Raw genomic sequence first — 57,178 nt, 5'->3', positions numbered from 1 at the left:
TCCGTTTTAACCGCCACTTTTTCACTACCGTTTTTAATATTTTTACAAACTGATCAAAATCTTCAATAACACCGTTTTTCACTATTCCTGTCGGCAAGAAATGCTCTCCCAAACGACTTATAGAGGAAGAACCTTTCTTACTCTCTGTAAAGCGAATGACGTAATCTTTTATTTCTAAGTTAACAACTTTTTTATTCGACATTATGATCAGCCACCTATATGATTAATCTTAAATACCAATCGATCAATTCATCTGCATAAAAGTACGCAATGAGAGCCGACACTGCTATAAAAGGGCCAAACGGGATTGGCACACCTCTTTTCACCTTACCGAATGCCATTAAAATAACACCAACAACAGCACCGATTAACGATGATAAAAAGAGTGTCATTAATGTCCCTTGAATTCCTAAGAATAAACCTAAAACGCCGAAGAGCTTTATGTCGCCGCCTCCCATGCCACCTTTACTCACAATCGCGATGACCAGTAACAATACAAAACCAATAATAGCTGCTAAATAAGCATCATACCAAGGATTTGTTGGGATCAAAATTCGCAATAAAATAATAGATACTAGAAAAACAAGTAAAATGGAGTCTGGGATAATTTGTTTATATAGATCACTAACAGTAATGATCACTAACAAACTAATTAGCATCCAAGCAATAATGACTTCTAATTGAAAACCTATTTTGTAAAAGGCCAAAACAAATAACAAGCCTGTTAACAGTTCAAAAAATGGATAGATTGATGATACTTTTTCTCCACACTTACGGCATTGTCCTTTTTGGAATATGTAGGACAACACAGGAATAAGTTCATACCACTTCAACGTTTTAGAACACGATGGACAATGAGATCGTGGTGTTACGATTGAACGTTGATCTGCCACCCGTATTCCTACAACATTGTAAAAAGAACCTAACACTAAGCCTAAAATAAATATGTATAAATAGATTAATAACATCAATTATATCAATTCCTAATATTTTTTCTTTTTAAAACAAGCGCGGAATGCCGCGCTTGTTTTGAAAACTTACTACATAACATGGGTGTGAGTATTATTGTACCGATGCATATTCTACCGGTGAATCTGCATCCTCATTTCTTAAATCAGATGCACTAGTATCATTGATGTTTTGAATTGTTGCATCAGTAAATTGTATAGCAACATTACTATCACTTAATATACCATCTATTGTACTACCACTAGAATCAATACTTACACTTATGTCATCAGATGAATCATCATAACCAGATATATTAATATATCCTTCATCTTCTAATTCAGATAACGTTACACTATCTTCTTCATTCGTAACAGCATACAATTCACCAGCTTCAATTATATTAATAGCCGTTGCTTTCACACTATCATAACGTGAATCCTCAATTACATTCGCAATCGCAGGTACAGCGATTAACGCAATAATTCCTAAAATAACGATTACAGCTAGTAATTCAACTAGAGTAATACCCTTCTGATTTTTCAACATCCTTTTTAACATTTTTACCTCTCCCCTTAATTTATTTGATTAAACAGCTCAAACATTGGAATGACAATGGCGAGCACAATTGTACCAACAATTACAGACAACGTAATAATTAATAAAGGCTCTAATAAAGATTTGAGTTGATCCGTTGCTGTATCAACATCGTCTTCATAGAATGTTGCTACTTGCTCAAGCATTTCTGGTAAAGAATTCGTTTTCTCCCCTACTTCAATCATTTGTGTTACAAGGTAAGGGTAAGCCCAATGTTGACGCAATGGATTAACTAATGAATCCCCCTGTTTTAGAGACGATTCAGCCTCTTGTAGCGTTTGCTTTATAACTTTGTTTTTTAGAGTCTGTTCTGTTAGGTTTAATGCTTGAATGATTGAAACATTGTTATATAGTAAAGAACTTAATGTTCTTGTCAACGAGGCCATATTCGACTTTAAAATTAATGGGCCAAAACCTGGTAGCTTTAATAAATAATAATCAATTTTCATACGTAAGTGCTCTCGTTGTAAGACTATAATTAATATTAAACCAAATAATAAAGCAATTAAGCCAAATAAATACCAATAACTAGTCAATAGATTACTAATGGCTAAGACAAACTGTGTAACGATCGGTAAACTAGCATCAAACTGATTAAACATATCGACAAATTCTGGAACAACATACATCATTAGAAAAATCACAACACCAATTGCGACAAATCCTACAGTTACTGGATAAGCGAAAGTAGCTTTCACTTTTTGTGATGTCTTATAATGCTTATGGTAATAATCAGCTAGCTTAGAAAGTGTTTCTTCTAACGATCCACTACTCTCACCACTATGGACCATGTTGACGAAAATGTTTGAGAAGATCTCTGGGTGCTTTTTTAACGCGTTTGTTAACGAACTACCTTGTCTCATATCGATTTCTACGTAATAGAGTGCTTCTTTCAAATGTTTTTGTTTCGTTTGTTCGCGTAAAACGCTTAATGAATTAACGATCGTTAAGCCAGCTTTCAACAATGCTGAGAACTGTTGGAGAAATACGACAAAGTCACGATTTTTTACAGGGTTACCGAAATGAATATCTTTCGTCCAAATCGATTGTTTTACTTCTTCAATCGATTCAATTTTCAACCCTTCATCTCTTAATCTAGCTTTTGCTAAATCAATATTGTAGGCTTCTAGCTTACCTTGCTTTTCATTGCCGTTATAATCTGCGGCTATATATTTAAAAGAAGCCATATCACTACCTCCAACAACTCATTCACTCTGCTGCGACTCTATATACTTCTTCTAAAGTCGTAACACCTTGCTCGACTTTACGTAATCCATCTTCAAACAATGGAATGAATCCTTGCTCTTTAGCTATGTTTTCGATTTCTATTTTCGTCTTACCATCTAATATAGCTTCCCTTAGCGTATCATCAACATACAATACTTCATGAATCGCTGTACGGCCTCTGTAGCCTGTGTTATTACAAGTTGGGCAGCCGGTTCCCTTTGTCACCATATTTATTTGAACATTATGTTTTTCAAACACTTGTCGCTCTAGAGCTGATAACTCATGCTTTTCAGCACAGTCCATACATATTGTACGAACGAGTCGTTGAGCAACAACGCCATTAAGTGAAGAGCCGACTAAAAACATTTCAACATCCATATTAACTAAGCGGTTAATTGCTCCGGTCGAATCATTTGTATGCAATGTACTTAAGACGAGATGGCCTGTAATGGAGGCGCGCACAGCCATATTTGCTGTTTCACCATCACGTATTTCACCAACCATAACAATATCTGGGTCTTGCCTTAATATTGATTTCAAACCTGAAGCGAATGTCAGACCTACTTGAGGGTTAACTTGGATTTGATTAACTCCTTCTAATTCATACTCAACTGGGTCTTCTACTGTAATTAAATTTGACTGTTCTTCGTTTAAATGAGTTAAAGCAGCATACATCGTAGACGTTTTACCTGACCCAGTCGGACCAGTTAACAACACGATGCCATACGGTTTCTCAATCATTTGTTTAAACTTTTGTAGATTGTCTTGCTCAAATCCAATATCATCAAGTCTATTCGATACCGTCATCGTATCCAATACACGAATTACAATTTTCTCCCCAAAAATAGTAGGCAATGTACTCACTCTTAAGTCAACATTTCGCCCTTCAACTGTACGCTTTATTCGTCCATCTTGTGGAACCCTCTGTTGTGTAATATCTAAATTAGCCATAATTTTAATTCGTGTCGTTAGTGACGATTGAACACTTTTACCCAACGTTTGTTCATTTCTTAAAGCTCCGTCAACACGCAGGCGGATGAGCACTTGATTTTCCTGAGGATCTATATGAATATCACTTGCTTTTTCAACGACAGCCTGTTGAATTAACTGATTCATTAACTTAACGACAGGCGATGCTTCTTCTTCAAGAGACAAGTCTTCTGTTTGCTGATCTGGCTGGATATCCTCAAACTCTTCAGTTAAATCTTCTCGTTCATATAGCTTCATGATGCTTTGGCGGATTTCATCTTTTATGGCAATGACAGGTTCTATTTTAAACCCCGTTTGAAGTCTTAAGTTGTTTAATACGAAGTAATCAAGTGGGTCTGCTGTTGCGACAAACAGTTTATTTTGTTCACGTTTTAAAGGAATAACATTATTTTCTATTGCAAACTGTTTTGGTACAAGATTAAGGATAGATTGATCGAAAGCATAATTATGTAAGCGTTCATGCTCAATACCTAACTGTTGTTGTAACACTTCTACTAATTGAAGTTCAGTTATATGTCCTTCTTCAATTAGTTTGTCACCAAGTTTTTGATTCGAACTTTTTTCTTTTAATGCCTGTTCTAATTGCATCACAGTTATGAGGTTTTCTTGGACTAAAAGCTCACCTAAACGCAGTTTTATTTTTCGAGCCAAGATTTAACTTCCCTTCTATCAATCTAAAAATCTTACACCTTATGATATAATAGCTATAAATTAGACAAATTTTATACTATCATTTCTATTATAAGACTTTTTGACTAAAAAATCGAGGGTTAAAAGTAATGTTAAAGAAAATACTTAAAAACAATCACGGGGCATCTTTAGTAGAAATACTTGGAGCACTCGTTATATTATCAATTATTTTAATTGGCTTTTTTTCCATGTTTACACAAGTTGGATCCATGCAAAATATCACTGAGGAAGAAGTGGTTGCTACTAATCTAATTAAAGTTGCCTTAGAAGATGTTCAATCTATGGAATCAAGTGCTAGTACTTTAGGCACACACGAGGAATTCAACGCGAGTGGCTTGCCAACAATACCGTCTGTTCAACAGTCGGGAGCTTTTGTTGCCAATGAAAACTACTTCTTGATGCTTACTTTATCTGATGAAGAACATTCACAACATTTACTGAAAGCGACACTTCAAGTTATGAACAAGGAAGGCAGGAAATTGGCTCACACATACACATATATCGAGGTGGACCAGGATGAATAATTCTAAAGGATTAACGCTAATAGAACTACTTGGTGCGATCGTTCTAACGTTCATTGTTGGAAGTTTAGTCTTTTCGGTCCTACATCAATCTATCGAAAACTACCAACAGTCAGAGTTACGTTCAAAAGCGCAAACTGATACAAATCGACTAATTTATAACTTGACGAATATTCACCAAACGTCTCAAACATATACCATTGAGCAGCCTACACAATCTTCTTTTATAGTTACAATAGAGAGAGATGATATAACAACATATGAGTTTAACGGGCAACCTTTTGATTATGAGCTAGTTATTGACGGATCACCTGTTTCAATTGATGAGCCTTTAACGTTTAACCTTCAAGAAAAACCATCATACTCTTTATCGGTAATCGTAACACATACAGACAACCCACGATTTAACCCGTTAGAAATTACAACAAACATAACGCGAACCACCCCTGCAGGAAGTGGTGAGAACGAATGAATTTTAACAAGATCAATAATAACCAAGGCGCTGTTTTAATCATCGTTTTATTGACAGTCGTTTTAATTATGTTATTCTCTACTGTCATGATGAATAGTGTCATGACAACAGCTAATCAAAATGAAGTAATTGAAGCGAATTATCGTGCGACCCATGTCGTTGAAATGGGAGCAACGTTTGTGCAGCATACGCTCGTGGACTATCTTGATGAAAATGGATATGAAAATGATGAATCCTACATACAGGAGCTAGAGGCGACCATTATTGAGAAAGTAGATACCGTAGTAATAGACCCAGATCACCCGAATACATCTTTTGAAATTAGTGAACCGTTTGAATTCGACGCCTATGACAACTTTAGCCGCATTTACATTGTTCTAACAGGCTATGATTCTAATTATGAACAAGAGTTAACCTTAACTGTTAATATAGGGGGAAGTAGTGGCAGTTCTGAAGACTGGGAAGAAGTAAGTAGTAGTCCTCCCCCTCCACCTGAAGATGCTGATGAAGAATATGATGAGTCCCAAACTTGGAAAAATAATAACTGCGAAGACCTTTCAAACTCGTCCATCTACTTAAAAGATGGGGGGAGCATTCAGTGTGATATAACGACGCAAGACTTATATGTCGAAGGAGATTTTGATATATCGAATAACAATTCACTTACTGTCACAGGAAATGCCACATTTGACGACGTTGATATTAGTGGACTGTCGCAGCTTTTCGTTCATGGGCACACCCACTTCACTTCAGTATTATCAAGCGACAACAACCCGAACAGTGAGTATTTATCTTGTGGTAACTCACGTTTTCATGAAGGAGTCGATTATAGAGGTGAGTTCAGAGTCAATATGCATACTATTTCAGATAATACATTCAGCGTAAATAACGGTTCTGTTCAATTCGGTGGGGATGCTCTCTTACTTAATGGATTAGAACTAGATAACGCTCCTCTACATGCTGGTGGTGATTTAATTATTGAGCATGATCAACAACTAGATGCCGCGAGCTATCTAGCTAATATTCAAGAAGAGTTAACGATCTCTAACGGCGATTTAATTATTGTTAATGGATTAGGTGAAGAAACAATAAATCCTGACAGTCATTATGTTACGTATGAAGCTGAACCACCTACATTTCCAGAGTGTGATGATATTACGATTCCAAGCTTCGGTGACGAAGATGATTTTGAAGTCATCTTAGACGATATCCAATACTAAAAAACATCCCCTCTCTATACATGACAGGGGATGTTGTGCTTAAACTTGATTCTATCCTTCAATACTACGCCACAACGTTAAAGCTGCGTAACTGCGATATGGAGACCATTTTTGTGCCGCTTTTTCAATGACATCTTTTTTCGGCTTCTCTTCCATTCTCCACTCTTTCTTTAACGCGTTTTGTATACCTACATCGGCTGCAGGGAATAAATCTTCTCGTCCAAGGCCGAACATGAGCCAATTTTGCACTGTCCAAGGACCAACCCCACGAACTTTGCCTAACGCTTTCATGACTTCTTCATTCGATTTTTTTGCAAACTGTTCTAATTCCAGTTCGCCATTTGCAATCAGTTTTGATGTATCAATGACGTATTCAGCCTTTCTTTGGCTAAATTGTAATTCCTTCAAATCTTGATAATCCAGATTCGCAACGACTTCAGGTTTAGGGTAAAACCATGAGCCATCGATTTGCTCTCCGTAATTTTGAACAAACCGAGTCGATAACGTATAAGCAAATTTCATGTTTAGTTGTTGATGAATAATCACTTTCATCAATGAATCATACAAGTGAAAATCTTTAACGATCGGAGTACCTGCATACGTAAAAAACAGGCGTGCTAAATCCGATTCTTCGAAAAAGTCTTCAACATCTTGTAAGTCACGATCCCATTGGAACAAGTTACGAATATACTCAAATACAACGTCTTGGTCTTCATCATAATCAGACATAACAGAAAAAACCGGTTTTTCCGTTGTCCCTTCCCCTTTAACTCTTACTACACATTTGTTGTCTTGATCTAAACGAACAGGCACGTCTACCCAACGTTCCTTCATGTTCACGTTAATTAACGGATCCATGTCTAACCGTTGTAATGTATAATCAAAGTCATAAATGCCTGCTGCATGGTAATACTCTTTCCACATACTTTCCTCTCCCTTATTCGAGCAACCTAGAATGTTTCTTTTAGTTTACAACTTTTGCAGGACTTTTAGCAAAAACTTTTAACCAATTGGAACTGAATGGTGCCATACTAAGTCATCCAATGAACCAAATTCATAATCTCGATCTCTTAATTCATCGATTAAATAACCAAGTGCTTCAGCATTATCTTCCGTAACCGCATGTAACAAAATAATAGCTCCAGGGTGGACTTGCTTAAGCACTTCATCAAAAGCATGCTTCCACCCTTTATTTTCATCTCGATTCCAATCAACTAAAGCTACTGTCCAAAATATGTTCGTATAGCCTAGCTCATCAGTTAACTTCAACGATCTCTCACTAAAGATTCCTTTAGCTGGACGGAAGAACTTCACTTCTTCTTGATTAGTTGTATTTATAATCTTCTCATCTAAAACTTTTAGGTCTTCTTTTACTTGATCTTCACTTACTTTAGTGTAATCTAAATGGTCATTTGAGTGATTGCCAATGATATGCCCCTCTTCTACTTTACGTTTGACAAGCTCTGGTTGATCATCAACATAGTGCCCTGTTAAGAAAAATGTCGCTGGCACATCTTTTTCATTTAATACATCAAGGATTTGTTCTGTGTAACCTTGCTCATAGCCACTATCAAATGTTAAATAAACCATGCGATTTTCTTCATCACCTAAGTAAATACCGTTGTACTTCTCAATTAATGGACCGTAAAAGCCTAAGTCAGGAGGCATTTCGTTGTATTGCTTCTTATATCCATACCCATATGACTCATTAGAAACTGCATTAACCGGCACACTAAAAATTAATAAAACAACGATCGTTAAAAACGTTAACTTCTTCATAACAAACCTCCCTCTTCAAATCCTATACACTTAATATGAATCATGCATAGTAAATTTATGAATGGAAGGGTTTGGGTAAAAAACCCCTCTTCACTTAATGAAGAGGGGTTGACGATTATTATAGTATTACAGCTCCTATTAAGCCAAAGATGAAAATTGGAATGTTAAAGTGTAAAAATGTTGGTACACACGTATCCCAGATGTGGTTGTGTTTACCATCAACATTTAAACCTGCTGTTGGTCCAAGCGTACTATCTGAAGCTGGACTACCAGCATCACCTAATGCACCAGCTGTACCAATTAATACAGCAATCGCCATCGGAGAGAATCCTGCTGCCGTTGCGATTGGAACATATAAAACAGCTAAAATTGGAATTGTACCAAATGAAGTACCAATACCCATTGTAATGATTAAACCAACTAGTAATAAAATAAACGCAATAAATAATTGATTGCCCTCTAACAGACCTGAAGAAGCATTAACTAAAGCATCAACTGAACCACTCTCTTGTAAGATCCCAGCAAATCCTGAAGCAGAAAGCATGATGAACGCAATCATTCCCATCATACTAATTCCACGACTCATAACATCTTCAATTTGACGGTAAGGAACAGCAACAAGTAGGAACATGAGCATTAAACCAGTTAAAGCACCTAATACCATTTCTTCTGTAATTAATTGGACTGCTAAAGCAGCTACAATTGCAACTATTGTCATAACGTGTTTACGTTCGAAGATGAATGGTGTATCATCTTCCTCTTCAACTTTACTCGGTTCCCCTTCAGGTTCTATTACACTGTAATCACGCTTTTTACGATAAGTAATCGTTAAAGCAATAATTAAACCTAATACCATCCCTAAACCAGGTACTAACATCGCCAATGTTACTTCATTTAAAGCAATGCTCAGACCATTTTCAGCCATGTTGTCTCTAATAATACCTTGGAAAATCAAACCGAATCCTAATGGAACCATAATATAAGGTGCTTTCAGTCCGAATGTTAACGCCGTTGCTACTGCACGACGGTCAAGTTGAATCCGATCAAATAAAGCAATCAATGGTGGAATTAAAATTGGAATAAAGGCTATGTGAACTGGGATTGCGTTTTGAGAAAGCGATGCAATAATCACAATCACACCAAGAACTACGCCTCGTCTCCCTTTTATAATTCTTCTTAGAAATTGAACGAATCCTTTTGTAATACCTGTTAGTGCAATTGCTACTGCAAAACCACCTAACAAAATGTAACTGAGCGCAGTATTAGCACTACCAGCCATATTAGAAGTAAACGTAGATACTAATTCATCAAAAGGTAATCCAGACATTAAACCAGCTGTCATTGCTGAAATAACTATAGCTAATAGCACGTTTACTCTAAATAAACTTAAAATAACCATTAATAAAACAGATATAATAACGATTGAAGCCATATAAATTTACTCCCTTTTTGTTTATTTCATTATCTCATTATCACGTTAACACTTTATCATGATAAAATCTTTCGTTAAAAAATTCAACCCCCTTTCATAAAAAATTTATGCGGGGGTTGGCCAAATTATTGATTTAATTTTTCTTCCATTTCATTTAGCAAGTTAATATAGCGATCGATATCTTCAACCGTTAGTTTCTCAGGATCAACCGATTCAATCTGTTCTAACAAATTCGCTAACCGCGACCTCACTGACTCTATGTTTTTTTCATCTGACATGTGATTACTCCTTGTTGATTGCTTCTACTGTTTCCTCAACCTCAATTGTCGGTACAACCGATTGAACCATTGAGCAGTTTTTCGAAGCTGTATTTAAACTTTTTTGTAATTTCTCTTCATTTAGATCTTTTCCTGTTACTTTAAAGTGTAAATTAACCTTCTCAATTTTATTCACAGCATCATTACTTCGTTTTACTTCCGCTTCTACTGTCATTTCGTCGTATTCAATTTTCTGTTTTTGTAAAATACGCTTATATACTAAAACACTACACCCTGCAAGTGATGACACCATTAATTGGAAAGGTCTAAACCCTTCTGATTCATCCCCTGAAATGACTAACTGGTCATATTCTAAATCTGTAGTAATATGTTGGTCTGTTACATTAAATTTCATTTCAAGCGCTCCTTTTATATTGTTTGTATTAGATTTATTTTAACACGAAATTACGATACAATAACACCATCTTAACTCGATTGGAGGGGGTAATATCGTACAAGCTCGGGGAAGATTCGCGATCTTAGTTGCCCTTGTTGGTATTTCAGGTTTCTCACAAGGCATGCTCCTTCCTTTAATTGCCGTCTTATTAGAAGAACAAGGTGTTTCATCTACAATAAATGGGTTGCATGCAACTGCATTATACATAGGGATCTTAATCATATCGCCTTTCTTAGAACCACCTTTACGTAAATATGGTTATAAGCCGATCATATTATTTGGTGGCGTGATCGTCTTCTCATCGTTATTCTTTTTTACTTTATGGGAGTCGATTTGGTTTTGGTTCGTTTTACGTCTCTTAATAGGAATTGGAGATAATATTCTTCATTTCGGAACGCAAACGTGGATCACAACGACAACACCCGAATTTAAAAGAGGTCGTTCAGTCGCCATTTATGGATTATCATTCGGTCTTGGTTTCACTGTCGGCCCATTAATGACACCTTTAGCCGAGATTAATCAAGCCTTACCATTTATATTAAGTTCGGTGCTTTGTCTACTCGTATGGTCTTTAATCTTTTTTGTTAGAAATGATTTCCCTGTTAATGAAGAAGTTCAGGTGACAACAACGAAGACAACGACTCGTTTTAAAGGTGCTTTTAAGTATTCTTGGATTGCACTTCTTGCGCCATTCACATACGGCTTTCTAGAAACAGCTTTACATAGTAACTTCCCTGTCTATGCTATGAGGATCGGACATGAAGTCACTATGATCTCATTTATTATTCCGTTTTTTGCTGCAGGAAGCCTAATATCGCAAATTCCATTAGGTATATTAAGTGACCGAGTTGGACGCCATAAAGTGCTTATTTTTGTATTGTTAGGCGGAACAATTACTTTCTGGGTTGCCACATTTTTTGAACAATCAATAATAGGGTTAATGATCACTTTTGCGATCGCTGGTATGCTTGTTGGTTCTCTTTACTCTTTAGGGGTTTCATTTATGACTGATTTATTGCCACAATCCCTGCTTCCAGCCGGCAATATATTGTGTGGTGTCATGTTCAGCTTGGGAAGTATAGCTGGCCCATTATTTGGTGGAAGCTTTATAGATTTATTTCCAAACGTTTCATTTTTCTATATCATTATCACCTTCACTTTCGCTATTTTAATATTAATGTTTCTTAAAAGACCTAAACCTGTTAACTAAAAAAAGAACTAGGGAGCATAAAGCGCTCTCTAGTTCTTTTACTTTGAAATTAACCGTCCTTTATATTTGTGAAGAATTGCGTTTATTTCACCGCCAATAATAATCATCATTCCAGATAAGAATAGCCAAACCATAAGTACAATGACACCAGCTAAACTCCCGTACGTAGCTGAGTATTGCCCGAAGTTCTCTACATAAAAAGCAAAACCAATCGATAACACTTGCCATCCAATCGTCGCGATTGCCGCTCCAGGAATCGCGTGGGCGAACTTAATCTTTCGGCTCGGTGCAGCAATATATAAAACAGTTAAAACAAAAATCATAACAAACGCCGAAACGACCCAACGCATCGACTCCCATACAGCTAGAAACTGCTCTGTAACACCGAAGAACGAAAAGAAGAACTCCCCAAGTAATCGTCCGAAGACAGGAAGTACTAGAGCAACAGCGATCACTAAAACCATTAAGACCGTTAAGGCAATGGCTAAACCGCGTGTTACAAAAAATGGCCGTTCTTCGTTAATTTCGTATGCGCGATTAAAGGCACGAATTAAACCATTGACCCCAATTGAAGCAGCCCATATCGTACCAATTAAACCGAGAGATAATAAACCACCATTTCGCTGCGCCATTAGGTGATCAATGTTGTCTCGAACAAGTCCCATAGTATCAGGAGGAAAATAGTCATCCACTAACCGAAATACTTGATCATGATTAATTGGCAAGAAACCAACTAACGTTAACAAGAAAATCATAAATGGGAGTAGTGAAAGTAAAAAGAAATAGGCTAAACTTGCTGATAATGCTGGCACTTCATCGGCAGAGAAGCGATGAAATAACTCTTTCCAAAACTTCTTCTCAAATATCACACATATTCACCTACTGATTGAGTTTATTTGTTTTCTCACTCATTTTCTTTTCAATCTGATCTAATTGATAAATAAACTGATCAACACCTGACATAACATCATTTAATTTAACTCGTAGTTGGTGAACAGATTGTGAAGGATGTTGATAAATATACTTCACTTGATTAACTGTTTCTTTTGATTGGTTTAAAACATGTTGTCGTTCTTCACGTTTAAATAGTGTTAATAAAAATCCGATTAACGCACCAAACACTATCCCTTTTTGCCATAAGCGCATTGTATTACCTCCAATTTTAGAGATCTTTTTCACTCCTAATATCATCGAGTAAGTATTTACAAGCTGTTGATATTAAGTCAAATGTTTCATCAAAGTTCCCTGTAAAATAAGGATCTGGCACATTCTTTACCGTTGAATTAGGAGTATAATCTAATAGCTTTTTCACAACAGCTTGATGTCCATCCACTTCGATTTGGTGTATATTTCTAATATTATCATCATCCATTGCTATAATATAATCAAAATGCACAAAATCATCTTGATTAATTTGTCTAGCTGTCAGCCCGTTACCATTGATTCCGTTTTCTTTTAATAGATCTAATGTCCCTTGATGTGGCGAGGAGCCGATATGGTAATCACCTGTACCCGCTGAATCAACAACAACCTGATCTTCTAAACCTTTTTGGCTAACAAGGTCCTGAAATACTGCTTCTGCCATTGGTGAACGACAAATATTCCCTAAGCATACAAATAAAACTTTTTCCATTTTGAATCACCTTCACATTCTTATTTCGCACTTATTAACTATATCCCTTTTCAACCTAATTTAAACACTTTGCAAGCTGTTCTCTTCCTTGTATTTAACCCCTTCAAGCCGATCTAACTCTTGTTGAATTCTTCTTTGAGTTTCATCAGATAATTCCTGCAAGCTCATATTCTCATACTCATTTGGCATAATGGGTTCACAAATTGTTAAATAAAATGTTCCTGGTTTAATTCGATTATGGTTAGCTTCCATAGACTTATATGTTCCGTTAATCATAACAGGTAAGACAGGCACATTTGATTTTTTCGCTAATGAGAAGCTACCTGATTTAAATTCCCCCATCTCACTACTCTTCGTCCTTGTGCCTTCTGGGAAAATAGCTAAATTATAACCCTGTTCTAACATTTTAATGCCTTGTTTAAACGTTTCTACTGACTGTCTTCGGTCATTACGGTCTAAAAATAAACACCCCATATAATCCATCCATGGTTTCGCAACTGGAATTCGACTTAACTCCATTTTGGCAATAAACCCAAAAGGCTTCTTAAAATAACCCAACAACGTAAAAATATCAAAATTACCTTGATGATTGCTCACAATTAAAAAAGACCCTTCAGGAATATTCTCTTCCCCTCTCACTACTACTTTTGAACCTGACCTTTTCACAACTTGTTTACCAAACTTTTTTGGTACTTGGTGAATCGTTTCTTGTTGTTCAAATGTTGTCGTTTTCTTTACTTGTTTTAATTTTCTTGATGCATAAAATAAAAAACTAATGGCGTAGGTGAATGTCCATACCGTTCGCATGCTGACTTCCTTTCGCTTGTTGATTTCATGTATATTTTACATGAAACTAGTGATAAATAGTAGTTTTATGTCACGACTTTCTTAATGTCGAAACACAACTATGGTAAAATAACTTTAACTAAGGCTTGAGCGCAAAACTAAGTATCACACTGTTTGGAGCTCATATTAGAGAGAAAAGTGAAAAGGAAGGTGGAAGGTATGGACAAGCGTTTTTTAGAACAACATGACTTAGTGATATTTGATTTAGATGGAACTTTATATGAGGGTACAGAGCATTTCAAACTACATACTGAAAATTTGAAAACGAAACTATCTTCTGATGAACAAAAGCAGTTTGACGAGCATTATAACCGTATTTTAGCAGGCAATCACCCTGTACAGATCGGGAAAATTTATGATGGCAAACGTGATATAATCTGGACTTGGGATCCATTTACCGAAGCATTAACAGAGGCAAGAAATTGGAGTAATGAAGTGGTCCAAATTGATGATGCACCAAATAAAATTAAAGCAACTGACTTCGACTTCGTTAATTGGGTACCAATTGGTGATGGTTGGTGGCCACCATATGCGATAGCAAGGCATTTTGGAATTACAGTTGACACGATTCAAGAGTCTTATAACAAGACGAAAGAACAAATGGCTGAACTTGACGGCTTTTTAAACCAAACACCTGGACTACAAGAATATTTAGAGTCAATTTATCAAGACCATACGTTAATCGTCTGTACTAATAGTGATGAAGAAGATGCAAAACGTTTACTTGAATTCCTTGAACTAGACAAATACTTCGTAGAGTTAATTTCTTGGGCGCGTAAACCTGTCTATACGAAAGAGCACTTTGAAGGCGTTTTAGATCGTTATAACATTAAACCAGACAGGGTATTATCTGTTGGGGATAACTTTATGAACGAAATCGCCCCTGCTTTACAATTAGGAATGTCAGCGATGTGGTTAACAGATGCAAAAGTAAAACCAGTTGATGACGATCGTCTATTATTAGTTGAAACACTTAGTGATCAATAAAAGAGGCTGAGACAAAACTAAGCATTAATACACAAAACCCGAACGAAATCATATTTTGACTTCGTTCGGGTTTATCTTTTCTCACCGCTCCATCCCTTTTGTCCCAGCCTCTTTTACACTTCAAATGGCTTTAGTTCTATCTCGTTTTCGTTAAGCCATCCTTCCAATATTTCAACAGGGTTGGAGTCGTCTCTAACTTCATATCGAACTCCGTTCATTCGCACAGCTTCTTCATTTAGGTGAATCAGAAAGCTACTATGTTTCGTGTAATCCTCACTCTCTTCAGTCGTAATATACACATGAATCACATATTGCATATCACCTATATGAAAATCAGCCTCCCCTAATTCAATTGATCCTAATTCTTGAAATAAATCGTAAACATCACTCTCAATTGGTTCAGAGTCTGCTTCATATGTTGGGTATGAAGCATATGAACTGACAGTAAAATATTCGATATTAGTCTCACCCTCTAAACGTTCTGACATCGCCTCATCAAACGTTTGGAACTTTTGTAGTTCAATAAAAATGAAAAAAATCAATAAGCCAACTATGACAGAAATAAAAGCAATTCTTTTAAACACCATACTATCCCCTTTGAATCCACTCTTTTAGAAAGACTGGCAAATAATTATACTCAAATAAATTATCCGGGTATTCAACCGTCTCATCTTCATGCGCCACTTTTTGAGCAATCTCATTTAAATTCCCCATATAATCTTCATATAAAAACTCAAAACTTACCGTTTCTTCTGGGACTAAATTGTCTTCACAAATTTTAGGATCCATATAATTAACATAAGTACGACATGGTAATGGGCGTGATTCATAAGCCATACACGTATTCGTTTCAGTATTTAATAATGGACACGGCAATTGTGCTTTCATATAGTCAAATTTAATGTCCTCGCTTTGAAAATCTAAAGATGTACAATGTTCTACTTTCTCCTCGTTTTGTTCAAAGTACGTTTTTAAATGTGTTTTTACATCATTCTTTCGTTCTTCCGACATTGATTCAATCGAATGAATAATCATTTTAGCTTCAAGTCTTGTAATAATAATAGGGAAATAACAACAAAATGCACACCCCATCTGACATGTTGGCGTCATCCCCATATGGTCATCCATTCGTTTCATTTCATTCGACACTTCGCCGAGTAATTGATGGTACCCTTCTATTAATCGATCTATTGGTTTATCTTTTTCTAGTGCATATTCTGCAACTTCTACAAAATTTTCTTCATTTAGCTCATACGTCCCGAGCCTTTCTAACCGCTGTTTCACCTCTTCAAGTGACTTATATGACATAGTCAAAACCTTTCTATAATTAATTGTTTTCTTTTTATAAATCAAATGTTATGATTACTTTTGGAGCTAACTGTACTCCATTATATCTAATTCATCAATAAAATTCCTAATAAATTCTATGCTTAACTCTTTTTTATGTAAAGGTTTGATGGTAAAATATCTTTTGCATACTTTTTAGGGTGAAACTAAAGGAGGGCTATTCATGTACGTAGGTACTAAAGGTTGGTACGTATCTGAGCTTAAAAAAATTGGCATTAACAATTACGAAGGTCGTAAAATAGAAAAATATGATGCATCGACTCTTGCTAACTTATTAGAAAGTAAGCAAAAATAACCAGTATTATTACAGAGGTTAAGACCTCTGTAATTTTTTTGTCAAAAATTCTTAACGTCAACCATCCAAAAATCGTGATAAACTTACGAATTGTATAGATAATATAAACAGACATAAAAGATATGGGGGCATCACAATGTTTGCAAATGCAGAAATTGGAATAGACTTGGGTACTGCAAACTTATTAATATATAGTAAAAGTAAAGGCGTCGTATTTAACGAGCCTTCCGTTGTTGCAGTTGATTCGAAATCAGGAAATGTACTAGCAGTTGGTCATGAGGCTAAAGAAATGATCGGTAAGACCCCTGCTAATATTACTTCTATTAGACCATTAAAAGATGGTGTTATTGCAGATTATGAGGTAACATCACAAATGTTAGGTGAAATGTTAAAGAAAGTTAGCAAGCGTGTCGGTGTTTCCATGCGTAAACCTAATGTAATTATTTGTGCACCAACAGGATCTACGTCAGTAGAGCGCCGTGCGATTGAAAATGCTGTTAAAGAATATGGCGCTAAACATGTTCACATTATTGAAGAGCCATTAGCTGCCGCAATTGGTGCTGGCTTACCTGTTGATGAGCCTGTCTCTAACGTTGTAGTTGATATCGGTGGTGGAACTAGTGAAGTAGCCATCATCTCATTCGGTGGTGTCGTGTCAGCTCAATCTGTACGAGTTGGTGGCGACCACATTGATGCAGCAATTATTCAATATGTTCGTAAAAACTACAACGTCCTAATCGGTGAACGCACTGCTGAAACAATTAAAATGGAAATCGGATATGCTTTAGTTGAACACGAACCTGTCATTATAGAAGTGCGTGGTCGCGACTTAGTAGCAGGTTTACCAAAAACGATCACGCTAGACTCTAAAGAGATCCAAGAAGCTATTCGTGAGCCGTTAGAAAACATTTTAGAAGCGATTAAATCAACATTAGAAAATTGCCCACCAGAACTAAGCGGTGATATCGTAGACCAAGGTATTACAGTTACAGGTGGTGGCGCACTACTAAAAGGAATGTCTGAATGGCTTACTGGTGAAGTAGACGTTCCAGTTCACATTGCAGAAAATCCACTTGAATGTGTAGCAATCGGTACTGGAAAATCACTTCAAATGATTCATAAACTTCAAAAAGCCTCAAAATAAAAATTAAGGTGACCTATTTAAGGTCACCTTTTCTATTACCAAGCTTTATGTTTTCTAAAATATTTTATATTGTTCAAATTCAAGTTTACTAATAATACGCCTACAATAACTAACAAACCACCCAATACATGTGCTAACAGTAACGTTTCATTTAAAAATAATACCGCTCCTATGGTTGTGAAGACAGGTAATAAGTTTAAAAACACACTGGCAAGTGATGGTCCTATATCAGCAACTGCTAAATTCCAAAGCATTAAGGCAATAAAAGAAGGAAAAACCCCTAAATAAATAAGTCCTAACCAAAGATTAATGTCAGTTTGAACAAATGGATAGCCAACGAAATACCATTCGACTAACATCAGCGGTAATAAAAGGACTATACCTATACTTAACATCGCAACTATACTACTATAAATCGGAAACTTATGGTTATGCTGCTTGACTAACAGTGAATAAACAGCCCACACTAAAATGGCTAACAACATGATTAAGTCACCTGGATTAAATTGCAACGATAATAACGTGTTGATTGAACCATTTGATAACACCCAAACAGCACCGACAAAAGATAACACTATTCCGAATAACTGCCTTTTACTTAAGCGCTCTTTTAGAATGAAAAAGCCTAAAATGATAGCAAACATGGGTGTTGAGGCTTCAACAATTCCAGCATTAATCGCCGATGTGTAATTTAACGCTAAATAAACTAAAACGTTAAACGTAACGATCCCTGTTAAAGCAAATCCAAATAACGGCTTCCAATTCTCAAACAAAACATGATTCTGCCATTTCAACTGCTTCCACGCAAAAGGAATGACAATTAATAACGCTATAAGACAGCGGAAGAATGTGATTGTAATCGGCGGTAAATCATTAATTGCCTTACCTACTAGTAAGTTCCCAGAAAATATGATGACTGTAATAGTTAAGAATACGTAAGAACGAACCATTTCTTCACCACCCTTACGCTATCTTAGCATGAATTAATATTTATACAAGATTAATAGTTTCCAATCAAACCTTTCGTCATTGCGACTTTCTCACATTTTAAGTAAATTAACACGCCAATAATTAAATACACTAAAGAGTTTATAATTAAAATCGTAAAATCAGCTGCAGTGAAATGACTCCATGCATAACCATGAATCATTACTTCACGCACTCTAAAGTTCCTCTTGTTGCTTCAAGAGTAATCGTAAATCCAATATTCGATAACGTCATCATCGTTAAAAACCAAAATACCATATTAACGATTCCGTATTGAATATTAGTCTCAGCGTGTTGAGGGTCTCCAATAACATTTATCCCAAAAAACATCGCTAAAAAGATAATATAAAACGTCAAAAACATAGCAATCGTATTGGGTAAATAACGTTTTAATTCAATAAATTCCATTCTCGTATTGGCACTAATTAGATGAACTAACGACATTCTCATTTTCCTCCCTACTAATCAAGTTCATAAACACTTGTTCAAAATCGATTGTCGTGCGGTCAATTTTTTCAATTTTAGTTGATGCACTTTTTAAAATGTCCATTAAGAAGTAAATGTCACCATCGTTTTCTAGTGTGACTTCTAACTTTTGATCACTATATTCATAGATAGGAAAATGGGATTCAATTTGGAGAATCTGCTGCTTATTTAACTCTTCACCTAACGATAAACAGTATGCTTTCGTCTCAAACAGGTCGATTAAATTATCAACCTTTTCATTAGTAATAACTTTTCCATGGTTAATAATGACTGTTCTTTCACACAGGTCTTGAACAACAGGCATATCATGAGAACTTATAATAATTGTTTTGTTCTCTTTTTTAACAATTTCCTTTAATAGCTCTCGAATTTCATAACCTGTTTCCACATCGATCCCTAATGTTGGTTCATCTAAAAGAATAACTTCAGTATCAGCCAGAAGTGCCACAACTATTGCTAGCTTTTGCTGCATCCCTCTTGATAAACTACTGACCAACTCATTCTCCTTCTTCTTTAAATCAAATTGGTTTAGTAAATGTTCAATTCTTGATTGCACATTCTTCCTTCTAGTCCCTCTATTACCTGCGAAATATTCAAGGTTTTCTTTTACAGTTAAACGCCAATAAAGGTTTCGATTACCTTCTAATACAGCGCTAATATGGTTCAGCGCTCTAAGTCGAGACTTTTCAACATCCGTTTCTAAAATTTTAACCTTACCTTCATCTGGTTTTAACAATCCACACATAGACTTAATGGTCGTCGTTTTCCCTGCCCCATTTGGACCTAACAAGCCTAGTATTTCACCTTCATAAACTTCAAAACTAACACCTTCTATTGCTTTTACAATTTCTTTAGTTTTTCGTTTTTGATAAAACTTAGACAAATCTTCAACTTGTACAACACATTTTCGTTCCATTGAAACAGCCTCCCTACTCTTTATAAACATTTAATCACTTTGTATATATTTGACAAACATCCCTCAGAACCTTTTTCTATCCGTCTAAAGACTGAATAAATTTGGAAAATGTATACCATTAAAATCAAAATAATAACTGCTCTCTATGATTTGTGATAAAATAAGAAAAGAAAAAATTTATATTTAAGAAGGGGGAACGGGATGCTTGTTGAAGCGTTTGGAAACGATGGATTGATTTTTTTAATTGCTTTCTTACTATTAAGCGGAATTGTTGCTGCAAAATTTTCAAGTCGATTAGGCCTCCCTTCACTAGTACTCTTTATTGCTGTCGGTATGGCAGTTGGTAGTGATGGGTTAGGAATTATATATTTTGATAATGTTGAAATTGCCCAATTTATTGGTATTCTTGCTTTAATTATTATTTTGTTTGAAGGTGGTCTACAAGCGAAGTGGAAAACGATCCGTTCTGTAGCAGCACCTTCGATTTCACTTGCTACAGCAGGTGTGTTTATTACTGCTTTGGTTACTGGGGGAGCTGTCTATTTAATTCTAGACGTCACTTTGCTAGAAGCATTCTTGTTTGGAGCGATTGTAGGTTCAACGGATGCTGCTGCCGTTTTCGCAACATTAAAAGAACGTAATATTAAAGCGAAAATGGGTGCAACGTTAGAAGCAGAATCTGGTACAAACGACCCGATGGCAGTCTTCTTAACCATAATGTTTATAGAATTAATTATTAGTGATGACTCTAGTCTATGGATGCTAATCCCTTCATTCTTTTGGCAAATGGGAATTGCCTTACTTCTTGGTTTAGCCATTGGTAAATTAGGTTATAAAGCGATTAATAAAATTAACCTTGAATCAAGTGGACTTTATCCAATACTAGCGATATCATTTGCATTTCTTACATACAGTGCTGTCTCTTTCATTGATGCGAGTGGTTTTCTTGCTGTATATGTAGCAGCATTAGTGATTGGGAATTCGGAATTAACTTATCGTTATTCTATCTTCCAATTTAATGAAGGTGTTGCTTGGACTGCTCAGATTATGATGTTTATTATCCTAGGTTTATTAGCTTTTCCTGAACAAGTTTTCCAACTGTCTAATATTGTTGCGGGATTACTAATCTCTCTAGTCTTAATTTTCATCGCAAGACCGATTGCTGTCTTCTTATCAACGATTAAAATGAAATATACACTTAAGGAGAAACTTTTCATATCATGGGCTGGCTTACGCGGAGCTGTCCCAATCGTGCTAGCGACATTCCCAATTGTTGCGGGAATTGAGGGTGCAGAAGAGTTCTTTAACATCATCTTCTTCGTCGTATTAACATCCGCACTCATTCAAGGTGCTACAATTTCAAACGTAGCAGGCCGACTCGGTTTAATGGGTCCTGTCAAAGACACACCACACCACTCAATCGAACTAATCTCGATTGCTAAAGCAAACGCAGAAGTTGTTCAATTCCAAACCAACAGAGATAATTATGTTGTTGGAATGAAATTACATGAAATTGAATTCCCAACAAAATCATCGATTGCTGCAATTGTTAGAGGAGATCAGTTAGTTACACCTTATGGTGATACAGAAATTAAAGAAGGAGATTTCTTGTATATTCTCGTTTCCAAAAAATATCACTCACAATTGATGAAAGTATTAAACAAAAAGAAGGACCAAGCGAAATAATCACTTGGTCCTTCTTTTTATTTTATAGGGAGATATTTACGAGCTCTTAAGTATAAGATAACACAAATATCCCCATCATGAAGTTACGGTCGAGTTAATTGTTTATTACAATTATTACAGTTTACAAAAAAGTTAAAATGATAATTGCAGCAATGAAGACTAAAATAAATAATCCAATATAAATCAACACTAAATTAGGGATATTTCGACGCAGAGACTCTTGTTCGTATTGACGAGAACGCTCTAATTCCTCATCGGGTGTAGCTCCTCTACTTTCATACTCTTTAATTTGTCTGTCATGATTTTTAGCAATGTTTAAAGTAATTACTAAAGTTATAATAAATAATATGCCTAAGATAATTAATAGATTAGTAATCATTGTAGTATGCCCTCCTTACATAGTGAAAGACGGTTCGTAAATGAACCGCCTCACTTTAATAATCCTATGATTATACGATTGTTGTCAATTGATAAGTATCTTTACCTAATGATTTTGCATCGTATAAAGCACTGTCAGCAAACTTTATCAACTCATCATTTGTTACTTGTTCAGAGTCAGGAAGCGCAACGCCTATACTTGTTGTCACTGCGAGATCCTCGCCACTAATGTCCCAAACTTGTTCAACAACTCTTCTAACACGATGAACAACTTCTAATGCATCTTTTTTAGAAGATATATTCGTCAATAAAGCAATGAACTCGTCACCGCCCATTCTCGCGATGAAATCTGTTTCTCGCAAACTTCTTTGAATGCGGTTTCCAAATTCCTTGATGACTTCATCTCCAACATCATGACCATGCTCATCGTTAATCGTTTTAAAATTATCAATATCAAGCATCATTACTGCAAAACCTTTACCACTTTTTTGATACTCGTTTAAATGCTCTGATAAATTTGTTTGAAACAATCTTCGGTTAGGCAACTCTGTTAACGGATCGTGATAAGCAAACATTTTCAGTTGTTCTTCATAAGCCTTTCGCTCTGAAATGTTACGTGTTACGACGACCATTTGATGGAATTGTCCATTATCGTCATAAATCGGTTTTCCTTGCAATTCAAACCATAACCAACCTTTTTCTTGATGGTATTGTCTGAACTCTAACGATATAGGTTCCCCTGTTTCCTGTGCATGATCAAATGAACGCAACACACCTTTAAAGTCCCCTTCGTGTAGGTTATGCAACAAAGAACGTCCAACATAATATTCTGGGTTATAACCTAAAACGTTACCATATGATGGCGAGGCGTAAGTGATTATACCCTCACCGTCCACTAATGTAATTAAATCGTGTGAGCTTTCAGCAATCATACGGAAACGTTCTTCATTTTTAGAAAGTGTTCTTTCAGCATAACGCTGCTCAGTTATATCTTTAATTACAACGTAAACACCTGTTACTTGTCCTTCCACTACAACTGGTGTCATCGTAATATCTAAATCTAGTTGCATTCCATTTGCATTATATGTATTCACTTCGAAGTTTTGTGGTTTTTTCCGCAATGTTTTAATAAAACATTTTTTCAACTGACGTTTTATACTAGAATCGACAAATTTAAAAGCAGATTGACCTAATAATTGTTGTTTAGGGTATCCAGACAGCTCTTCAAATGCATTATTTACTTCAACTAATTTGCCGTTATAATCAATTGAAAAGATCGCATCTGCATTATCAAGGAAAAGTGATTTATAACGTTGTTTACTAAGTTCTAAACTGCGCTTTGAGCTTTCTCTAGCATGTTCAGCTTTTTTAAACTCAGTAATATCTCTTACTACAGCTACTACATGAGTACAATCACCTTGTTCATTCAAAAGAGGCGTCAATTTTGTTTCACTTATGTATTTTTCATTACTTTTTGAATGAAAAGAACCTTCAAATAAAATATTTGTTTTCTTTTCAACAGATTGTCTATATTTAATTACTAAGGAACTTGCTAATTCCCCTGGTAAGACTTCCACTATACCTTTACCTAATACATCCTGATTCAGCCCAGTTCGATTCATTGCTGTTTCATTCATAAACTCATAAATAAAGCGATCTTCTCCCTCAACCCTCATTACGAACACCATGCTATCGAAACCACTCATTAAGACCTGGTTCAACAACTGATTATTCAACATAATTTAAGCCCCCAAAACGTCAGAATTCCCCTATTTAGTTACTAATTTCTATTTTACGATACCCTTAAAGAAAAATATACCAAAAATAAGTACTTTTTACCTACATCAAAAGACATAATAAAACAAAATTCGACATACAAATTATATCACATGTATACCTTTTAGTTTTTAACAAAAACTGTATAGAAGAACTTTAGAAAGGTGGTTTCATTATGAATATAGATGGTTTACCAGAAGAGTCAGTACCAGTATGGAAAAAAACAATGGAAAAGCACCAACTCAAGACATTACAAAGTGATCATAAAACGGATGTTGTCATTGTAGGAGGTGGCATTACGGGGATCACCGCAGCTTATTTACTCGCTAAATCAGGGAAAGAGATTACACTTATTGACGCTGGACATCTCGTACAAGGGACAACTTTACATACAACCGCAAAAGTTACCGCCCAACACAACCTCATATATGATGAACTTTTAAGTCATTTTAATTACCAAATTGCTAGGGGTTACTATGAAGCAAACAAAGATGCTATGAATTTATTTGAACAAATCATTCAAGATGAACAAATTGAATGTGATTGGGAAACTCATGACGCATACCTATACTCAACATCAGGTGAATACGCTAAGAAACTCGAAAACGAATATCAAGCTTATCAAAACTTGAACATTAACGGAAAAATTACAGATTCCATTCCTTTCAACATTGAAATTGAAAATGCCCTATATATGAAAGATCAATACCAATTCAATCCGACTAAATACCTAAACAGACTTATTCAAATTATCCAAGATCAAGGTGTTAAGCTATACAAAAATACAGTTGCTGTTAACGTCGAATCAAACGACCAATCAGCAACTGTTATAACTCGCGATGGTCATAAAGTAGAAGGAAAATACGTATTATCCTGTACTCATTTTCCCTTTTATGAAGGAAAAGGTCTTTACTCAGGAAAGTTACACGCTCAACGCTCTTATGTAATTGCATTCCCAAATCAAAATCCTTATCCAGGCGGAATGTATTTAAGTGTGGACGAACCGAGCCGTACAATTAGACATGCTACAATCAATAATCAAGACTATATCTTGTTCGGAGGCGAAAGTCACAAAGTTGGACAAGGTAAAGATCTGCATAAGCACTACTTAAATTTAAAGCGATCAGCAGAAGAGATTTTTGGTAAAGTTCCAATTGAATATCGCTGGTCGACACAAGACTTAGTAACTCTAGATAAGCTACCTTATGTCGGTCCAGTTACGAAAGACGAACCACGGGTTTTAATTGCAACAGGTTACCGCAAATGGGGTATGACGAATAGTACTGCCGCTGCAAAACTTATGACAGACAAAGTACTCGGCAATTCAAACCCTTACGAAGAAGTATACAAACCGTCACGCTTCAATGCTGATCCAAGTTTGAAAAAGTTCTTCTCAGAGAACTTTGACTTAACGAAGCATTTAATAAAAGGTAAAATTGAGTTTCCGAAAAATGAGGTTGAAGACTTAAAGCAAGGTGAAGCGACGACTTTTCTAATGAACGGCCAACGAAAAGGTGCTTATAAGCATGACGATGAAACAGTCTACATTGTAGATACAACTTGTACACATGCCGGATGCGAAGTGAACTGGAATGACGCAGAAAATACGTGGGACTGCCCTTGTCACGGTTCTCGTTATTCCTATAAAGGTGAAGTCATAGAAGGACCTGCTGAAAAAGATCTAAAAAATTACGATTTTAGAATGCTTGATATTTTGAAAGACGATGAATCAGGGTATTAATTTTCGGCGTTCGCCGGAATATGCGGTGCGTTCGCCGGAAAAAATTGATTTTCGCCGAATTAATGAAAAATTCGCCGGAATATTTATTTTTTCGCCGGATTAATTAAAATTTCGCTGATATACCAAATATTGAAAGAGCTTGGTTCACCCAAGCTCTTTTTCTTATTAATAACATTGGAAAGAATCAATTCTTTCTAAATCAACTCCATAATAAACCCAAAAGAATCCAGTCCACCGATACCCTGAAACTGATCTTCTTCCTACATAAGTTGGATAAAACCAGAAACGCTGTCTATTATTTAACCAAATATATGTGTAACGGTATAGACAGCCACGGATTGCACCTGGATCGACCGCTTGCACACCAAATTGTGGCTGTTGCGGTGTAAATGATGGCGGTGGTGATGATGGTGGACCTCCTGCACCTGGTCCTGGTTGCGGGCTTGGTCCTGGACCTGGTTGTGGCCCCGGCCCTGGTCCCGGTCCTGGTCCTGGTTGAAAACCTGGTCCTTTTCCGCCACCTGGTGGGCCTGGAGTTGGTCCAAACATCCCTCCACCAATAAACGGAAAACCAAACCATTGCCTTTCATCATCATAATGATGGTGTTCATTAAATGACACGTTTCATGCACTCCTTCCATTCAAAATCAGTCATACAACAATGTATGCCCACATTGAAAAACAGGTGCGTGTGCTAAATTCATAAAATTAATTTTTTTCCTAGAAAAGTAAATGAAAAGATGGTAGTTTGATATGAAAGATGCTTCAAAGGGAGGGAAAATAATGAAATTGATCAATGGAAAGTTAATTATATCTATTGTAAGCCTATTAATACTTTGGACTGTATATAATGTTGTTAATTACTACACTAACATAATAGACGAGCCGGTTGTTTTAGACCACTATATCCATATGGAAGTTGAACATCATTCCGATGAATTTGACTTATATTATGTTACTCATAAAGAATCGAGTCGATCGATATCACACATTGAACTTGATGATGACATTACTTTCGTTCCAGATTCAAATTCATCTGATTATAATAATAATTCGACTTATTCAATGGCGTACGAATCTTTTAATCATTATGACTTACATAGAGCGAGTCTTACTTTGAGAAATCAACAAGATTTAGATGATTTATTTTCGGATGCAGAAATATTTAGTACTGAAACAATCGACATACATTTTTCTGATGGTACAGTTCAAACACAACCTATTAATCTAACATTAACGAATCTAGATGATGATCACAGTACACAGGCCAATATTTCAAGTACTTATGTAAATATGATAACAACAAGGACAGCACACTTCCAAGTAAATAATGACTTAACATTAGTAGAAATAAAGATCGATGATAATATTGAAGACTATTTCATAATCGAATACGATCAACAACTTCCGACTGATTTAACAAGAGGTGATGAAATTGAACTTGAAGTTTCATATGACGGAGATCCTTTTTTAGCCGTTAGTGCCCCACTTAAATTGATTGACGATGACGAATCTATCGTTAGAACAATTCAATTACAACACGCACCAAACATAACAGAAAATGAGATGAATGAATTCATCGAAACAAATGGTGGTGATCAACAATGAGAGAAGCTTTCACTCTAATCTTAACTGGATTTCTAATCGTGTTTTTTGATATCGAATTTAATGGTTTTAATATCATTGTGGACACAGTCGGTTATATTATCGTTGCAGTTGGCTTATCAAAATTACAAGCACACTCAAAATATGCTAAAACTGCATTAATCATCGCTTCTAGCTTAGTTATTATATCAGTCCCTACTATTTTTATAACTGAAGTGGAGCTCAACACAACCGTTGCACCAACATTTGAATATTACTATACACTAACATTAACCATTTTACAGTTTGCACTAGTCATTTATTGTTTATTAGTTATGAAACAATTAAATGAGTTATTTAATGCAAATTTCACAAAAGCCATTAACCTGCTACTAAGCTTTACTCTCATTTTAAACACAATCGTTATTGCTATAATAGCAACTTCCATAAACGTCCAGTCTCATACATTTAATATGGTCGTTGTCAGTTTCACCATGATGGCCCTTATAGCTCACATCGTATTTCTTGTTTATCTGTTTAAATTTATACGAATCGAAGAGAATAATGATGATGAAGAACCATTAAAGGAGAGTTCACATGAACAAAGCCGTTTTTCTTGATCGTGATGGTGTCATTAATGAAGTTAAAACAAGCCGTGTTAGATTTGTTAATAAGCCGAGAGACTTTCACTTCCTCCCTGGTGTTAAAGAAGCTGTTGCAAAGCTTCATGACTGTGGTTATGACGTTTTTGTTGTCACAAACCAAGGTGGCGTTGGGTTAGGTTATATGACTGAGGATATGCTTAAAGAAATCCATCAACACATGGTCGATGAGTTCGAAAAATCAGGTGCACATATTAAAGAAGTTAAAGCTTGCACGCATAAACCACACGAAGATTGCGAATGTCGTAAGCCAAAACCAGGAATGTTAAACACTTTAATCGAAAAGTATCATATAGACAGAAAGCAAAGCTACATGATAGGTGATCGTGAAGTTGATATCGAAGCTGGCTATGCTGCACAAGTAACAAGCCTTATGGTAGCTAATGAATCAAACCAAGCGAAATTCTCTTTTAACGACTTACCCGAAGCAGTCAATTGGATTTGTGAAGAAAAAATTGAAAATGATAATTGAAACTAAACCGTCCAGGTAGTATAGTGTCTACATAGATAGTTCTATTCTAGATTAAAAGAGGGATGATAATGAGCAAAAACTCAAGAAGAATCGAAATTTTAAATGCTGCTTCTAAAATCGTTAGTGACAAAGGGATCTTTAACCTTACTCTCGAAGCTGTAGCCAAAGAAGCTGGAATCAGTAAAGGTGGACTCCTCTACCACTTCCCTTCAAAAGAAGCACTTGTAGAAGGTATGGTTGAACACCTTGCTCATAACTACCGCGCAAAAATTGCTAACAACGTAGATAATGATCCACTCGATAAAGGTAAATGGACGCGAGCCTTTTTAAATGTCACGTTTAACCAAGGCTATCCTAATAAAGATATGCACTCAGGACTATTAGCAGCTAAAGCTGTAAAACCTGAGCTTTTAGAACCTCTTCATAACGCATATGAAGAGTGGCAAACTAATATAGAAAATGATGGCTTAGACCCTGTTGATGCTACGATTATTAGGTTAGCTACAGACGGTATATGGCTTTCGGAACTATTTGAGATTTATCAAATTGAACACGAACAGAAAAAGCAAGTTTATAAACGCCTACACGAATGGGTTCAAGATATGTACATCCGATCGGAAAAGAAAAATTAACTCCCTCTTTAAATGACTCCACTACTAAATTGTAGTGGAGTTTTTTTATGACAAATAATAAATTTTTATAGAATTTTCAAGCAACGTCTATACCTCTCCAACTCAACGATGACTCCTTCCTTCAAAATATTACTCAACCAAAAATCTTTAAAATAGCTGTTGATAAAAAACCGTCCAGATGGTACAGTACTTAACAGGATTTCAAACCGTCCAGATGGTACAGTAAATTTATATATTGCAATTTTTATTCAAGGAGGACTTTAACTATGGCACAAAAAGTTATGTTAACAGCAGCAGTTACAGGTGCTGGCGATACTACAGAAAAGAATCCAAATGTTCCTGTAACACCTAAAGAAATTGCAGAGTCTGCAATTGAATCTGCAAAAGCTGGAGCAACAGTTGCTCACGTCCATGCACGTGATCCAAAAACTGGCGGCATTAGTCACAATGTGGAACATTATCGCGAAATTGTTGACCGCATTCGTGAAGCAGATACAGATGTTGTAATTAATATTACATCAGGTGGTGGAGGTGACTTCATACCTAGCTTGGATACACCAGCTACTGGTGGTGAAGGAACAGATATTCAAACACCTCAAGAACGCCATAAGCCTGTTGGAGAACTACTTCCTGAGATGTGTACATTAGATTGTGGAAGCACAAACTTCGGAAACATGATCTACATGAGCCCGACGGATTGGTTAAGAGAACAGGCGCAACTCGTAAAAGACAGTGGTGTAAAACCAGAATTAGAGTGTTTCGATACAGGGCATTTACGTTTCGCTAATCAGTTAGTTGCTGAAGGATTGATCGCTGACGATCCAATGTATCAGTTCTGTTTAGGTATTCCTTGGGGAGCTGAAGCTGATGTAGAAACAATTTCTTATATGAACAGTCGCATCCCTGAAAATGCTCACTGGTCAGCATTTGGTATTGGTCGTATGCAACTACCTATGGTTACACAAACAGCTCTATTAGGCGGAAACGTTCGTGTTGGTCTTGAAGACAACATTTACCTTAAGAAAGGCGTTCCAGCTACAAACGAACAACTTGTTGACCAAGCAGTCAAACAACTGCACAGCAACAACATTGAAGTCATGACACCACAAGAAGCACGTGATCAATACAACTTGTTACAACCTAACGGAGGAAAGTAATTTATGACATTAACAAAGCAATCACCAAAGAAAGTAGCGATTATCGGCACTGGTGTAATCGGTAACGGTTGGATTGTACGTTTTCTTGCCAACGGCTTTGATGTTATCGCCTTTGACCCAGCAGAAGGTGCTGAAGAAAAGACGAAACAAGTCATTGAAAACGCATGGGATTCCGTTGAACAACTAGGATTACACCCAGAAGCCGATCAAAACCGACTAACTTTCGTATCGACTATAGAAGAAGCAGTTAAAGATGCTGACTTAATTCAAGAAAATGTTCCTGAACGTGTTGAACTTAAACAACAAGTTCTAGCTGATATAGATTTACACGCTACAAGTGATGCCATTATCGGCTCAAGCACTTCGGGTATTAAACCGACAGAATTACAAGTGCAAATGAATAACCCTGAACGATTAGTCGTAGCCCATCCTTTCAACCCAGTGTACTTATTACCACTCGTTGAAATTGTTGGTGGTGAATCTACTAATCAAGAGAATATTAATCTAGCATATCAATTTTATGAAATGGCCAATATGAAGCCGATGGTAATCGATAAAGAGATTGAAGGCTTTGTTGCTGACCGTCTAATGGAAGCACTATGGCGTGAAGCTTTACACTTAGTAAATGATGGAATTGCTACTACAGAAGAAGTTGATAAAGCGATCACTTATGGCGCTGGATTACGTTGGGCGCAAATGGGGCCATTTATGACATTCCATTTAGCTGGCGGAGAACAAGGTATGCGCCACATGCTAGAACAATTTGGTCCAGCACTAAAGTTACCTTGGACTAAATTAGAAGCACCTGAACTAACAGATGATTTAAAAGAGCGTGTCATTTCAGGCTGTGAATCACATGCAGGTGAACGCTCTGTTGCTGAATTAGAAAGAAAACGTAACGAATTTCTAGTAAAACTCATGGATTTAGTTGAAGAATACTGGCCATAAAGAGGTGTTATAAATGACTACTGAATTTAAATACGAAGATCATGTTCATCCAGATTGGGTCGACTACAACGGTCACATGAATGACGCTGAGTATGCTAAAGTTTTCAGCTATGCAGTTGATGCGTTCATGGGTGAAATCGGCCTAACGCAAGATGTTATAACGAAAGAATCTTATACCATTTTCACACTCGAAACACATCTTTGTTATTTAAAAGAAGCGCATGAGGGTGAGAGGCTTTCAGTTACGATCCAAATAATAGATCATGATGCAAAGCGACTCCACGTGTTATTTTCAATGTTTAACGAAAAACAAGAACTCATAGCGACTAGTGAACAAATGCTAATGGGCATGGATACAAACCAAGGTAAACCAGCACCATTTATTCAAAATGTACAAGATAAAATAAATACAATTTGGTCGAAACATGAACATTTAGATCAACCGAAACAAGTGGGAAGAACGATTGGGATTAGAAAGAAATAATCTATCCCCTCCCATCTTCCCTTACAAATAAAGGAGAATCTTTATGAGTAAAATAAAAGTTTCTGAGTTAACTAAAATATTCGGTCCTAATCCTAAACAAAGTTTAGAACGATTAAATAAAGGGTCATCGAAGGATGAAATATTAGCTGATACCGGTAATACAGTTGGTGTTAACCAAGCTTCCTTTGACGTAAAAGCAGGAGAGTTTTTCGTCATTATGGGATTATCAGGCAGTGGTAAATCAACACTAATACGCCTTGTCAATCGATTAATAGAGCCGACATCCGGTCATGTATACATCGATGATGAGGATATAACTAACATGAATAAAAATGAGCTCATTGAGGCTCGCCGCAAGAAATTAGGGATGGTCTTTCAAAACTTTGGCCTTTTCCCACATCGAAATGTAGTAGGAAACGTAGCCTATGGGCTTGAAATTCAAGGCGTTGAAAAGCAAGAACGTGAACAAAAAGCTCAAAAAGCAATCGAAGACGTTGGATTAAAAGGATATGAATCTAGCTTCCCAAACGAATTAAGTGGTGGTATGCAGCAACGTGTTGGCCTTGCCCGAGCACTTGCGAACGATACAGATATTTTATTAATGGACGAAGCTTTTAGCGCTCTTGACCCATTAATTCGTAAGGACATGCAAGATGAACTATTAAAATTACAGAAAAAATTAGGCAAAACAGTTTTATTTATTACACACGATTTAGACGAAGCCTTAAAGCTCGGTGATCGTATCGCCATTATGAAAGATGGTCAAATTGTACAAATCGGTTCTTCTGAAGAAATTTTAGAAAACCCTGCTAACGAATATGTTAGTAACTTCGTTAAAGACGTTGACCGTTCAAAAGTATTAGATGCTGAACAAGTTATGCGTCGTCCTGAAGTTTTAACAACTTATAAAGGTGGTCCAAGAACAGCAATTAAGAAAATGGAAGATGTCGGTGCATCAAGTATTTTCGTTGTTGATCGCGATGATCATTTCCAAGGATTATTAACAATTGATGATGCAATCCGTGCCTACAAAGAAGAAATTCCTATGGAAAAAGTATTAAATCAAGACGTTCACACGACGACACCAACAACACCGTTAAACGATCTTATTGGTGTTGCGGCAGACACGAAATATCCAATTGTCGTCCTAGATGAAGAACAAAAATTATTAGGCATTATTTCTCGTGTATCCATTCTTTCAGGACTTGTTCTTGGTAAAGAGAAAGACGAGGTGACTAACTAATGAATTACTTTGAACTACCATTAGAACAATGGACTAATACCTTTGTAGACGATTGGTTTTTACCAACGTTCGGAAATGCGTTCGATTCAATCGGGTCAGTACTAAACGCTTTTGTCGATCTTGTCACTGATGTCTTACTATTCATACCGCCAGAGTTATTCACACTACTACTAGTCATTCTCTCTTGGCGCGTGGGTGGAAAAGGACTAGCTGTTTTCACATTTTTAGGTATGTTATTTATCGGCTCTGTTGACATATGGGAAGAGTCCATGCACACGTTATCCATTGTTATTGTATCAACTTTCGTCTCATTACTTGTTGGTATTCCAGTTGGTATATTAAGTGCTATGAATAATCGAGTGCAAAGTGTCGTACGACCGACTTTAGACTTTATGCAAACTCTACCAAGTTTTGTTTACTTAATACCAGCCGTTTTACTATTTGGCCTAGGTGGGGTTTCTGCAGTAATTGCAACGTTTATTTTCGCAGCACCACCAGCTGTAAGAATGACTAACTTAGGAATTCGACACGTACCTAAAGAAGTAATCGAAGCATCAAAAGCTTTCGGGTCAACTTCGAAACAATTACTATTTAAAGTTCAATTACCACTAGCAGTTCCAAGCATTATGGCTGGTGTAAACCAAACAATCATGCTATCACTATCGATGGCTGTAATCGCATCGATGATCGGTGCGCCAGGTTTAGGTGCTACAGTATTACAGGCGATTTCCCGAGTAAATATTGGACTCGGCTTAGTCGGTGGTTTAGGTATTGTTGTCTTAGCGATTATTTTAGACCGTATTACACAAGGAATTGGACAAGGTCAAAATAATAAATCTTAATAAATCTATTTAAAGGAGAGTTATTCATGAAGAAATTATTTATTACATTAACTGCTCTTGCACTTGTTATGTTAGCTGCGTGCGGGAATGGTGAAGAACAAGACAGTAACGGAGATTCAGCAGAAGTTGAAGAAAAAGGAACACTAACATTTGGTGTAACACCTTGGACAAGTACAGTTCCTCCAACAAAAGTAGCAAAACTAGTTCTTGAAGATATGGGTTATGAGATTGAAGAGACACAAGCAGACGTAAGCTCTACTTTCATGGGCTTATCACGTGGAGACATTGATATTTTCATGGATTCTTGGATGCCAGTTCACGAAATCTACTTTGATGAATATGAAGACTCTGTTGAAAAAGTTGCAACAAGCTATGACAATGCAGATGCAGGTTTAGTTGTTCCAACATATGTAGATGAGATTGAAACTGTAGAAGATTTAGAAGGTAACGAAGATATGTTCGGAAATGAAATTTACGGTATTGAGGACGGTGCTAGTGCAACAGAATTGATCGATGATTTCATCGAAGCATATGACTTAGACTTTGAACAAGTTAACTCTTCTGAAGGCGGAATGATTGCACAAGCACAGCGTATGATGAATAACGAAGAGCCAGTCATTTTCTATGGTTGGAGACCACACACTATGTTTAACGAATTTGATCTTAAGATTGTTGAAGAACCAGCAGGAGATTTCTTTGAGCAATCATCCGTTCACGTTGTAACAAACGGTGAATTAGCTAACGAGCACCCTGAAGTTTACGAATTTCTATCAAATTGGAGTATTCCAATCGACGATGTAGAAGCTATGATTGTTGAAATTGAAGATGGTGCAGATGAAGAAGAAGTTGCACAAGAATGGATCGATAACAATCAAGACCATATTGATGAAATGTTAGAAAACTAATCCCCTTCAATATAAAAAGGTCTGCCTGCTTAAAGGCAGGCCTTTTCTATAAGTAACTTAAGAAAGGTTTGTTATGTATGTCACAAATCATCATTGAAAAAGATGTACCTTGTACGTTAAGAGATGGTGTAACACTATACGCCAATGTATATCGTCCCAATCAACCTGGAATGTTCCCAACCTTACTTAGTCGTTTGCCTTATAATAAAAACTTACCAAACTTCTCGCACCGTTACATTGACCCGATTCGATTAGTAGAACAAGGCTATGTTGTCATCATACAAGATGTTCGTGGCCGCTTCGCTTCAGAAGGAGAATTTCAACCTTTTAATCAAGAATTTAATGATGGATATGATAGCGTCGAGTGGGCAGCATCTTTAGATTTCAGCAATGGTCAAGTTGGTTTATTTGGCTTATCTTACTACGGGTTTACTCAAATGTTTGCAGCAATGAGTCAACCACCGTCACTAAAAGCAATCTTCCCTGCTTTTACAGGACATAACATTGCTGAAAAATTTTCAGAACGACAGGGTGCTGTAGAGTTAGCTAAATTACAGACGTGGATGTTAGATTCCGTTGCACCAGATTACTTAAAAAAGAAACAAACTGCAGAACAATATAAACATACAGAAAAACAATTGATCGAAGACTTAGATCATATTTTTGATTGGCATGCTTATACCCCATATGCTGAGTGGCCACCTATGATGAAGCATGAGTCAATCCAACAACTCTATACAGACTATATTAACAATAATTTAATTAGCGACACTTTAATAGACATCACTAAAATTCAAACACCAGGATTTCACATGGCTGGTTGGTACGATTGTTTTCTAAATGCAACCATTAATAACTATACTGAAACCGTTCAAAATAACTCTAACCAAAAATTGATGATCGGCCCTTGGGGACACGGTGTATTTTCACCGTACTTTGGCGACAGATATTTTGGTTTGCACAGTTCCGGTGATGACATCGACGGAAAAGATGATGTAACCTCATTGCACATCAAATGGTTTGATTACTGGTTGAAAGGAAGAAGTTCTGATGTAATTGAAGATGCACCTATTCAACTATTTGTAATGGGAAGCAATAAATGGCGTTCTGAGTACGAGTGGCCATTAACAAGAATGAATTACACACCATTATATTTACAAAAGGATAACAACCTTTCTTTTAATAAACCTGTTGAAGATAGAAGTTACAAACAATTCAAATATGATCCTAACCATCCCGTTCCAACCAAAGGAGGGCCATCTTTATTCATGCACGGTACCAATACCGGTCCACTAGATCAACATGATGTAGAATCTAGAGATGATGTTCTAATCTATACAACAGAACCACTCAAACAGCCAGTTGAAGTAACAGGTCCTATAAAAGCCTATATTTACGCTAGTTCTGACGCAGTTAATACAGACTTTACTGTTAAACTAACTGACGTACAACCTGATGGAACTTCAATTAATGTGACTGAAGGTATTGTAAGAGCCAAACACCAACACCCTAATTTCAAACCTGGAGAAGTTACTTTATTCGAAATTGATCTTTGGGCAACGAGTATTGAGTTTTTAAAAGGTCACCGAATTCGAATTCAAATCTCATCTAGTAATTTCCCAATGTATGATGTTAATCCAAATACTGGGTACAGCTTGAAAGATACTACAGAAATGACGATCGCAAATCAAGAAATTCACCATAGTGACCGGTACCCTTCACACATCCTATTACCTGTCATTAATTCATAGCGATTAAGAGATACACTCGAATTCTCGGGTGTTTTTCATTCCACCTTTTTTAATTGGATAATTATGTTAAACTTGACATATAATCTAACTTTAGGGGGGAAGTAAAATGTCTCAAAATGAAGAACCAAACAAGTTCAAAAAGATCGAGGCCGAACAATTAAATATTGTCGACAAAAATGGAAAAGTAAAGCTTTCTTTATTCAATCAAGACAACATTCCACCGGCTATTATGGATGGTGTTGATTTTATACCAGGCCATAGACAAAATGATCCTATCTCTGGATTAATGTTTTACAACTCAGAAGGTGATGAATGTGGTGGTTTAATTTATGGGAATGAAATTAAAGAAGATGGTAGTTACGAAGCTGGCGCATCATTGACTTTTGACCAATATAAACAAGATCAAGTTGTCCAAATGAGTTATGTCGACAACAATGGTGAACGAAATTACGGCTTTTCTGTATATGATCGCCCAGAACAAAGTCTAAAAGAAACAATTGAAAAACAAGAAGAAATTAAAAACTCCAACCTTTCTGATGATGAAAAAGATGAAGCTACTAAACAACTTTTTGAAGGTAATGTCCCACGTGCCCAAATGGGGAAAAGTACAAAAGGCGATGTTTCAGTTAAATTAATGGACAGCAAAGGGAACCAACGCATCAGAATGGTCGTTGACGAGAACGATATTCCTAAAATTGAATTCCTTGATGAAAATGGGAATGTAACTTATAAACTCCCGCCTAATGAATAACAAACAAAAAAGAGATACATATACTCGTATCTCTTTTTTATTTACCTATAAACATTTGCGTCCAATACGTTTGGTGCCCATCTTGGACATAACCAACGCCAAGATGAGTGAATGAATCGCTTAATATATTAGCTCGATGACCTTCACTGTTCATCCAACCATCCATGACTTGTTCTGGTGAACGTTGGCCCATCGCAATGTTTTCACCTGCTGCCATATAATGCAGACCGAATTCATCCATCATTTCAAAAGGAGAGCCATAAGTGGGTGATTGGTGATCAAAGTAGTTGTTAATCGCCATATCACGTGATTTCTCACGCGCAACGACACTAGCCTCTTCTGAAAACTCTACAGGTTCAAGGCCTTCTTTTTCACGCTCTTCATTAACTAAAGCGAGCACTTCTTTTTCAAAATCTTGTGGTGTGAAATCTTCTGTATCAACTTGACTTTCCGGTTGGTAGTCATCAAGTTGACTCGGATTAAATACAGGTGAGGCTTCACGATCACCTTGACTTATTTGCGAGAGTGTAACGGCAATGTGATCAAACGTTTCAACAACCGAACCGATCATTTGTTGAACGTCGACCTCACCCACTCTATGTTTAAAGTCATCGACGACATCTTCTAATGAAATACCTTCTCCTACTTGCTCTTCATCATTCTCTTGACTAACAAAATCTCCAACAGGAAATAAATACAATGCACCAAAAATAATCGCCACTAGCATTAACGCTTTGATCATATCGCTCGTTCCTTCCATGATGAAACTTCTATTACTTTTATTATAGTACGGATACTACCATAATGAACAAAAAATTGACTTCGTAAACCACTAGTAAAATTTAGGTCATCCTTTAGTCAAATGAACCCCACACCCTTAAATAATTCCCATCAATACAATACTTACCATAACAAGAGCCACTTGGACTCTCATCCTGACAAACTACTTCAACCCTTTCAATACTAGCAAACGTTTTACTAACAGCATTACCTGTCTGATTCGTAACAGGCGGACCAACAGGTGCTGAGATTGTAAAGCTATGCTTTTGCTCATCTGATTTTGTTACTATGACTACTAAATTATTCGCACACCCACTAATATAATTGACTGTTACCGTGTCACCTAATTGTTCAACTGAGTTCTATTCCCTCCAACAATCCAACCAATTCTGTAATTGTAACGGTTAATATAACGAGTCCTGCGAAATACCACAAAAAACGACCCTCGATTAAGGGCCGCTTCTAATAACACTCATTGTTAACCTCTACTTCCTTTTCAATTCCTCCACAACTTTAGGATACTCACGATCTAGGCGATAAAATAACATTAAAACTATTTGAACAATCGCCAATACGAGTGGGATATAAATATTTAAGGTAATAATCATATTTAGAGCAATTTGTGGTTGAGCATCTGCAGTTCCAATATAACCACTCATTCCTAATAACCAACCAATCAATGCCATTCCCACACCCGTTCCTACCTTCATACCAAAGCTCGTGCCACTATTAATAATACCTGGCGAACGAATGCCTGTTTTATATTGACCATACTCAATCGTTTCATTCGTTAACGCGAAAACAAAAGCAATAGTCGGCATATAACCGATCCCAACAATCGCTGTTCCGATTAAAAAGATCGTTAAGTTCTCTGGTTCAATCATTCTAACTAATTGCCCTATAATTGAAATCGAAGAACCAACAATAATAATATTTTTCTTACCATATTTCTTAACTAAAGGCCCTAAGAAGAATAAACCTAATATCATCGGCAAGATCAACGCTGCACCAATAAACGAAAACACAGTGCTATCTCCAATAATCCAGCTCGCATAATAAATACCTGCTCCTTGGATTAAGGCCATTATGGCGTAAGAAACGACGCAAAATAATGTAACGATGATCCAATATTTATTTTTCAACAACGCTTTAAAACCTTCTTTTGCTGCTACTCCATCTTCACCACTTAACGTTGATAACTCGGTACGTTCCTTAACACTTTTAAACGTAATGAGCAAAGCTATGACGACAATCACACCATAAATTGAAGCAACTACTGTCCACCCAACGACCTGTGCTAATGGCTCAGAAATAACCATCGTTAACAACGTCCCTGATAAGATTAATATTTGAGCGTAAATGTTTATTAACGAACGACTGTGTTGATCTTGTGTCATAACTCCCATTAAGGTTTTATGAGGGATGGTAACAGATGTATAAACTAATATAAATAAAATATAAGTCACGTAAGCATAAACGAGTTTACCTGTATCCCCTAAATCAGGTACAGAGAACAAAAGAACAGTAGCAACACCTAATGGCACACCCATCCATAGCAGCCATGGCCTGGCACTTCCATGTTTAGACCTTGTCTTATCAACAAAAGAACCCATCCCTAAATCCGTTACACCATCCATTAATCTAGCTACTAACATTAACGTCCCAACTGCACCCGCAGCTAATCCTGCTACATCTGTATAATAATACGTTAAAAAAGAACCAATCAATGTCCAAATCGTAAACGTTCCAAAACTACCAACACCCCAAGCCCACATTTCTTTTTTAGGTGGCTGTTCTAAAGCTTGATCATTTTTTACTCCCTCTTCACTCACTACTTTCACCCCGTCTCTTTTATCTAAAAATTCTAACTATTAAATATATACTAACATAGTTATTAAGTGATGAGTGAATGGATTGGTTTAAATTTCGACACGATGCAATAAATTAAAATAAAAACGCTGAATTTGATCTAACCGACCAAGTTCAGCATTCATTAAAATGGAGCATGTCGGGCTCGAACCGACGACCTTCGCGCTGCCAGCACGACGCTCTCCCAACTGAGCTAATGCCCCGTGTTTCAATTATTAACTCGACAATTAGCATTACAAGCATTTGCTAATGTAGGAGCAGAAAGTGATTTTGACACCCTAAGAGTTAGATTTTCGCTCTAACTTTTGGGGTGCAGTACTTAAACACAAGAGCTGTATACCGAAGAACGACTTTAATTTTTGTTCTCAAACAAAAAACCCTTCACGCCATACTTCTTACAACCCATAATGCTAACAATTGTATGTGAGATGCCTAGTAGTAAAACAACTATTCCCAGCTTAGTATTTCCTTCATTTATTGTCATAAATAAACCATACCCCACAACTAAGCCAGCAAGAACAGCATTTAGCAACCAGAAGTAACGTTTAAAAATAGAATCCCCTCACTTTATTATTTCAAGCATTGCATCCATAGGTGAAAGCATAACCGCAAATTACTCCACAAGCCGCAGCTCCATACCCTCGAAATGCACGATCCCAGATTAAACAATGGTAAGTGCAAACCCAGATGCTTGCATGAGCGCAAGGGCTAAACATTGCTTGGGCTTGTTTTGTTCGTCTATTTCTTGTTTTGTGACCTTATCTGATACTCGTCACTACCCCCATACGTTTCTCTTCACTGCCAGCGAAGTGCTCTCCCAACTGAGCTAATGCCCCTTTTCAAAATAATTACGAAGACATTATATCATAATTATTTTTTTAATCTAAAGGGGCACTTTAGTCACTCTTCTCTTCTTCACCAGGCTGCATACTCCAATATTGAACATGAGGTAAGCGATAATAAATCCAATATTCCTTAACCATCGTAACACCTACGAATGATACTAAAGACCAATCGATATCTTTAAGCATATGAACCCTCCCATATACTTCTCATACCCTTCTTAAAAAATATGTAACAGAAGGCTTGTCATATAACGAGTATTAATTTTCAAAAGTAGCACACGTTAATATATGACAAAAATTTCAATGAGGTGATGATTATGACAAAAAAGATTAACCTTCTAATTGGTTCAGCACTCGTTGTACTTCTAGCAACAGTTGGACTACTGACAACACAAGTAGGTGCAGAAGAGTTTGAAGTCAACGAAGATGTTGAACTAACTGAAGAACAGAAAGCAGAGATTGAGGCTCTACACCACAATGCTTTTGAACAACATAAAGTCATTATTGAGAAGTATGTAGAGTATGGGGTGTTCACTGAAGAAAAAGGCGACAAAATGAAGTCTTATTTGGACGAACGCTTTGAAAAGCTAAAAGAAAACGACTTCATTCCAAAGATGGACCACAACCATCATAAGAAAAAGAAGGATGACAACAACTCCTAATCATTACACACCACCAAGGCTTAAAGCTTTGGTGGTATTTAGTTTCTAGCATCACTCATACTCGCTTTGAGCAAAACATAAAATGGTCATGAGATAAGGAGTGATTTTATGACCATTAGGCGAGGGACACATATTATACATACTGTACGACCTGGTGATTCAGTTTATTATTTGGCTCAACGATACGAAAGTGAAATTGATGCTATAGTCGAAGCTAATGGGCTATACCCACCATTCAATGAATTGTATATGCTAGAACCTGGTCAAGTACTTGTTATACCAAAGACCATAGCTACTGAAATTGAAAACTATTACGTAGTGCAATATGGAGACACGATTGGACAATTAGCAAACCGTTTTAATGTTGAACCCGAACTATTAAGTGGGATAAACCGCACGATACACAACCCTGATTATTTGGATGCTAATCAGCAGATTCTTTTACCTTCATTCATCTATGAAGTAGAACGTGGCGATACACTAGCTAACATATCTCAAAGAACTGGTGTACCAATTGAAACTATTTTACGATCAAATCTCAATCGACCGGCCATTTCTGAAGATGTTATTTATGAAGGGATACAAATCATCATTCCATTGCCAAACTCCGAAAATATTGTCGTGCTACTCCCTCTTCCTGGAACGGAAATTCATGATGGTGCTACTCTAGAAGGATTCGCCCGAACTTTTGAAGGAAATGTATTATACCGTCTCGTTGATGCGAATAATACCATTGTAACCGAGGAAGCCTTTACAACTACTAGATATGGGGCACCTTCATATAGTCCATTTCTAGATCAAATCGAATTCGACAGAGAGCCCACTAGTCCTTTAGGTGAATTACAAGTGTACTCACGTAGCGCCCAAGACGGATCCATTCAAGATTTAGTTCAAGTGAGAGTATGGTTTAACTATTAACACAGAAAAAGGCAGCCAAATGCATGGCTGCCTTTTCTTTCTATATACAGAGCTTATTGTGCTTTAAACATTTGTGTCCAATACGTTGAACCATTTCCTTCAACATAGCCAACACCAATGTGTGTAAATTGATCACTTAAAATGTTCTCACGGTGACCATCGCTGTTCATCCACCCTTGCATGACTTCCTCAGGTGAACGTTGACCCATCGCAATGTTTTCACCTGCTGTGCGATAATCAACACCATAATGGTCCATCATGTCAAATGGAGAGCCATAAGTCGGTGATTGGTGACTGAAGTAGTTTTGGTCAGCCATATCTTGTGACTTCGCACGAGCAACATCACTTAATTCTCCTGATAATTCTAACGGTTGTAAACCTCTTTGTTCTCTCTCTTCATTCACTAGGTTTACAACTTGTTGTTCAAATTCATGAACATCATTATTTGACGAATCATCATTTGTACTTTCTTCTTGATTTGATTCGTTATTTTCTGTTTCTTGTTCTGGTTCATTAGCATCCTCTGTTGGTTCTTGAGGTTCTTGTGGCTCCTCTACCGGTTCTGCCGGTTCATTCACTTCCTCTTGCTCTGTCGGTTGTTGATTCCAGTTAAAGTCCCACTCTAATTGATCAAAGAAGCTATTAATCTCTTGAATATTAAACCCTAGAGATTGTTGATTACTTTGACTTTTAACTTCATAAGTGATTTCGTAAGGACTTGAACTTTCATCTGCTTGTACTGGTCCAACAACTAGCACTGCAGATACAACGATGGCTGCTAATGTTAATAATACTGGTCTAAACATATTTGAATTACCCTCCTATGTTATTGACCCCCGACTCACATTATGGTTGGAACTTTCTTTAACCTCAATTACATTTACATTACTAATTAATTACAAACGACGCAAAAAGCCAAACCTCTTCTGCCCCAAAAGGTTTCATCACTTTGTTAATTTAATCCAAGTAGTGCTGCCTCCGTGTTGACCATATTAAAACAAATAACCAACCTAGTAACGTCCATCCTACTATTAAGTTTAAAGTCATAATCCACGTCTTGTATTGATGTCGATGCTTAATGGCCATCAATGTTGGTGTAAAGTAGAGCAACAAAACGAATGCAGAAAAAATAGCTATGACTAAGTATAAAGCGAAGATGTCCATCGAATCCCCCCTTAGCACATCATTTCAATACTACGGTTCTAACCTGGGTTCTCTTCTCTCTTGTGATGCTTGTTCATAACTATATGCGATTTCAATTAATTGCGGCTCTGAAAAGGCCGTTCCTGTAAAAGTAATACCAACAGGTTCCCCTTCATTCGTAAAACCAGCTGGAACAGTAATGGACGGATAACCTGCTTTAGCAGGAATAGCTGCCCCTACATTATTAGGCGTGACAATGGCATCAAGCTTATATTGATCCAGTGTAAAATCAATACCTTCTTCCTTAGTTAAGTACTGATCTTCCAATAACTCATTTAAATAATCTGGTTCCGTTAAAAGTCCAGACGTTTTAGACGCTTCATCAAACCACTTCTGACCATATTTTAACATTTCGTCTTTATGTTTAAGATTGTACTGAACAATATCATCAAATGATTGAACAGGTAAATCATTCGAAACAGTTTTCAAATAATGGTTCAACCCATTTTTAAATTCATGAATCATTACGCCTAATCCCCAGTTGTGTTTAGTCGTTGGAATTTCAACGTGATCAACTACCTCAACTCCACTCGCCCTTAACTGATTGATGGCCTTATCCATAATTTGTTGTTTCTCTTCACTTATGGATTCAAAGTAATGATCTCTCGCAATTCCGATGCGTTTTCCTTTCAGCCCATTTATATTAAGTGAACGCGTTAAATCAATTTGGCTTAATTGTTTTGCACTACCAGTAGCTTCATCATTTACATCTCTTCCGATAATTGATTGAAAAATATAAACTGCATCTGTGACAGACTTAGCTATCGGCCCTGCCGTATCTTGAGTATGTGAGATAGGAATAATACCACTTCGACTAACTGTTCCAACTGTTGGCTTGATGCCAACCAATGCATGCTGACTAGAAGGGCTTAAAACTGATCCAGACGTTTCAGTTCCAATCGCACCCGTCACAAAATTAGCAGCCACTGCTGCAGCAGAGCCAGCACTTGAACCACCCGTATCCAATTGTCCTGGGCCATAAGGATTCAACACTTGTCCACCTCTTGAACTATAACCATTTGGCATTCCAACAGTCATAAAGTTCGCCCATTCAGTTAAATTAGCTTTACCTAAAATGATGGCACCTGCTTGACGTAATTGCTTCACAAGAAAAGCATCGTTTTTTGCCACATGATCTTGCAATGCGAGCGAACCAGCTGTTGTGTGCATTTTGTCTCCTGTATCGATATTATCCTTTACAACGACCGGGATCCCGTGAAGTGGCCCTCTAATACCCTTACTTAATCGTTCTTCATCTAATGATGCTGCAATATGTAAAGCATCTGGGTTAAGTTCTGCCATTGCGTTAATGTTTTCACCAGATTGGTCATGCTTGGCAATTCGGTCAAAATACATGAGTACAAGCTCACGTGATGTTAACTCACTCTTTGAAAGCATCTCTTGTATTTGATCAATTGAAGACTCATTAATTTTTTGAAATAAATGAGATAGTTTTGGATCTGTCACTATTAACACCTCTTTAAATTTTCTATTTTATTCATTTAATCAAATAATAAACTAAAATGCTATCGATTCATCCTATGTTCTGTATGATTTTCTCAAAAACGCCAAGTCTATAAGAGAGACCAGGTGAAGGGTGAACTCTATGAACAAAATATTTTTCATCATCGTTTTAATCGGCGTTCCATCATCAGCAGCTGGATCTATACTTGGCTGGGACCCAACTTGGATGTTCGGCGTATACAGTATAACCATTTTAGGATTAGCATCTTACATCGGACGTTCAACCGACAGTTTATCAGTCATTGCTGGACCGCGAATTGGCGGACTTTTAAGCGTGACGTTTGGTAACGCTGTTGAGTTAACCATCTCTATATTTGCATTAATGGCGGGTTATTTACATATTGTTTTAGCCTCTTTAACTGGTGCAGTTATTAGTAACTTATTACTTGTTGCGGGAACGTCTTTTTTTATAGGCGGCATCAAATATAAACGCCAACAATTTAACATTTATGATGCAAGACACAACATCGGTTTACTCATGTTTTCCGTTGTCGTTTCATTCGTTTTCCCTTTTATTTTCTCAGGAAAGATTAGTGATGATGAAATACTGTGGCTAAGTGGTGGGATTGCGATCATCATGCTGCTCTTATATTTTTCTGCATTATTTTTTAGGCTCGTGACTCATAGAGGGGTTTATGCTGAAAAGGAAGACTCAGAACAAGAACAAGAAACACCTGAATGGGGCAAATGGAAGTCGATTATTATATTGGCAGCATCTGCGATCACCGTTGCGCTTGTTAGTGACCAGTTAGTTGATACGTTTGAAGATGTGGCAGAATCTTTCGGGTGGAGTGAAGTGTTTATCGGGATTATCATCGTTGCGATCATTGGCAACTTCGCTGAAAACATCGCCGCCATTTATATGGCATTACAAAATAAAATTAATGTATCTGTTGAGATTGCAGTCGGGTCGACATTACAAATTGCAATGTTCGTTACACCGATTTTAGTATTGTTATCCTTTATGTTCGCAACACCGATGCCACTTGTCTTCCCAACAGAAGCTTTAATCTCGATGCTACTCTCAGTCTTCTTAGCAGCTTTTATTATTAATGATGGTGATACGAACTGGTTTAAAGGTTTAACACTGATGTGTGCGTACATCATTATTGCAATCGGTTTTTACTTTATTTAAGATGAAGAAAAGCTTTTATGAGGGAGAGATGTTCATGTTGAAAACATTTCATTTAAAAACGAGTCACCATGATCAAATGATTGATGTAACAAATGAAGTTGAAAGTTGGATTCGTGAAGAAGGCATCAAAGAAGGCATCATCGTCGTCTCTTCTTTGCACACGACAGCCGGTTTTACTGTTAATGAAAATGCTGATCCTGATGTTAAAACAGATATGCTTAGACGTTTTCGCGAGGCTTACCCATGGGATGACCCGCAAGATCGTCATATGGAAGGCAACACAGCAGCTCATATGAAAACAAGTACTGTTGGTCATTCACAAACGTTAATCATTGAAAATGGAAAACTTGCCCTCGGTACTTGGCAGGGATTATATTTTTGCGAATTCGATGGACCGAGACAGCGTAAATTTGTAGCGAAAGTTATTCAATAAACAAGCAGGCTCTTGAGATGACCTCAGGAGCCTGCTTGTTCTTTTTCAGCTTCCTCAACGACTCTGTCTAAAAACTCTTGGACGACTTGATCGTTTTTACTAGTAGGCGCAAGTTTCATAAACAACTTCCCAAACCAGTTCGTCCCTCGATTAGCCCCTTCATACGTCAATAACGATTCATTACTTCCCTTAGATATGATGGTGTAAGTAGTTTCAACATTGAAAGCTTTACCAATATTAAATGTGACACTTAAATGTTTATAGTCTTCTTCGTCTTCATAAGCTAATGTTTCAACTATATAAGTTTCCACACGTTTTCCTTCTTGATAAGACTGCCTATACTTAGAGCCAACCTCACCTACATTCCCTTTAATCAACTCATGTTCAACGACTTTTGGCATAATACGTTGCAATTGATCAGGCTGAAATAACTTCCACACATTTTCAATATTAGTAGGAATTCTTCTTTTTTCCTTCCACGTTATCATGTCACCACACCTTTTACTTTGCTACTTTTATTTTGACACACTTACTAAATAATCAACAAACTTTTTAAGCGCTAAAAAGGGTTCATAACTTTCATCACGAATAGTACTTATAAAGGTGGGATATGATGAAAATACGTGAAGCGAATATTTCAGATGCAAGTGGAATTGGCAAAGTTCATGTCGATAGTTGGAGATCTACTTATAAAGGGATTGTACCAGATGAGTACTTAAATAACATGACTTATGAAAAAAGAGAAAAACTTTGGATTAATAACATTTCAGCTCAAGACCAATATATTATCGTAGCTGAAGACGAAACAGGTCAAATTGTAGGTTTTGCTAGTGGGGGCAAGCGGGTAACAAATGAACATGAGGATTCTGGTGATTTAACATCTATTTATATCCTTGAAGAATTTCAAGGGCAAGGTGTTGGTACACAGCTAATGAAAGAAATGTTCGCCTATTTTAGAAAAGTTGGTTATCATACCATTTTCGTAGAAGTGTTAAAAAGTAATGAGTCGAAGTTTTTCTACGAGGCGTTTGAAGCCGTTCATAACGAAACGAGTTCGATAACTATTCAAGGTAAAGAATTAGACTTATTAATCTATAAATGGACGGAAATTTAATAACTTTTTAATAGAAAACGGGCGAAACAATTGAACAATACTTAATAGATTTAATAAGTTAATACTAGAAGTAGCAAAACACGTACTAGGACCCGAGGTGATTTTCATGACTAAAAATATATACATCGTTAGACATTGCAAAGCTGAAGGTCAAGAACCGCAGGCACAATTAACAACATTAGGTGAAATGCAAGCGCGTGAACTGGTTGAATTCTTTAAAGACTATCAAGTCGATCGAATCGTTTCTAGTCCATATATTCGAGCAGTAGGAACGATTGAACCTTATGCGAAGGAGCATAATATGCCCATCGAGATCGACAGGCGAATTGCTGAACGTCTAATGAGTAAACAACTTTTATCTTCATGGATGGATCAGTTGGAAAGTCAATTTCCACTAGCTAATCTAAATGCAATCGATCGGATTTCATCAAAAGATAAAAGGACTCGAGCCGTTCAAGCTATTCAAGATATCGAAAGCCGTGACGAAGAGAACACCGTGATCATCTCCCATGGTGGTGTCATTCCCTTAATATTAGATCACTATGATTCCGGCTCTCGTTTCCACAGGTTAACAAACCCTGACGTCCATTTGTTAACACTTGATGGAAAACGAACAACAGTGAACAGAATTTGGATACCGTAACTTACCTGAAGAGAGGGTTCATTCCCTCTCTTTTTTTATATGCGTTTATTTCCATCACCTTTAAACATATATCGAATGCCTTTACCTGAAAGTGGCTCGTTTTCATAACGCGGAAGGATATGCATATGAGCATGAAAAATATGCTGACCACCAACTCCCCCACAATTCCACCCTATATTGTAACCTTGTGGATGGTGGTGCTGATCAATGTGCTCTTTAACCTTATGTAACAATTCATATGTCGCTTCCCATTCTTCACGTGTTAAATCAAAAACAGTTTCTCGATGGTTTCGCGGTACAATGAGTCCTGCCCCTTCTAATTGGACTCCTCTTTCTTTTGCTTGATTTAATTGCAAAAACATACAATGATCATTAGAGAAGACGACTTGTTGGTTGGGTTCTAAGTCAGGGTTGCATAAAGTACAATTTTCTATGTGCATAATATCTCTCCCTTTCTATCTAATAAGTTCTATTATTTTAAAAGAAGACTATGAATCTATGACAAAATAAAGCTTGCGATAAAGTAGGTTATAAATCTCTTTTAAACACATAACTTAATTTATCGTAATCCATCTTCTCTTCATAAAACCGGTGCGCGTCTGTACGACTTAACCCAGAAGACAGAGCAACACTTGCGTAGCCATTTTCCTTAGCCCAACTTTGAACATATTCTAGTAACTTTTCTCCATATCCTTTTGATCGCTTATTAGTGTCAGTAACTAAGTCGCACACCCAAACAAACCGACCGTAATAAAGGGTAATCATCGGTTTAAATCCCACAACGGCTACCATATCTCCTTGATCATACAAAGCAGCCATTCGGTATTGATCATTCTTCTGTGCATCCTCTACTAAATCAAAATATGTCTGCTCATCTAAGTGCGTCCTTAATTGATTCATTATTGGAAATGCTTTGGCTAGTTCTTCTTTTGACTGTAGAACTTTAAAGGTTAACTGATTCAAACGGTACTCACCTTGCTTTCTATTTTCTCTAAGATGACATTAACGACATCTTCTGAAGAACCTGTTCCATCGACGATTAAGTCAGAATTTTCCTTAACAACCTCCATCGCTACATAGGCTCCTCTTCCATATTCTAAATAAAAATTCAAGTCACTCATGACATCCGAAACAGTCCGTTCACCATAATCTCTAATAATTCTTCTTGCCAATGCCACATCAAGTGGTGTGTCTATAAAAATAGCAAGGTCAATATAGTTTTTCATTTGTTCATTCAAATAGGCAAAGGGATAATCTAATAGAATGTACTTAAATTGTTCAGTTTCAATGACCGTCTGGATATCATGTACTAAAGGTGTTAAATCCCAAACATCATAATTGGCCCCGTCATTAACCCATTTAATAAAGTCATTAGGAGCACCTTCAAAATCATAGTCATCAAAATGTAAAGCTTCTGATTCGCGGAGATTCTCAAGCAATTGATTCGTAATGGTCGTTTTACCACCACCTGAGACAGCGGCAACAGATATAATAAAAGGCTTTTTGTTCATCTTATTCCCCTTTTTCTCATAACTTCTTCAACAATTCTTCTTTATGTACCTCGGTATATTTGAATAACTTAAATTGACCTAACTCGATCATCCGAAGTAACCGATTAGCTTCTTGACCTGCTAGATTGTACAAACTTTCATCAATCGTGCCGTAAGCAAAAGCATCTTGCAGTTCTTCCTCATCTAGTAAAAATACTTGTCCATTAGGCAAAACGACTATATCTAAAAATAAATCATCATAGTAAGGAATGTTATTTTCTAAGCCAGTCTCAAGCGATAAATCGATATACCATTGAACCACTTCACCCTTTGCATTGAACATTGTCGTAACTGTGTAGTACTGTCCTTCTGGAAATTGCTGTAGCCAAATATATCCGTCATCAACAATACAAGTATTATAACTACCATATGATACTTCAAGCGGGTCAGTGACTTCGTTAACTTTGAGCAAGGTTACATATCCTTTAAAAAGTTCATCATTAATATATGATTGCGTATATTCTCTATCTTTAACTCTTGACCAATCGGAGCGATCAGCATACCTTCTTTTCAACACTTATGTAACCTCTCCCTTTTATTTAAAGTCGCTCTCTACCTTATTCGACAAAAGGGAATTCATTTCCTTGAACTTAAATAAAATACGAGCGCTACTTATAGATTTTTATCCGTGCTCTCTAATTTTTTTGGCGCTTGAGAGAATATTTTGGCGTTCGATAACCTTTTTTTGGCGCTCACAGTAATTATTTGGCACTCGCTATTCTTTTTTTGGCGCTCGATAACCTTTTTTGGCGCTCACAATTATTTATCAGCGCTTGCGAAATTTTATCAGCACTCGTGAAAATTTATCGGCGTTCACGAGATTTTATCAGCGCTCACACTTAATTAGCCACCAAACTCGGTCGCGGCGCCCTTAACTGATACCACTGATAAAATAAAATAACAATAATAATCGCATCAATGACATCTCCACCATAGTACATCAACATCCCGCCGTTTTGGGCTTCACTAGTTGGTACACCAGCTGGAGGGTGGGCATATAATTGCTTAGACAAAATGCCATGACCGGCTAAAGCAAAAATAAAGACAATCGTTCGGTAAATATATGTTCTCCGATGTGGGACTGGGTCAATATAAATGAGTGAAATCGTAAATAAGTAGCCTGCTAAAAACACGTGCATATGAATCAGTAAGTGAAGCAACAACGACTCATGCATCGCCATATATAATTCCGTACGATAAAGAACCCAGAGGCCACCAATGTTTAAAATCGAAGCAACGATTGGGTCAGTAAAAAAGCCGACAACCTTTGAACGCAAAATTCGCGTCAGCCTTTTGGCATTTTCAACAGATAACGCACGCAAAACCAACGTCATCGGAGCCGATAAAACAATTAACAAAGGCGCTAACATTCCTAGCAATAAGTGACCTAACATATGATAAGTAAAATCCATATGAACTCTTACAGCAAGAGGGCCTATGACAGAAACGAGTGCAAAACTAATCCCTACAACAAATAAGACCAAACGGTAAACTGGCCAGTCTCGCCCTTTCTCTTTTGAGATTTGATAAGCATAAATATAAATAACAAAAGCAACAACGAAAGGGAACGCCAGTAAAACTTGTGACAACACCCCGCCCACATCAAATACCGAACTTGAATGATGAATATGTCCTTCCATTCAAATCACCCTTCTTTTACTTCTTGTTTAGTCGCTTTCCTCAATAGGACAACTCCAATAATGATCAATATTATTGAACTAATGTTCCACACTAGGTCGTAAACAATTAAATTATCGACATAACGAATTTGGTGAACGCGTAAAATCTTGTGTAATACAATACCATCAAATAGCTGAAATAATCCCGCTCCTAAACTGACAGCTCCCCACCATCTCGTTCGTTGGAAAATTCTCTGACGTTTTAAATCAGCCAACAAAAATAATCCGCCAATTGTTGCAAACCACGCAAATGCGTTAAAGAGACCATCGGCAAAGATTCCTACTTCTGTCGTTGACCAATCATAAAAATGGTGCCACTGCAAAAGTTGGTGAAATACTAACTCATCAAAAAATCCCATAACACCAATTCCAAACAATAAACCTGACCATATGTTTCTTTTCTTCATAATCTAACGCTCCTAAACACATTTTTAACTATATATTTTGCCCATCCATCAAACAATTATTCACTTTTTCTTAATTTAACTTTGACATCACTAACAAAATCATGTAAATTACAATTGTAATACGAACAATAAAATATTTAATAAAAATAATATTCGTTATTCAAGGAGAGATCCCAATGGAAAATGTGTTTGATTATGAAGACGTACAGTTAATCCCAAACAAATGTATTGTTAATAGCCGTTCAGAATGTGATACAACGGTTCAATTCGGTAACCATTCCTTTAAGCTTCCAGTCGTACCTGCCAATATGCAGACGATTATCGATGAAAATATTGCGACGTACTTAGCTCAAAATGGATACTTTTATATCATGCATCGTTTCAATCCTGAAACTCGAACGAATTTCATTAAAGAAATGCAAAAACAAAACCTTATATCTTCTATTAGTGTTGGCGTTAAGGAAGATGAATTTGACCTTGTCAAACAGCTATCTGAAGATCAACTAGTGCCTGATTACATCACCATTGACATTGCACACGGACACTCGGATTTAGTCATAAACATGATCGAACACATTAAATATTACTTACCGAAAAGTTTCGTCATCGCTGGCAATGTCGGCACGCCAGAAGCTGTAAGAGAGTTAGAAAATGCAGGTGCTGATGCTACAAAAGTTGGTATTGGACCAGGTAAAGTGTGTATTACGAAGATTAAAACTGGGTTTGGAACAGGTGGTTGGCAATTAGCGGCTCTTCGTTGGTGTGCTAAAGCCGCTTCAAAACCAATTATTGCTGACGGTGGAATTCGCACACACGGAGATATAGCCAAGTCGATCCGTTTTGGTGCATCAATGGTTATGGTCGGCTCGTTATTTGCAGGCCATGAAGAATCACCAGGTCAAACAGTAGAAAAAGACGGGAAGCTTTATAAAGAGTATTTTGGTTCCGCTTCAGAATTCCAAAAAGGCGAGAAGAAAAATGTAGAAGGTAAAAAAATGCACGTTGAACATAAAGGGGCATTACAAGATACTTTAACGGAAATGGAACAAGACCTACAATCAGCCATTTCTTACGCTGGTGGCAAACAACTTGATTCCATTCGCCAAGTTGACTATGTCATTGTAAAAAATTCAATCTTTAATGGAGATAAAGTATTATAATTAAAAGGTGAGCTCATCTCACCTTTTTTATTTTGTCCGATTATTATATACTAGTAAAAATACACTTTGTACAAAGGAGCATCGCGATTATGACAGAGCAATCATTTAACACAAAAATCGTCCATAATAATATTTCACAACAAGAAGTCGGCCAATCCAAATCGACACCGATCTATCAAACATCTGCTTTTACGTTTAAAGATTTAGATCATGTTGAAAGCTACTACGCCGGAGACGTCCCTTATTTATACACTAGAGAAAATAATCCAAATACAAATGAACTAGGACAAGCTGTTGCCCAGTTAGAAGGTGCTCCAGCGGGTGTTGCTTCATCTTCAGGTATTTCTGCAATTATGGCTGGTATTTTATCAGTCGTTGCAGCAGGTGATCACATCGTGGCAGCTGAAGACTTATACGGCGGGACGCAACAACTCATCACAAAACAGTTATCTAGCTTTGGAATCGACTACACGATTGTTGATTTCAGTTCTGAAGATGCGATTAAACAAGCGATTCAACCGAATACGAAACTTCTATATACTGAATCGATCACAAACCCATTTTTACGTGTAGAAAACATTAAACAACTCGTTAACATAGCCAAAGAGCATAATTTAAAGACAATGGTCGATAACACACTTGCGACTCCGTATCTTTTACAACCATACACACAAGGAGTTGATCTAGTCGCCCATAGTGCTACGAAATACATCGGCGGTCATAGCGATGTTACTTCAGGTGTTGTCGTCGGACATGAAGAATTAATTCATAAAGCCAATCAAAAAGTCGTTGGTCTCGGTACTAATTTAAGTCCATTTGAAGCTTGGTTAACCCAACGCGGTTTAAAAACGTTAGCTTTAAGAATGAAACAGCAATCAGAAAATGCGAAATTTGTAGCCGAAGAACTACAAAAATCAGACGAAATCAAACACGTTTATTACCCTAAAAATGTCTCAGATCTTGGTCATGGGGCTATTGTAACGATTGAATTAGCACAACACGTTAATGTGGATACATTTTTCAAATCATTAGATTGGATCAAAATCGTACCAACGCTTGCTGGTGTTGAAACAACTGTTTCATATCCGATTGCTACATCACATCGCGCCTTAACAGATGAAGAACGACAGAATCTTGGTATGAACCAATACGTCGTACGCATTTCAATAGGTATTGAAGAAGCTCAAGACATTACTAATCAATTGCTAGAAGCCGTCCATAATGCAAAATAACACTATTTACCATAACCAAGTTTAGGAATATATGTGCTCTTTTCTTCAAACAATACGTGAAGAAAGGAGCACATCTTTTATGCGCGAAAAAATGACAACTGTTTTTATAGCATCTCTAGCCATTATGTTAATACTCGTTGGTTTAGGTATCTTTTGGCCAAATGGACTTGAAGAAATAACAACTAATGTGCAAACATTTATAACTGAAGCGTTTGGCTGGTATTACTTACTTGCTGTTACTCTTTTTACTATTGTTTGTTTAGTGTTTTTAATTACACCTTTAGGAAAAATTAGACTCGGAAAGCAAGACGAAAAGCCTGAATTCAGCCGTCCGACTTGGATTGCCATGCTGTTCAGTGCTGGTATGGGGATTGGGTTAGTGTTTTGGGGATCAGCTGAACCAATTAACCATTACTCATTGATGTCACCTACAGCTAGCGAACTAGGAACAGATCAAGCAGTTAAAGAAGCAATGAATTACACGTTTTTCCACTGGGGAATTCATGCATGGGGAATATACGGAATCGTCGCATTGATACTAGCTTACTTCAGCTTTAGGCATGACAGAACTGGATTAATTAGTGCTACTCTTCACCCTTTATTTGGTCGAAAAAGTATGGAAGGTAGCGCTGGTAAAGTTATTGATATTTTAGCTGTTATTGCAACAGTTATTGGAGTAGCGACGACACTCGGTTTCGGAGCAGTCCAAATTAACGGAGGTCTAGCCTATCTCCTCGATATCCCAAGTGGTTTTATGCTACAACTGATCATTATTACGGTCGTTACTATTCTGTTTATGATTTCTGCATGGACAGGCCTCGCTAAAGGGATTAAGATTTTGAGTAACGTTAACATGGTATTAGCAGTCCTTCTATTTTTGTTTATGATTATAGTCGGACCTACGCTATTTATTATGAATATGTTTACGAACTCATTAGGAAGTTATGTTCAAAACTTACCAGCTATGAGCTTTCGCATAGCCCCACTCAATGAAGAAGTTCGCGAGTGGATTGACGCATGGACCATTTTCTATTGGGCATGGTGGATTGCTTGGTCGCCATTTGTTGGGATCTTTATCGCCAGGGTATCTCGTGGCCGAAGCATAAGAGAGTTTGTATTTACCGTTCTAATCATTCCTTCACTGATCGGATTTTTATGGTTTTCAACTTTCGGTGGTTCAGCGATTTCAATTGAACATACAGGTGTTGATACATTATCAAACTTAGCTACTGAAGAAATGCTGTTTGGATTATTCTCTCACAATCCTTTCGGTATGATCGCATCAGTCATTGCGATTATTTTAATTAGTACATTCTTCATTACATCTGCTGACTCAGGTACGTATGTATTAGGTATGATGACGACGAATGGTTCACACCATCCAGGGAGAAGAATTAAGCTCATCTGGGGCGTCATATTATCGTCAACTGCTTTAGCATTACTTTACACAGGCGGTCTACAAGCTCTAGAAAATACGATGATCGTCGCCGCTCTACCTTTCTCAGTCATTATGTTACTCATGGTGATTAGTTTCGTTAAAGCGATTTATAAAGAAGGAAAAGAGCTTGGCATTGGTGAAATCAAAAGCCAGAAAAAGAAATAAAAAGAGGTCTAGAGTTTGTTAAGCTCTAGACCTTTAGTTATGCATCTTCAAAATTCATTGAAGACGCCATTTTTCTACTTTATTAACCCAACTAATTTCAGCCCATACTTAACACCATCTTCATCGACTCGGTTAGTCTCAAAATGTGCAGCTTCTTTCGCTCTTTCATGACCATTCCCCATCGCTACTCCTAAAGGATACTGCGACAACATTTCAAGGTCATTTAACGAATCGCCAAATGTAGCAACACGCTCTTTAGGAATATTTAAACGTTCAATGATTTTTTCAATGCCCTCTGCTTTTGACCCACCAGCCGGAATGACATCCGTTGATAGCTCATGCCAACGAATGAAATCAAAGTTGTCAAATTGCTTTTCATACACCTCTTCTTCACCTTGTTCACAAAAGATGAGTGCCTGATAAAGCTCACGATTTTTATACTCCGGGTCATATGTTGGAAACTGATCTATTTTAAGAGAAGAAATGCTCTCAGTAATGTAATCATGTTCAGGTACGTTAGCCTTCATATCTATGTGATCCATATAAACTACGGGATGATTGTTTTCATTCGTTTCTTGAACCATCTTATCAAGTGATTTAGGGTCTAACGGATTTTTATAAATCACATCACCATTTAATACAACATACTGGCCATTGAAACTAACATATGTATCAATGCCTAATTCTTCTCTTAATTCTTTATACATAAAAGGCGCGCGACCTGTAGCAATTGCAACTTCATGACCGTTGTCTTTTAATTGTTGGATTGCTTGTTTAGCTGAAAGTGGTAAGTTTTTCTCTTCGTCTAAAAGGGTACCGTCTATATCAAAGAAAACGATATGTTGGTTTGTCATATTTAATGCCTCCATCGAAATAATGAAATTCTCCATCATTATATATGAGGCTATTTAATATGCCAACTTAAAAGCAAAGTTAATTTTTACTCACAATTCTTTATATTTATTAAT

General features: G+C 36.8%; 67 protein-coding genes, 1 tRNA gene and 1 pseudogene (1 of these 69 running past the window's edge). 30 read left to right on the top strand and 39 right to left on the bottom strand.

The features are described from left to right. The 5 genes from pilM to J2R98_RS08965 form a co-directional block, all read right to left on the bottom strand. Positions 1-202 carry the beginning of a type IV pilus biogenesis protein PilM gene (pilM, locus tag J2R98_RS08985; protein ID WP_307068180.1) on the bottom strand. The gene continues 761 nt to the left of window position 1, outside the view, so 202 of the gene's 963 nt are visible here — the first part of the coding sequence; its start codon is at positions 200-202; its stop codon lies beyond the left edge, outside the window. 13 nt (positions 203-215) lie between these two features. Continuing rightward, the gene (locus tag J2R98_RS08980) at positions 216-968 is read right to left on the bottom strand and encodes a prepilin peptidase (RefSeq protein WP_307068241.1); all 753 of its coding nucleotides are present in this window, start codon (positions 966-968) and stop codon (positions 216-218) included. A 94-nt stretch (positions 969-1,062) separates the two neighbouring features. Next, on the bottom strand, positions 1,063-1,509 hold the full coding sequence (locus J2R98_RS08975) for a competence type IV pilus major pilin ComGC (RefSeq protein WP_307068178.1): 447 nt from the start codon (positions 1,507-1,509) through the stop codon (positions 1,063-1,065). Positions 1,510-1,523: 14 nt separating this feature from the next. Beyond that, positions 1,524-2,732, bottom strand: a complete 1,209-nt coding sequence (locus J2R98_RS08970; protein ID WP_307068176.1) for a type II secretion system F family protein — start codon at positions 2,730-2,732, stop codon at positions 1,524-1,526. A 22-nt stretch (positions 2,733-2,754) separates the two neighbouring features. Next, entirely contained in the window at positions 2,755-4,413 is a 1,659-nt protein-coding gene (locus J2R98_RS08965) for a GspE/PulE family protein (RefSeq protein WP_307068173.1), read from the bottom strand. Positions 4,414-4,541: 128 nt separating this feature from the next. Between J2R98_RS08965 and J2R98_RS08960 the strand changes: the two genes are divergently transcribed. From J2R98_RS08960 to J2R98_RS08950, 3 genes are read left to right on the top strand one after another with little or no spacing between them, the layout of a single operon-like run. Next, positions 4,542-4,976 carry a type IV pilus modification PilV family protein gene (locus tag J2R98_RS08960; protein WP_307068171.1) on the top strand — a complete coding sequence of 145 codons (435 nt, stop codon included), beginning with the start codon at positions 4,542-4,544 and terminating at the stop codon, positions 4,974-4,976. Beyond that, positions 4,969-5,445, top strand: a complete 477-nt coding sequence (locus tag J2R98_RS08955) for a PulJ/GspJ family protein (RefSeq protein ID WP_307068170.1) — start codon at positions 4,969-4,971, stop codon at positions 5,443-5,445. Before J2R98_RS08960 ends, J2R98_RS08955 begins: the two co-directional genes overlap by 8 nt. Then, a complete protein-coding gene (locus tag J2R98_RS08950; RefSeq protein ID WP_307068169.1) occupies positions 5,442-6,665 on the top strand; it encodes a hypothetical protein in 1,224 nt (407 codons plus the stop codon). The genes J2R98_RS08955 and J2R98_RS08950 overlap by 4 nt, the downstream gene beginning before the upstream one ends. 51 nt (positions 6,666-6,716) lie before the next feature. On the opposite strand, the gene J2R98_RS08945 is transcribed toward J2R98_RS08950, so the two are convergent. From J2R98_RS08945 to J2R98_RS08925, 5 genes are all read right to left on the bottom strand, one after another. After that, a complete protein-coding gene (locus tag J2R98_RS08945; RefSeq protein ID WP_307068167.1) occupies positions 6,717-7,589 on the bottom strand; it encodes a DNA-3-methyladenine glycosylase family protein in 873 nt (290 codons plus the stop codon). Between the two features lie 78 nt (positions 7,590-7,667). Further along, the gene (locus J2R98_RS08940; RefSeq protein WP_307068165.1) at positions 7,668-8,444 is read right to left on the bottom strand and encodes a polysaccharide deacetylase family protein; all 777 of its coding nucleotides are present in this window, start codon (positions 8,442-8,444) and stop codon (positions 7,668-7,670) included. Between the two features lie 118 nt (positions 8,445-8,562). Next, positions 8,563-9,876: a Na+/H+ antiporter family protein gene (locus J2R98_RS08935; protein ID WP_307068163.1), complete on the bottom strand. Its 1,314-nt coding sequence runs from the start codon at positions 9,874-9,876 to the stop codon at positions 8,563-8,565. A 125-nt stretch (positions 9,877-10,001) separates the two neighbouring features. Next, on the bottom strand, positions 10,002-10,154 hold the full coding sequence (locus J2R98_RS08930) for an SE1561 family protein (RefSeq protein WP_307068161.1): 153 nt from the start codon (positions 10,152-10,154) through the stop codon (positions 10,002-10,004). A 4-nt stretch (positions 10,155-10,158) separates the two neighbouring features. Then, positions 10,159-10,548, bottom strand: a complete 390-nt coding sequence (locus J2R98_RS08925) for an OsmC family protein (RefSeq protein ID WP_307068159.1) — start codon at positions 10,546-10,548, stop codon at positions 10,159-10,161. Positions 10,549-10,642: 94 nt separating this feature from the next. Between J2R98_RS08925 and J2R98_RS08920 the strand changes: the two genes are divergently transcribed. Further along, a complete protein-coding gene (locus J2R98_RS08920) occupies positions 10,643-11,800 on the top strand; it encodes an MFS transporter (RefSeq protein WP_370871965.1) in 1,158 nt (385 codons plus the stop codon). A gap of 38 nt (positions 11,801-11,838) precedes the next feature. Here the strand turns inward: J2R98_RS08920 and J2R98_RS08915 are convergent, their stop codons facing one another. From J2R98_RS08915 to J2R98_RS08900, 4 genes are read right to left on the bottom strand one after another with little or no spacing between them, the layout of a single operon-like run. Then, positions 11,839-12,669, bottom strand: coding sequence for a YihY/virulence factor BrkB family protein (locus J2R98_RS08915; RefSeq protein ID WP_307068157.1), 831 nt, complete (start codon positions 12,667-12,669; stop codon positions 11,839-11,841). Between the two features lie 10 nt (positions 12,670-12,679). Then, a complete protein-coding gene (locus J2R98_RS08910; RefSeq protein WP_307068154.1) occupies positions 12,680-12,946 on the bottom strand; it encodes a hypothetical protein in 267 nt (88 codons plus the stop codon). A gap of 16 nt (positions 12,947-12,962) precedes the next feature. Next, a complete protein-coding gene (locus J2R98_RS08905) occupies positions 12,963-13,433 on the bottom strand; it encodes a low molecular weight protein-tyrosine-phosphatase (protein WP_307068152.1) in 471 nt (156 codons plus the stop codon). A 60-nt stretch (positions 13,434-13,493) separates the two neighbouring features. Next, entirely contained in the window at positions 13,494-14,240 is a 747-nt protein-coding gene (locus J2R98_RS08900) for a lysophospholipid acyltransferase family protein (RefSeq protein ID WP_307068151.1), read from the bottom strand. Between the two features lie 198 nt (positions 14,241-14,438). Between J2R98_RS08900 and J2R98_RS08895 the strand changes: the two genes are divergently transcribed. Beyond that, the gene (locus J2R98_RS08895; protein ID WP_307068149.1) at positions 14,439-15,266 is read left to right on the top strand and encodes an HAD family hydrolase; all 828 of its coding nucleotides are present in this window, start codon (positions 14,439-14,441) and stop codon (positions 15,264-15,266) included. Between the two features lie 113 nt (positions 15,267-15,379). On the opposite strand, the gene J2R98_RS08890 is transcribed toward J2R98_RS08895, so the two are convergent. Together J2R98_RS08890 and J2R98_RS08885 are read right to left on the bottom strand one after the other, a co-directional pair. Then, positions 15,380-15,850 carry a hypothetical protein gene (locus J2R98_RS08890; protein WP_307068147.1) on the bottom strand — a complete coding sequence of 157 codons (471 nt, stop codon included), beginning with the start codon at positions 15,848-15,850 and terminating at the stop codon, positions 15,380-15,382. A 4-nt stretch (positions 15,851-15,854) separates the two neighbouring features. After that, positions 15,855-16,574 carry a YkgJ family cysteine cluster protein gene (locus tag J2R98_RS08885; RefSeq protein WP_307068145.1) on the bottom strand — a complete coding sequence of 240 codons (720 nt, stop codon included), beginning with the start codon at positions 16,572-16,574 and terminating at the stop codon, positions 15,855-15,857. Between the two features lie 202 nt (positions 16,575-16,776). On the opposite strand from J2R98_RS08885, the gene J2R98_RS08880 reads away from it, so the two are divergent. Both J2R98_RS08880 and mreBH read left to right on the top strand, forming a co-directional pair. Beyond that, positions 16,777-16,908 (top strand): YflJ family protein, encoded by a 132-nt coding sequence (locus J2R98_RS08880; RefSeq protein WP_017186935.1) that lies wholly within the window; start codon positions 16,777-16,779, stop codon positions 16,906-16,908. Between the two features lie 136 nt (positions 16,909-17,044). Then, positions 17,045-18,052, top strand: coding sequence for a rod-share determining protein MreBH (gene mreBH, locus J2R98_RS08875; RefSeq protein ID WP_307068141.1), 1,008 nt, complete (start codon positions 17,045-17,047; stop codon positions 18,050-18,052). A 35-nt stretch (positions 18,053-18,087) separates the two neighbouring features. Here the strand turns inward: mreBH and J2R98_RS08870 are convergent, their stop codons facing one another. Genes J2R98_RS08870 through J2R98_RS08855 form a run of 4 tightly spaced genes read right to left on the bottom strand, consistent with a single transcriptional unit; the run spans position 18,088 to position 20,441 of the window. Then, positions 18,088-19,002 carry a DMT family transporter gene (locus J2R98_RS08870; RefSeq protein WP_307068140.1) on the bottom strand — a complete coding sequence of 305 codons (915 nt, stop codon included), beginning with the start codon at positions 19,000-19,002 and terminating at the stop codon, positions 18,088-18,090. A gap of 50 nt (positions 19,003-19,052) precedes the next feature. Then, the gene (locus J2R98_RS08865) at positions 19,053-19,214 is read right to left on the bottom strand and encodes a hypothetical protein (RefSeq protein WP_307068138.1); all 162 of its coding nucleotides are present in this window, start codon (positions 19,212-19,214) and stop codon (positions 19,053-19,055) included. Further along, entirely contained in the window at positions 19,202-19,483 is a 282-nt protein-coding gene (locus tag J2R98_RS08860; protein WP_307068136.1) for a hypothetical protein, read from the bottom strand. Before J2R98_RS08860 ends, J2R98_RS08865 begins: the two co-directional genes overlap by 13 nt. Further along, entirely contained in the window at positions 19,461-20,441 is a 981-nt protein-coding gene (locus tag J2R98_RS08855) for an ABC transporter ATP-binding protein (RefSeq protein WP_307068134.1), read from the bottom strand. The genes J2R98_RS08860 and J2R98_RS08855 overlap by 23 nt, the downstream gene beginning before the upstream one ends. A 201-nt stretch (positions 20,442-20,642) precedes the next feature. Here J2R98_RS08855 and J2R98_RS08850 point away from each other — a divergent pair, with 201 nt between their 5' ends. Then, positions 20,643-22,127, top strand: a complete 1,485-nt coding sequence (locus J2R98_RS08850; protein WP_307068132.1) for a potassium/proton antiporter — start codon at positions 20,643-20,645, stop codon at positions 22,125-22,127. A 121-nt stretch (positions 22,128-22,248) separates the two neighbouring features. On the opposite strand, the gene J2R98_RS08845 is transcribed toward J2R98_RS08850, so the two are convergent. Together J2R98_RS08845 and J2R98_RS08840 are read right to left on the bottom strand one after the other, a co-directional pair. Further along, entirely contained in the window at positions 22,249-22,506 is a 258-nt protein-coding gene (locus J2R98_RS08845) for a hypothetical protein (protein ID WP_307068130.1), read from the bottom strand. 70 nt (positions 22,507-22,576) lie between these two features. Beyond that, on the bottom strand, positions 22,577-24,244 hold the full coding sequence (locus J2R98_RS08840) for a sensor domain-containing protein (protein ID WP_307068129.1): 1,668 nt from the start codon (positions 24,242-24,244) through the stop codon (positions 22,577-22,579). 212 nt (positions 24,245-24,456) lie between these two features. Here J2R98_RS08840 and J2R98_RS08835 point away from each other — a divergent pair, with 212 nt between their 5' ends. Further along, positions 24,457-26,022, top strand: a complete 1,566-nt coding sequence (locus tag J2R98_RS08835; protein ID WP_307068127.1) for an FAD-dependent oxidoreductase — start codon at positions 24,457-24,459, stop codon at positions 26,020-26,022. Between the two features lie 165 nt (positions 26,023-26,187). On the opposite strand, the gene J2R98_RS08830 is transcribed toward J2R98_RS08835, so the two are convergent. Continuing rightward, entirely contained in the window at positions 26,188-26,643 is a 456-nt protein-coding gene (locus J2R98_RS08830; protein ID WP_174758201.1) for a hypothetical protein, read from the bottom strand. Positions 26,644-26,805: 162 nt separating this feature from the next. On the opposite strand from J2R98_RS08830, the gene J2R98_RS08825 reads away from it, so the two are divergent. From J2R98_RS08825 to J2R98_RS08770, 12 genes are all read left to right on the top strand, one after another. Further along, entirely contained in the window at positions 26,806-27,630 is an 825-nt protein-coding gene (locus J2R98_RS08825; RefSeq protein WP_307068124.1) for a hypothetical protein, read from the top strand. Continuing rightward, a complete protein-coding gene (locus J2R98_RS08820; RefSeq protein WP_307068122.1) occupies positions 27,627-28,226 on the top strand; it encodes a hypothetical protein in 600 nt (199 codons plus the stop codon). The genes J2R98_RS08825 and J2R98_RS08820 overlap by 4 nt, the downstream gene beginning before the upstream one ends. Then, entirely contained in the window at positions 28,204-28,740 is a 537-nt protein-coding gene (locus tag J2R98_RS08815) for a D-glycero-alpha-D-manno-heptose-1,7-bisphosphate 7-phosphatase (RefSeq protein ID WP_307068119.1), read from the top strand. Before J2R98_RS08820 ends, J2R98_RS08815 begins: the two co-directional genes overlap by 23 nt. A gap of 68 nt (positions 28,741-28,808) precedes the next feature. After that, positions 28,809-29,372 carry a TetR/AcrR family transcriptional regulator gene (locus J2R98_RS08810; RefSeq protein WP_307068117.1) on the top strand — a complete coding sequence of 188 codons (564 nt, stop codon included), beginning with the start codon at positions 28,809-28,811 and terminating at the stop codon, positions 29,370-29,372. Positions 29,373-29,638: 266 nt separating this feature from the next. Then, complete coding sequence (locus J2R98_RS08805) at positions 29,639-30,529, top strand: beta-keto acid cleavage family enzyme (protein ID WP_307068115.1); 891 nt, start codon at positions 29,639-29,641, stop codon at positions 30,527-30,529. A gap of 3 nt (positions 30,530-30,532) precedes the next feature. Further along, the gene (locus J2R98_RS08800; protein ID WP_307068113.1) at positions 30,533-31,477 is read left to right on the top strand and encodes an L-carnitine dehydrogenase; all 945 of its coding nucleotides are present in this window, start codon (positions 30,533-30,535) and stop codon (positions 31,475-31,477) included. A gap of 13 nt (positions 31,478-31,490) precedes the next feature. Then, positions 31,491-31,961 carry a thioesterase family protein gene (locus J2R98_RS08795; protein ID WP_307068111.1) on the top strand — a complete coding sequence of 157 codons (471 nt, stop codon included), beginning with the start codon at positions 31,491-31,493 and terminating at the stop codon, positions 31,959-31,961. 43 nt (positions 31,962-32,004) lie between these two features. Then, on the top strand, positions 32,005-33,204 hold the full coding sequence (locus J2R98_RS08790; protein ID WP_307068109.1) for a quaternary amine ABC transporter ATP-binding protein: 1,200 nt from the start codon (positions 32,005-32,007) through the stop codon (positions 33,202-33,204). Continuing rightward, positions 33,204-34,046, top strand: a complete 843-nt coding sequence (locus tag J2R98_RS08785) for an ABC transporter permease (RefSeq protein WP_307068107.1) — start codon at positions 33,204-33,206, stop codon at positions 34,044-34,046. The genes J2R98_RS08790 and J2R98_RS08785 overlap by 1 nt, the downstream gene beginning before the upstream one ends. 26 nt (positions 34,047-34,072) lie before the next feature. Then, positions 34,073-34,951, top strand: a complete 879-nt coding sequence (locus J2R98_RS08780) for a glycine betaine ABC transporter substrate-binding protein (protein WP_307068106.1) — start codon at positions 34,073-34,075, stop codon at positions 34,949-34,951. 77 nt (positions 34,952-35,028) lie between these two features. Further along, positions 35,029-36,702 carry a CocE/NonD family hydrolase gene (locus J2R98_RS08775; protein ID WP_307068104.1) on the top strand — a complete coding sequence of 558 codons (1,674 nt, stop codon included), beginning with the start codon at positions 35,029-35,031 and terminating at the stop codon, positions 36,700-36,702. 106 nt (positions 36,703-36,808) lie between these two features. Beyond that, positions 36,809-37,453 (top strand): hypothetical protein, encoded by a 645-nt coding sequence (locus J2R98_RS08770; protein WP_307068102.1) that lies wholly within the window; start codon positions 36,809-36,811, stop codon positions 37,451-37,453. Positions 37,454-37,490: 37 nt separating this feature from the next. On the opposite strand, the gene J2R98_RS08765 is transcribed toward J2R98_RS08770, so the two are convergent. From J2R98_RS08765 to J2R98_RS08750, 5 genes and pseudogenes are all read right to left on the bottom strand, one after another. Continuing rightward, complete coding sequence (locus J2R98_RS08765; protein ID WP_307068100.1) at positions 37,491-38,213, bottom strand: CAP domain-containing protein; 723 nt, start codon at positions 38,211-38,213, stop codon at positions 37,491-37,493. Positions 38,214-38,307: 94 nt separating this feature from the next. Next, a pseudogene (locus tag J2R98_RS14525) lies at positions 38,308-38,565 on the bottom strand (S-Ena type endospore appendage); the annotation flags it as partial. Positions 38,566-38,718: 153 nt separating this feature from the next. Then, the gene (locus J2R98_RS08760; RefSeq protein WP_307068098.1) at positions 38,719-40,065 is read right to left on the bottom strand and encodes an MFS transporter; all 1,347 of its coding nucleotides are present in this window, start codon (positions 40,063-40,065) and stop codon (positions 38,719-38,721) included. A 167-nt stretch (positions 40,066-40,232) separates the two neighbouring features. Next, positions 40,233-40,305, bottom strand: a tRNA-Ala gene (locus J2R98_RS08755). A 693-nt stretch (positions 40,306-40,998) separates the two neighbouring features. Further along, on the bottom strand, positions 40,999-41,133 hold the full coding sequence (locus tag J2R98_RS08750) for a hypothetical protein (RefSeq protein ID WP_307068096.1): 135 nt from the start codon (positions 41,131-41,133) through the stop codon (positions 40,999-41,001). A 131-nt stretch (positions 41,134-41,264) separates the two neighbouring features. Here J2R98_RS08750 and J2R98_RS08745 point away from each other — a divergent pair, with 131 nt between their 5' ends. Further along, entirely contained in the window at positions 41,265-41,609 is a 345-nt protein-coding gene (locus tag J2R98_RS08745; protein ID WP_307068095.1) for a YckD family protein, read from the top strand. A gap of 108 nt (positions 41,610-41,717) precedes the next feature. Then, positions 41,718-42,527: a LysM peptidoglycan-binding domain-containing protein gene (locus tag J2R98_RS08740; RefSeq protein ID WP_307068093.1), complete on the top strand. Its 810-nt coding sequence runs from the start codon at positions 41,718-41,720 to the stop codon at positions 42,525-42,527. Positions 42,528-42,580: 53 nt separating this feature from the next. On the opposite strand, the gene J2R98_RS08735 is transcribed toward J2R98_RS08740, so the two are convergent. The 3 genes from J2R98_RS08735 to J2R98_RS08725 form a co-directional block, all read right to left on the bottom strand. After that, on the bottom strand, positions 42,581-43,333 hold the full coding sequence (locus J2R98_RS08735; RefSeq protein ID WP_307068091.1) for a CAP domain-containing protein: 753 nt from the start codon (positions 43,331-43,333) through the stop codon (positions 42,581-42,583). Between the two features lie 151 nt (positions 43,334-43,484). Beyond that, on the bottom strand, positions 43,485-43,691 hold the full coding sequence (locus J2R98_RS08730) for a superinfection immunity protein (protein ID WP_307068089.1): 207 nt from the start codon (positions 43,689-43,691) through the stop codon (positions 43,485-43,487). Positions 43,692-43,721: 30 nt separating this feature from the next. Next, positions 43,722-45,197: an amidase family protein gene (locus tag J2R98_RS08725; protein WP_307068087.1), complete on the bottom strand. Its 1,476-nt coding sequence runs from the start codon at positions 45,195-45,197 to the stop codon at positions 43,722-43,724. Positions 45,198-45,336: 139 nt separating this feature from the next. Here J2R98_RS08725 and cax point away from each other — a divergent pair, with 139 nt between their 5' ends. Together cax and J2R98_RS08715 are read left to right on the top strand one after the other, a co-directional pair. Then, a complete protein-coding gene (gene cax, locus J2R98_RS08720) occupies positions 45,337-46,389 on the top strand; it encodes a calcium/proton exchanger (protein WP_307068085.1) in 1,053 nt (350 codons plus the stop codon). 34 nt (positions 46,390-46,423) lie between these two features. Further along, complete coding sequence (locus J2R98_RS08715) at positions 46,424-46,822, top strand: secondary thiamine-phosphate synthase enzyme YjbQ (protein ID WP_307068083.1); 399 nt, start codon at positions 46,424-46,426, stop codon at positions 46,820-46,822. A 23-nt stretch (positions 46,823-46,845) separates the two neighbouring features. On the opposite strand, the gene J2R98_RS08710 is transcribed toward J2R98_RS08715, so the two are convergent. Next, on the bottom strand, positions 46,846-47,310 hold the full coding sequence (locus J2R98_RS08710) for an SRPBCC family protein (protein WP_307068080.1): 465 nt from the start codon (positions 47,308-47,310) through the stop codon (positions 46,846-46,848). 125 nt (positions 47,311-47,435) lie between these two features. On the opposite strand from J2R98_RS08710, the gene J2R98_RS08705 reads away from it, so the two are divergent. Both J2R98_RS08705 and J2R98_RS08700 read left to right on the top strand, forming a co-directional pair. Beyond that, positions 47,436-47,936, top strand: coding sequence for a GNAT family N-acetyltransferase (locus J2R98_RS08705; protein WP_307068078.1), 501 nt, complete (start codon positions 47,436-47,438; stop codon positions 47,934-47,936). 106 nt (positions 47,937-48,042) lie between these two features. Beyond that, positions 48,043-48,579: a histidine phosphatase family protein gene (locus J2R98_RS08700; RefSeq protein ID WP_307068076.1), complete on the top strand. Its 537-nt coding sequence runs from the start codon at positions 48,043-48,045 to the stop codon at positions 48,577-48,579. Positions 48,580-48,614: 35 nt separating this feature from the next. Here the strand turns inward: J2R98_RS08700 and J2R98_RS08695 are convergent, their stop codons facing one another. The 6 genes from J2R98_RS08695 to J2R98_RS08670 form a co-directional block, all read right to left on the bottom strand. Further along, positions 48,615-49,013 (bottom strand): HIT family protein, encoded by a 399-nt coding sequence (locus tag J2R98_RS08695; protein ID WP_307068238.1) that lies wholly within the window; start codon positions 49,011-49,013, stop codon positions 48,615-48,617. 94 nt (positions 49,014-49,107) lie between these two features. Further along, positions 49,108-49,542, bottom strand: a complete 435-nt coding sequence (locus J2R98_RS08690) for a GNAT family N-acetyltransferase (protein WP_307068073.1) — start codon at positions 49,540-49,542, stop codon at positions 49,108-49,110. Next, positions 49,539-50,090, bottom strand: a complete 552-nt coding sequence (locus J2R98_RS08685) for a nucleoside/nucleotide kinase family protein (RefSeq protein WP_307068071.1) — start codon at positions 50,088-50,090, stop codon at positions 49,539-49,541. The genes J2R98_RS08690 and J2R98_RS08685 overlap by 4 nt, the downstream gene beginning before the upstream one ends. Before the next feature lie 16 nt (positions 50,091-50,106). Beyond that, positions 50,107-50,646, bottom strand: a complete 540-nt coding sequence (locus J2R98_RS08680) for a ribonuclease FAU-1 family protein (RefSeq protein WP_307068069.1) — start codon at positions 50,644-50,646, stop codon at positions 50,107-50,109. Positions 50,647-50,968: 322 nt separating this feature from the next. Then, positions 50,969-51,769, bottom strand: a complete 801-nt coding sequence (locus J2R98_RS08675) for a cytochrome c oxidase assembly protein (RefSeq protein ID WP_307068068.1) — start codon at positions 51,767-51,769, stop codon at positions 50,969-50,971. Positions 51,770-51,774: 5 nt separating this feature from the next. Next, on the bottom strand, positions 51,775-52,215 hold the full coding sequence (locus J2R98_RS08670; RefSeq protein ID WP_307068067.1) for a DUF2243 domain-containing protein: 441 nt from the start codon (positions 52,213-52,215) through the stop codon (positions 51,775-51,777). Between the two features lie 176 nt (positions 52,216-52,391). Between J2R98_RS08670 and guaC the strand changes: the two genes are divergently transcribed. The 3 genes from guaC (at position 52,392) to J2R98_RS08655 (ending at position 56,210) form a co-directional block, all read left to right on the top strand. Next, positions 52,392-53,375, top strand: a complete 984-nt coding sequence (gene guaC / locus J2R98_RS08665; RefSeq protein ID WP_307068065.1) for a GMP reductase — start codon at positions 52,392-52,394, stop codon at positions 53,373-53,375. 89 nt (positions 53,376-53,464) lie between these two features. Next, complete coding sequence (locus J2R98_RS08660) at positions 53,465-54,607, top strand: trans-sulfuration enzyme family protein (RefSeq protein ID WP_307068063.1); 1,143 nt, start codon at positions 53,465-53,467, stop codon at positions 54,605-54,607. Between the two features lie 79 nt (positions 54,608-54,686). Beyond that, positions 54,687-56,210, top strand: coding sequence for a glycine betaine uptake BCCT transporter (locus J2R98_RS08655; protein WP_307068061.1), 1,524 nt, complete (start codon positions 54,687-54,689; stop codon positions 56,208-56,210). Positions 56,211-56,284: 74 nt separating this feature from the next. Here the strand turns inward: J2R98_RS08655 and J2R98_RS08650 are convergent, their stop codons facing one another. Then, complete coding sequence (locus J2R98_RS08650; protein ID WP_307068059.1) at positions 56,285-57,064, bottom strand: Cof-type HAD-IIB family hydrolase; 780 nt, start codon at positions 57,062-57,064, stop codon at positions 56,285-56,287. Positions 57,065-57,178 lie beyond the last annotated feature (114 nt).

Source organism: Alkalibacillus filiformis, from assembly GCF_030814115.1.
GTDB classification, from domain to species: Bacteria; Bacillota; Bacilli; order Bacillales; family Alkalibacillaceae; genus Alkalibacillus; species Alkalibacillus filiformis.
The sequence above is the reverse complement of the archived record's forward strand: the minus strand, read 5'-3'. Positions and strand labels throughout refer to the sequence as shown.

Bases quoted from the DNA above. Each gene is read 5' to 3' on its own strand.
- J2R98_RS08790 (WP_307068109.1), top strand. From the start codon at position 32,005: ATGAGTAAAATAAAAGTTTCTGAGTTAACTAAAATATTCGGTCCTAAT.
- J2R98_RS08700 (WP_307068076.1), top strand. From the start codon at position 48,043: ATGACTAAAAATATATACATCGTTAGACATTGCAAAGCTGAAGGTCAA.
- J2R98_RS08815 (WP_307068119.1), top strand. From the start codon at position 28,204: ATGAACAAAGCCGTTTTTCTTGATCGTGATGGTGTCATTAATGAAGTT.
- J2R98_RS08845 (WP_307068130.1), bottom strand. From the start codon at position 22,506: ATGATTACTAATCTATTAATTATCTTAGGCATATTATTTATTATAACT.
- J2R98_RS08770 (WP_307068102.1), top strand. From the start codon at position 36,809: ATGTCTCAAAATGAAGAACCAAACAAGTTCAAAAAGATCGAGGCCGAA.
- J2R98_RS08740 (WP_307068093.1), top strand. From the start codon at position 41,718: ATGACCATTAGGCGAGGGACACATATTATACATACTGTACGACCTGGT.
- J2R98_RS08860 (WP_307068136.1), bottom strand. From the start codon at position 19,483: ATGTCGTTAGTTCATCTAATTAGTGCCAATACGAGAATGGAATTTATT.
- J2R98_RS08800 (WP_307068113.1), top strand. From the start codon at position 30,533: ATGACATTAACAAAGCAATCACCAAAGAAAGTAGCGATTATCGGCACT.
- J2R98_RS08780 (WP_307068106.1), top strand. From the start codon at position 34,073: ATGAAGAAATTATTTATTACATTAACTGCTCTTGCACTTGTTATGTTA.
- J2R98_RS08735 (WP_307068091.1), bottom strand. From the start codon at position 43,333: ATGTTTAGACCAGTATTATTAACATTAGCAGCCATCGTTGTATCTGCA.
- J2R98_RS08730 (WP_307068089.1), bottom strand. From the start codon at position 43,691: ATGGACATCTTCGCTTTATACTTAGTCATAGCTATTTTTTCTGCATTC.
- cax (WP_307068085.1), top strand. From the start codon at position 45,337: ATGAACAAAATATTTTTCATCATCGTTTTAATCGGCGTTCCATCATCA.
- J2R98_RS08970 (WP_307068176.1), bottom strand. From the start codon at position 2,732: ATGGCTTCTTTTAAATATATAGCCGCAGATTATAACGGCAATGAAAAG.
- J2R98_RS08850 (WP_307068132.1), top strand. From the start codon at position 20,643: ATGCTTGTTGAAGCGTTTGGAAACGATGGATTGATTTTTTTAATTGCT.
- J2R98_RS08785 (WP_307068107.1), top strand. From the start codon at position 33,204: ATGAATTACTTTGAACTACCATTAGAACAATGGACTAATACCTTTGTA.
- J2R98_RS08955 (WP_307068170.1), top strand. From the start codon at position 4,969: ATGAATAATTCTAAAGGATTAACGCTAATAGAACTACTTGGTGCGATC.
- J2R98_RS08705 (WP_307068078.1), top strand. From the start codon at position 47,436: ATGAAAATACGTGAAGCGAATATTTCAGATGCAAGTGGAATTGGCAAA.
- guaC (WP_307068065.1), top strand. From the start codon at position 52,392: ATGGAAAATGTGTTTGATTATGAAGACGTACAGTTAATCCCAAACAAA.
- J2R98_RS08835 (WP_307068127.1), top strand. From the start codon at position 24,457: ATGAATATAGATGGTTTACCAGAAGAGTCAGTACCAGTATGGAAAAAA.
- J2R98_RS08975 (WP_307068178.1), bottom strand. From the start codon at position 1,509: ATGTTAAAAAGGATGTTGAAAAATCAGAAGGGTATTACTCTAGTTGAA.
- J2R98_RS08660 (WP_307068063.1), top strand. From the start codon at position 53,465: ATGACAGAGCAATCATTTAACACAAAAATCGTCCATAATAATATTTCA.
- J2R98_RS08670 (WP_307068067.1), bottom strand. From the start codon at position 52,215: ATGAAGAAAAGAAACATATGGTCAGGTTTATTGTTTGGAATTGGTGTT.
- J2R98_RS08905 (WP_307068152.1), bottom strand. From the start codon at position 13,433: ATGGAAAAAGTTTTATTTGTATGCTTAGGGAATATTTGTCGTTCACCA.
- J2R98_RS08935 (WP_307068163.1), bottom strand. From the start codon at position 9,876: ATGGCTTCAATCGTTATTATATCTGTTTTATTAATGGTTATTTTAAGT.
- J2R98_RS08810 (WP_307068117.1), top strand. From the start codon at position 28,809: ATGAGCAAAAACTCAAGAAGAATCGAAATTTTAAATGCTGCTTCTAAA.
- J2R98_RS08840 (WP_307068129.1), bottom strand. From the start codon at position 24,244: ATGTTGAATAATCAGTTGTTGAACCAGGTCTTAATGAGTGGTTTCGAT.
- J2R98_RS08710 (WP_307068080.1), bottom strand. From the start codon at position 47,310: ATGATAACGTGGAAGGAAAAAAGAAGAATTCCTACTAATATTGAAAAT.
- J2R98_RS08925 (WP_307068159.1), bottom strand. From the start codon at position 10,548: ATGAAATTTAATGTAACAGACCAACATATTACTACAGATTTAGAATAT.
- J2R98_RS08950 (WP_307068169.1), top strand. From the start codon at position 5,442: ATGAATTTTAACAAGATCAATAATAACCAAGGCGCTGTTTTAATCATC.
- J2R98_RS08945 (WP_307068167.1), bottom strand. From the start codon at position 7,589: ATGTGGAAAGAGTATTACCATGCAGCAGGCATTTATGACTTTGATTAT.
- J2R98_RS08675 (WP_307068068.1), bottom strand. From the start codon at position 51,769: ATGGAAGGACATATTCATCATTCAAGTTCGGTATTTGATGTGGGCGGG.
- J2R98_RS08825 (WP_307068124.1), top strand. From the start codon at position 26,806: ATGAAATTGATCAATGGAAAGTTAATTATATCTATTGTAAGCCTATTA.
- J2R98_RS08805 (WP_307068115.1), top strand. From the start codon at position 29,639: ATGGCACAAAAAGTTATGTTAACAGCAGCAGTTACAGGTGCTGGCGAT.
- J2R98_RS08855 (WP_307068134.1), bottom strand. From the start codon at position 20,441: ATGGAACGAAAATGTGTTGTACAAGTTGAAGATTTGTCTAAGTTTTAT.
- J2R98_RS08775 (WP_307068104.1), top strand. From the start codon at position 35,029: ATGTCACAAATCATCATTGAAAAAGATGTACCTTGTACGTTAAGAGAT.
- J2R98_RS08685 (WP_307068071.1), bottom strand. From the start codon at position 50,090: ATGAACAAAAAGCCTTTTATTATATCTGTTGCCGCTGTCTCAGGTGGT.
- J2R98_RS08880 (WP_017186935.1), top strand. From the start codon at position 16,777: ATGTACGTAGGTACTAAAGGTTGGTACGTATCTGAGCTTAAAAAAATT.
- J2R98_RS08980 (WP_307068241.1), bottom strand. From the start codon at position 968: ATGTTATTAATCTATTTATACATATTTATTTTAGGCTTAGTGTTAGGT.
- J2R98_RS08750 (WP_307068096.1), bottom strand. From the start codon at position 41,133: ATGCTTAAAGATATCGATTGGTCTTTAGTATCATTCGTAGGTGTTACG.
- J2R98_RS08765 (WP_307068100.1), bottom strand. From the start codon at position 38,213: ATGGAAGGAACGAGCGATATGATCAAAGCGTTAATGCTAGTGGCGATT.
- J2R98_RS08715 (WP_307068083.1), top strand. From the start codon at position 46,424: ATGTTGAAAACATTTCATTTAAAAACGAGTCACCATGATCAAATGATT.
- J2R98_RS08820 (WP_307068122.1), top strand. From the start codon at position 27,627: ATGAGAGAAGCTTTCACTCTAATCTTAACTGGATTTCTAATCGTGTTT.
- J2R98_RS08910 (WP_307068154.1), bottom strand. From the start codon at position 12,946: ATGCGCTTATGGCAAAAAGGGATAGTGTTTGGTGCGTTAATCGGATTT.
- J2R98_RS08900 (WP_307068151.1), bottom strand. From the start codon at position 14,240: ATGCGAACGGTATGGACATTCACCTACGCCATTAGTTTTTTATTTTAT.
- J2R98_RS08655 (WP_307068061.1), top strand. From the start codon at position 54,687: ATGCGCGAAAAAATGACAACTGTTTTTATAGCATCTCTAGCCATTATG.
- J2R98_RS08650 (WP_307068059.1), bottom strand. From the start codon at position 57,064: ATGACAAACCAACATATCGTTTTCTTTGATATAGACGGTACCCTTTTA.
- J2R98_RS08960 (WP_307068171.1), top strand. From the start codon at position 4,542: ATGTTAAAGAAAATACTTAAAAACAATCACGGGGCATCTTTAGTAGAA.
- J2R98_RS08870 (WP_307068140.1), bottom strand. From the start codon at position 19,002: ATGGTTCGTTCTTACGTATTCTTAACTATTACAGTCATCATATTTTCT.
- J2R98_RS08885 (WP_307068145.1), bottom strand. From the start codon at position 16,574: ATGTCATATAAGTCACTTGAAGAGGTGAAACAGCGGTTAGAAAGGCTC.
- mreBH (WP_307068141.1), top strand. From the start codon at position 17,045: ATGTTTGCAAATGCAGAAATTGGAATAGACTTGGGTACTGCAAACTTA.
- J2R98_RS08895 (WP_307068149.1), top strand. From the start codon at position 14,439: ATGGACAAGCGTTTTTTAGAACAACATGACTTAGTGATATTTGATTTA.
- J2R98_RS08940 (WP_307068165.1), bottom strand. From the start codon at position 8,444: ATGAAGAAGTTAACGTTTTTAACGATCGTTGTTTTATTAATTTTTAGT.
- J2R98_RS08795 (WP_307068111.1), top strand. From the start codon at position 31,491: ATGACTACTGAATTTAAATACGAAGATCATGTTCATCCAGATTGGGTC.
- J2R98_RS08930 (WP_307068161.1), bottom strand. From the start codon at position 10,154: ATGTCAGATGAAAAAAACATAGAGTCAGTGAGGTCGCGGTTAGCGAAT.
- J2R98_RS08745 (WP_307068095.1), top strand. From the start codon at position 41,265: ATGACAAAAAAGATTAACCTTCTAATTGGTTCAGCACTCGTTGTACTT.